Source organism: Seonamhaeicola algicola (assembly GCF_007997385.1).
In the GTDB taxonomy this organism is placed as follows: Bacteria; Bacteroidota; Bacteroidia; order Flavobacteriales; family Flavobacteriaceae; genus Seonamhaeicola; species Seonamhaeicola algicola.
The window spans coordinates 57,672-115,342 of the sequence record NZ_VOSC01000012.1 but is presented as its reverse complement, the minus strand read 5'-3'; the positions used below and the strand labels follow the sequence as shown (position 1 = coordinate 115,342).

Genomic DNA, 57,671 nt, shown 5'->3' with positions numbered 1-57,671 from the left:
TTTTGCCATTCACCTTGATGAACCATGTGGTTAAAATCTGGAATTAAATTTCCTAGCGGACAACCACTATGGCAAAACGGAATACCGCAGTCCATACAACGCGACCCTTGTTTTGTAATTTCTTCCTCAGATAACGGAACAGTAAATTCTTTGTAATGTTTTACACGCTCATCTACTGGCTTGTAAGCTTCGTCTTGTCTTTCAAATTCTTTAAATCCTGTTGCTTTTCCCATGACTATGCAATTGTTAATTCTTCAACCATTGGTTCTTCGTTAGCTATTCTTTCTAAAGCTACTTTATATTCTTTTGGCATTACTTTTACAAACTTAGCTAAGTAATCATTCCAGTTTGCTAAAATGTCTTTACCTTTATTACTGTTTGTGTATGCTACGTGGTTTGTAATAAGTTGTTTCAATTCTGCTTCATCAGCTTCAGTAATTGGATCAAAATCAATAGTTTCTTCATTACATAAACCATTTGTAAATTGATTGGCTTCATTTAAAACAAAAGCATAACCACCACTCATACCTGCGGCAAAGTTTCTACCTGTTTTGCCAAGTACTACTATTTTACCGCCTGTCATGTATTCACAACAGTGGTCTCCAACACCTTCAACAACTGCAGTTGCTCCAGAGTTACGTACAGCAAAACGCTCACCAGCAATACCGTTAATGTAGGCTTCACCTTGTACGGCGCCAAATAAACACACATTACCAACAATAATATTTTCTTCGGCAACAAAATTAGCTTTAGTTGGTTTTTTAACAATTAGTTTAGCACCCGATAAGCCTTTACCAAGGTAATCATTTGTGTTTCCTTCTAATTTAAATGTTAAACCATGCGCACCAAAAGCACCAAAACTTTGTCCTGCAGAACCGGTAAAGTTTATATTTAACGTGTCTTCAGGTAAGCCTAAATGGCCATAAATTTTAGAAATTTCGTTACTTACAATAGCACCAACAGTTCTGTTAATGTTGCTTATTTTGTATGATAAATTTGTTTTTTCTTTACGGTACAAAGCTCTGTGAGAATCTTTAAGAATAGTGAAATCTAAAACCTCGTTTAAATCATGGTCTTGTTTTTCGGTATTTCTAATTGTAAGATTGTTATACTCAGCAGGTCTGTGTAATATGCTAGATAAATCTAAGCCTTTAGCTTTATAGTGTTTTATTGCTTTGTTAGCGTTAATTTTTTGGGTTTGCCCAACCATTTCAGAAATTGTTCTGAACCCTAATTGTGCCATAATACCTCTTAATTCTTCAGCAACATAGTAGAAGAAATTAATAACGTGTTCTGGTGTGCCTTTAAAGTTTTTACGTAGTTCTTTGTCTTGTGTGGCAACACCTACCGGACATGTATTTAAATGACATTTACGCATCATAATACAACCTGAGGCAACTAAAGGAGCAGTTGCAAAACCAAACTCTTCAGCTCCTAATAATGCTGCAATGGCAACATCGCGTCCTGTTTTTAATTGGCCGTCACATTCAACAACAATTCTACTTCTTAAATTGTTTAGTACAAGTGTTTGTTGTGCTTCAGATAAACCAAGTTCCCAAGGTAAACCAGCGTGTTTTAATGATGTTAAAGGAGAGGCTCCTGTACCACCATCAAACCCTGAAATAAGTACAACATCGGCTTTGGCTTTTGCTACACCAGCAGCAATGGTACCAACACCAACTTCAGATACTAATTTAACGTTAATTCTAGCATCGCGATTAGCATTTTTAAGGTCGTAAATTAATTGCGCTAAATCTTCAATTGAATAAATATCGTGATGTGGCGGTGGTGAAATTAAACCAACAAATGGCGTAGAGTTTCTGGCATCAGCAATCCATGGTAAAACTTTTTCACCCGGAAGTTGCCCACCTTCACCAGGTTTAGCACCTTGTGCCATTTTAATTTGAATTTCTTGTGCGTTTGATAAGTAATGTGAAGTTACCCCAAAGCGCCCAGAAGCAACTTGCTTGATGGCAGAGTTACGGCTATCGCCGTTAACATCTTTTTGGAAACGACGTCTGTCTTCTCCTCCTTCACCAGAGTTTGATTTACCGCCAATACGGTTCATGGCAATGGCTAGGTTTTCATGAGCTTCTCTGGAAATAGACCCATAAGACATAGCGCCTGTTTTAAAACGCTTAACAATTTCTGTCCAAGGTTCTACTTCTTCAATAGGAATTGGGTCTAATTTATCAAACTCAAATAACCCGCGAATGGTCATTAACCTTTCGGCTTGTTCGTTGATGGTTTTTGAGTAAATATCATAACTTTTTTGATCACTTAACCTAACAGCTTGTTGTAGTTTGGCTACTGTTGTTGGGTTAAACATGTGGCGCTCGCCATTACGTCTCCAACGGTAATCGCCTCCAATATTTAAACCTAGGCGGTTTTTAATTTGTGTGTCTGGATAGGCGTATTTATAGCGTTCGCTAATTTCTTTTTCAATTTCATATAAGCCAATACCTTCAATTCTTGAGGCTGTATATGGGAAATATTTTTCAACAAATGCTGAGTTGAAACCAACAATTTCAAAAATTTGAGAACCTCTGTATGAGTGTAGTGTAGAGATTCCAATTTTATTCATAATTTTTAATAATCCTTTACCAATGGCTTTGTTAAAGTTTTCTACGGCTTCATCTTCATTATAGTCTGTAATAAAGCCTTCTTTTACCTGCATTCTAATAATTTCATTAACCATGTATGGGTTAATTGCAGATGCGCCATAGCCAAATAATGTGGCAAAGTGGTGTGGTTCACGAGGTTCAGCAGATTCGATTATGATGTCAAAATATGAACGCTTACGTAAACGGTTTAATTGGTGGTTTACATATGAACAGGCTAATAATGCAGGAATTGGTGCAAAATCTTTATTTACGCCTCTGTCTGATAGAATGATAATATTTGTTTTTCTATCAAGTGCTTTTTCAACTTGTTTTATAATATCTTCTAAAGCGTTTTCTAATCCGTTTAACCCTTGTTCTTTAGGGTAAAGTATGTGGATGGTTTCAGCTTTAAAGCTTTCAATGTCAATGGTTCTAATTTTTTCTAAATCGGCGTTAGAAATAACTGGATTTTGAATGCGTAATTTACGGCATTGTCTTTCGGTAATGCTAAATATATTACGGTCTTTACCAAGGTTTAAGCTAATATCAGTTACAATTTCTTCACGAATACCATCTAAAGGAGGGTTTGTTACTTGTGCAAATAATTGTTTAAAGTAGTTTGATATTAGTTGAGGTCTGTCTGATAACACAGCTAAAGGCGTGTCAATACCCATTGAGCCAAGAGCTTCTTTGCCTTTTTGTGCCATTGGTGTAATAACATCTTGTATGTCTTCAATGGTGTAGTTAAATAAGCGTTGGCGTGTTTTAGTGTCAATAGTTTCTATTGGGCAGGTTTCGTTAGTGTAAGGTACATCTCTTAAATGTAATCTTGTTTTGTCTAACCATTCTTTATAGGGTCTTTCAGAAACTATTTTGTCTTTTATTTCGTCGTCACCAATAATACGTCCTTCGTTCATATCAACTAAGAACATTTTACCTGGTTCTAGGCGTCCGTGTTTTTCAATATCTTCAGGTTCAATATCAACAACACCAACTTCTGAAGACATAATAAGTTTGCCACTTTTTGTAAGGGTGTAGCGTGATGGTCTTAAACCATTTCTATCTAAAAGCGCACCAATATAGTCACCATCAGTAAAAGGTATAGATGCAGGCCCATCCCAAGGTTCCATGATACAGCAATTGTATTCATAGAAAGCCTTTTTTTCTGGGCTCATGGTTTTGTGTTTTTCCCAAGCTTCAGGAATCATCATCATCATGATTTCTGGTAAAGAACGATCGGTGTGTGTTAAAAGTTCTACCACCATGTCCATTGATGCTGAATCTGATTTTCCTGGTAAAACAATTGGGAAAAGTTTATCTATTTGTGGGCCAAAAACATCACTTTTCATGATTTCTTCGCGCACGCGCATTCTACTTACGTTACCTCTTAGCGTGTTAATTTCACCATTTTGACACATAAAGCGGAATGGTTGTGCTAACTCCCAAGCAGGCATGGTGTTAGTAGAGAAACGTTGGTGTACCAGTGCTAATCTAGTAACAAGGTCTTTTTGTTGTAAATCTGTATAATAAGGCCCAATATCTTCAGGCATTATAATACCTTTATATATTAAGGTTGTTGTTGATAAACTTGGAATGTAAAAATAATCACTTTGTGAAATTTTAGATAACCTAATTTCATGCTCAGCTATTTTTCTGGCAGCGTATAATTTAGCTTTAAAAGTAGCCTCATTTATGGCGTCAGTTTTGCCAATAAAAATTTGTTCAATTTCTGGCTCAGATGCTTTAGCAATGGCTCCTAATTGCGATGAATCTACAGGTACAGTTCTCCATCCTAAAATAGAAAGCCCTTGTGCTTTTATTTCTCTTTCAAAAATGTTTTTACAAAATTGGTATTGGTTTTTAATTTTTGGTAAAAATACCATACCAACGGCATACTCTCTGGGCGCAGGTAAATCAAAATTACAAACGCGGTTAAAATAATCATGAGGGATATCAATTAATAAACCAGCACCATCACCTGTTTTTCCATCGGCACTAACACCACCACGGTGCTCTAGTTTTACTAAAATTTCTAAAGCATCATGAATGATTTGATTTGTTTTTTCTCCTTTAAGATTACAAATAAAGCCGGCACCACAGTTTTCGTGTTCAAATTCCGGCGAATACAATCCTTGTTTCCTAAGCATAATCAACTAATTATATTGGTTTAAAGCGTGACTAAGTAAGCTAAGATAGGCATACATTTTAAATATATAATAATGCTGAATTCATTATTTCGATTTTAATGGTGAAGTAGAGTTAAAAATAATTATATGTTAATATTACTCTTCTTTTTTAATAAATATTCAATTGCTAAAATTCAATGATAAATGCGGATATGTGAATTAATCATAACAAAAGTTGAAGTTATTGAAAATAACACAATTAAAACTTTGAAAATACTGACAATAATTCAATTTAATGAGTTGTTAAAAAATTAAAAAATTAAAAAATAAACATAATACCCCTAAAAAAATAGGGGTAAAATTAAAATATCATCAAAAGTTATTCATTTACCCCTATTTTTTATGGGGGTTAAAAGTTTTTAGTATAGTTTAGCCTCGTTCTTAAGGAAAATAACTAATAAAAATTAATCTTAAATGAAAACAATTATGAAAAAATTATTTACACTTTCATTCCTTTTTGTAGCAACTGTTTTATTTGCACAGGAAGAAGAGAAAAAATCACCTTTAACAATTTCAGGTAGTGTTGATGCTTATTACCAAACATTTTTAACTTCATCAGATACTGATAATAATGTTGATGGTTTTGGTTCTTCTTTTGCAAACCAAACGGGATTTGCTTTAGGTATGGCTAATATTATAGCTTCTTACGAAGGAGAAAAAACTGGAGCTGTTGCAGATTTAGCTTTTGGTACTAGAGGTTTGCAAGCAGTTGGAGGAGACTCAGATGTTTTTATAAATCAATTATATGCTTATTGGAATGTATCTGAAAGTACAACTTTAACTTTAGGTCGTTTTAATACTTATTTAGGATATGAAGTAATTTCACCTGTTGCAAACTTTAATTACAGTACATCTTATTTATTCTCTAACGGTCCGTTTTCACATGTGGGTTTAAAAGCAGATTTTGCTTTATCTGATGATTTTAGTTTAATGGTGGCGCTTATGAATGCTACAGATACCAATAATAATATGACTGGAGATTATGCTTTAGGGGCACAGTTAGGTTATGCAGGTCAATTTTTAAACTTCTATTATGATTCTGGTGTAGTTTTAGGTTTTGAAATAGACTATACTGGTGGGTTTGATTTATCAGATTCATTCTTCTTAGGTATCAATGCTGCTTACAATGATAACGACGGTTCTGGTTTCTACGGAGCTGCACTATATCCTCAAGTTGCAACTTCTGATAGCTTTTCAATTGGTTTAAGAGGTGAGTACTTTGGATTACACGGTGATGCTAACCCAGCAGAAGAAAGTGTATTTGCTGCAACTTTAACAGGTAGTTATACTGTTGACAACTTAATTATTAAGCCAGAAATTAGATTAGATTCTTGGTCTGACGCTATGCCATACGTTGATAGTGATGGCGCTGCAGCAGATAACTTAGCTGCATTTACTTTAGCCGCAATCTACTCTTTCTAATATATAAATACAGTTTAGGTGCTCTGTAGCAGAGCACCTAAACATTTCAAAAAAATAAATTACTAACCATAAAACAATTATTATGTCTTTATACAACATACCTCTTTTTTTTCAAGACACCGCCGCTATTGAAGGCGATATGGGAATGCTATGGATGCTTATATCTGGTATCTTAGTATTTTTAATGCAAGCAGGATTCACGTTAGTTGAATCTGGAATGACACGTTCTAAAAACGTGGTTAACATAGCCATGAAAAACGTACTAGATATAGCCGTAGGATCACTTGTTTACTGGGGTGTAGGTTACTCTTTAATGTATGGAGATACTAATGGTTGGATTGGTTGGAGTGGTTTTGCTTTTAACCAAGGGCCTGCAGATTTATTCTTTCAAACCGTATTTTGTGCTACTGCTGCTACTATTGTATCTGGTGCTATTGCTGGTAGAACAAAATATAACACGTATATCATTTTCTCTATTGTAATGACTGCTTTAATTTACCCAATAGCAGGTGGATGGCAATGGAATGGCGATGGTTGGTTAGCTCAAATGGGCTTTATTGACTTTGCTGGTTCTTCAATTGTACACGCTGTAGGTGGTTGGGCTGCATTAATTGGTGCTGCATTAGTTGGTCCAAGATTAGGAAAATATACCGAAGATGGAAAAGCTGTTGAAATTCCAGGTCATAACAAATTATTAGGTACTTTAGGTGTATTTATCCTATGGTTCGGATGGTTTGGTTTTAACGGCGGATCTCAATTAGCTTGGGGTGGTGATGATGCTGTTGGCGCTTCAATGGTAGTGTTAGTAACTAACTTAGCTGCCTCTGGTGGAGCTTTAGGTGCATTAATCATCTCTTGGTTAAAATACAAAAAACCAAACTTAGACATGACGCTAAACGGTGCCTTAGCTGGTTTAGTAAGTATTACTGCAGGATGTGGTAACATGGGCGAAGGTGGTGCAATAATAGCTGGTTTAATTGGTGGTATTATTGTGGTATTCTCAATGGAGTTTGTTGAGCAAAAATTAAAAATTGATGATGCAGTAGGTGCGTTTTCAGTACACGGTTTAGCCGGTGCATGGGGAACACTAGTAATTGGTTTATGGGGAATTGATGGCGATGCTGGTATTGGTTTATTCAATGGCGGTGGTTCAAGTCAGTTTGTAACACAATTAATAGGTACACTTGCTTATGCTGCTTGGGCAGTTGTAACATCATTTATTTTCTTCTTTGTGCTTAAGAAAACAATGGGACTTAGAGTTACTGAAAAAGAAGAAATTGAAGGTCTTGATTTATCAGAACACGGTGCATTAGCTTACCCTGGTAAAAGACAAAGAGAAATAGAAGACTAAGAGATTTCTAATAATATAAGCTTTTAAGCTTGATAAAATGGATGCCTGAGAATTTCCTTAAGGCATCCATTTTTGATGAAAAAAAATATTTCAATTTTCAATAAACGCAACCAATAACTTATATTGTACCAACTAACACGCAATTTGTTACTAATTAAACAAATTATTAAAATTAAATATTATGAAAAAAATTGAAGCAATCATTAGAAAATCCAAGTACAGTGCTGTAAAAGAAGCTTTGCATGATGTTGGAGTTAACTTTTTTTCTTACTGGGATGTAACCGGTTTAGGAAATGAAAAAGAAGGACACGTTTACCGCGGTGTGTCATACAGTACTAGTGATATTCAACGTAGATATTTATCTATAGTTGTAAATGATGATTTTGAAGAAATTACAATTAAAGCCATTTTAAATTCAGCTGCAACTGGTGAGGTTGGAGACGGAAAAATTTTCGTGTCTGACGTTACAGAATGTTACAGAATACGAACTGGCGAAAAAGGTGGAGACACATTAAAATAACAACAACTAAATTAAAAACTCTTAAAGAAAACGAATTATGGAAGGATTATTTACAGCAAATAACGTATGGATGATGATTTGTACGGCACTTGTGTTTTTTATGCACACAGGATTTGCTTTTTTAGAAATAGGACTTACAAGACAAAAAAATACTATCAACATTTTATTTAAAAATATTTTTATCATTACAGTTGGGCTGCTGCTATATTATATAGCAGGTTTTAACTTAATGTACCCTGGTTTTGCCGAAGGATCTGCTGGCTTTTTTGACTTTGGAGGCTTTGGTATTGGTGCGCCAGAAAACGGAATGACTCCTGAATATGCCGATGGTGGTTATACATGGTGGACAGACTTTTTATTTCAAGGTATGTTTGCAGCTACAGCGGCAACAATAGTGTCTGGTGCTGTTGCAGAGCGTATTAAAATTGGCCCATTCATGATGTTTACAGTTATATATGTTGGTTTAATTTATCCAATAGCTGGTTCATGGAAATGGGGTGGTGGTTTCTTAGATATGAGAGAAACACCTTTTTATGATTTTGCAGGTTCTACTTTAGTGCACTCTGTAGGTGGTTGGGCTGCTTTAGTAGCAGTTTGGTTACTTGGTGCTAGAATTGGTAAATTTGATAAACAAGGAAAACCACAAGCTATTCCTGGTCATAATATACCTTTAGCTACAGCTGGTGTATTAATACTATGGTTAGGTTGGTTTGGTTTTAACGGTGGTTCTGTATTATCTGCAGATCCTGAGTTAACATCATTAACATTAGTAACTACATGTTTAGCTGCGGCTGCAGGTGGTGTAGTGTCTGCTTTTGTATCATTCTTACGTTATAAAAACTTAGATTTAACTATGTTTTTAAATGGTATTTTAGGTGGTTTAGTTGGTATTACTGCAGGAGCAGATCAAATGACACCTGAAGATGCTATAATTATAGGTGCTGTTGCTGGTGCTTTAATTGTATTTGCCGTTAGTTTTGTAGATAGAATTAAATTAGATGACCCTGTTGGTGCTATTGCTGTGCATTTAGTGTGTGGTATTTGGGGTACTTTAGCGGTTGGTTTATTTGGTGCGTTAGCAGGAGTAGATCAGTTTATTAGTCAATTAGTTGGTGTGTTGTCATACGCAGCTATTTGTATACCATCTGCATTCTTAATTTTCTTTATCATGAAGAAAACAGTTGGTATTAGAGTTTCTGAAAAAGAAGAGCTTGAAGGATTAGATGCTCATGAGCATGGTATGGATGCTTATGCCGATTTCAGAATGAATGAACATTAATAAAATTTAGATTATTATATAGTTAGTAAAAAGAGGCTTCTTATTTTTGTATTTTTAAGAGCCTCTTTTTTTATTTAAGGTATTAATACTTTTAAATTAACCCTAACTTAGAGGTATTTTAAACCCCAAGTGCAAGCTTGGGGTTTTTTCTTTTGTGGTTTTACTATTTTAAATTGTAACCTAACTATATGTTTTATTGTTAAAATGAAAGTGTTTTTATGTTATATGGTATATTTTAACTTTTTATATGTAAAAAACATTATAAAAAACAATGAATATGTGTTTTTTTATTATAAATTGTAACCGGTTTAAAGTTGTTATAACTTTTAGTTTTTTCCTTAATTTAGAACATAAAAAAGCCTTCAAGAAATTGAAGGCTTTTTGTTTATTTTAAAAGTAAGCTTTAATTAAGCTGAGTTTCTACTAGCATTTATATTTCCAAATAGAGAGCGTGTAACAATTTTTTCAAAAATTAACTTCTCTGGGTTATCAGCTGGTACACCTGCCTTTTCTAAATCTTGTACTTTTTTAAGTGCATACTGTTGTATGGTTAAAAGTGGTAAAACAATAGATTCTCTAACTTCAATAGATGCCTTTCCTGATGGCTCATTCTCCATAAGTTCACTGTAGCCTGTAAGCTTTAATAACAGCCTTTTAGTAATTTGATATTCTTCAAAAATGATATTCCAAAAAGCACCAAACTCTTCGTCTTTAGCCATGTACTTGGTTAAATCAAAGAACGATTTGGTTAAAGACATCATACTGTTTTCTAAAAGTGTTTTAAAGAATTTAGAGTTGTTGTAAAGGTTAACAACTTTATCCCATTCACCTTTATCTTCATATGCTTTAAGGGCAGTTCCTACGCCGTAAAAACCTGGTACATTTTGTTTTAGTTGACTCCAAGAACCAACAAAAGGTATGGCTCTAAGGTCTGAGAATACTAATTTATCAGATGTACCACGTTTTGATGGTCTACTACCAATATTAGTTTTAGCATAGTACTTTAATGTACTCATGCGCTCTAAATATGGTATAAACATTGGGTGGCTTTTAAAATCTTTATATGTTTGATAGCTGGTTTCAGCTAAATCTGTCATTACAGCTCTATCTTCATCAGATAAACGATTCTTTTCACCATCAATTCTATTTTTAATACCAGAACTTATTAATTGTTCTAAGTTGTATTGTGATGAGTCATTTGTACCAAAGTTTGAGCTTACTGTTTGCCCTTGAATGGTAATTTGTACTTCTTTGTCTTCAATTGTAGGCCCTAATGATGAGTAGAAATTGTGTGTTTTTCCGCCGCCACGTGCTGGTGGTCCGCCACGTCCGTCAAAGAATATAACTGTAATATCATATTTTCTAGACATTTCAGTAAGTGATTCTTTGGCTTTGTAAATACCCCAGTTTGCCATAAGGTAACCACCATCTTTTGTTCCGTCAGAGAAACCTAACATAATGTGTTGTTTGTTGCCTCTGGCTTTTAAATGTGCTCTGTATTCTGGGTTTTTATATAGTTGCTCCATAACACTAGGCGCATTTTCTAAATCTGGAATAGTTTCAAACAATGGTGCTACATCAACAGTTAAATCGTTTTTAAAAGATACCATTCTTAACATTGCAAAAAGTTGCATTACGTTAAGTGCTGTTTGGTTGTTACTAATAATGTAACGGTTGGCTCCACGTTCGCCGTTTGCTTTTTGAATATCTTTAATTATGGCAATGGTTTTAAGTGTGTTTCTAACCATTTCATCTTCAAAAGCATCTAAATCACCAATATCATCGGTAGCTTTTGATAGAATTTCTATTTGCTCAGCTTCTGATAAATCGTGATAATTTTCTGGGAATGATGAAGTGCCTGTTGCAATTAAGCTATCAATAACTGTAGTGAATACGCTGTGGTGTATTCTACTGTCTTGTCTAATATCTAATGATGCAAACCTGTAGCCAAATAAATGCACACGGTTTATTAAGTTGTTTATTTCAGTAACGTATAATGATTGGTGTTCTTTAACTATTACATCTCTAATGCTTAAAAGTTCTGCTCTAAGCTCTTTAGCGCTAATGGCTTTTTTAGATTTCAAGTTAATGCTATAATCATACATTATGGTTTCTAAACGTATAATTCTACTTTCTACACCTCTAAATGTTAGCTTTTTGCGTAAATCTCTTAAATCTTGATAGTATTTTTTAAGAATTGCTTTTTTAAGTTTTTTAGCAACTTTAAGCGTTGTTTCTGGTTTTACAAAGGGGTTTCCATCACGGTCGCCACCTGGCCAAAAACCAATATTTATAATGTCGTTATGTTTTTTACCATCATCATAAATATTAGATTGTATGTAGTTATAAATATCGCCAAATGTTTTGTAAAAAACGTTTTCTAAGTACCAAATTAAGCTTTTAGCTTCTTGGTAAGGTGTTGGTTTTTTGTGTTTAAAAAAAGGCGTTTTACCTAACTGCCCAAATAGGTTGTTAATTTCAGTTAAGTCGTTGTTTTTAATTGCCGCAGTTAGGTTTGTAATAATACCTAAAACTGAGCCCGGATAAAACTGTGTAGGGTGTGCTGTTAGCACTATACGTACTTTAAACTCTTCAAGAAATTCTTTAAGTTCTTCAAGTTTGCCTTCAGATCTGGCGTTGCCTTTAAGGTTTCGTAATGTACCAACACCATCCATATTATTTACAATAGGAAATGCAGCATCTTCAATGGCATCAAACAATACTACTTGTCTTTCAATGTACTGAATAAAACGAAACAGTAAGTTTATTTGGCTTTCCTCAGTGCGTCTTGCTTGGTATTTTTTAAAGAATGTTTCAACAATAGTTGTTGGGTCATCACCTTTAGCAAAACCTTTTTCGCAAGTTTCATGAAAAAGAGGAAGTAATACGCCTGTTTTTGTAACAGAATCAAAAGGTAAAGTCATAAATATACTGTTGTATATTTGGTATTTAGACAATACGTTTTGGTTAAATCGCTTTAATTTTGGTTCAATAGACATTCTTTAGTTTTATGAATAATTAATAATTATTTGTTAGTAAAAATACTAAAGGATTATGAAAGCCCCTTAACACACAGTAAGTTTTATTAATAATTGGTCATAATGTTAAAGTAATTATCAATAATTAAAGAAACGCTTTATATCTTTTTACTTTTTGTAAGCAATTTTGGTGGCTATAATTTGTTGTGTGCGTTATTACGCATGATAAATATCATATTATGTAGTAATTACTGCATATATCTTCGTTTTTTTTCAGTGTAAATAATATAAAAAATCATTCAAATTATAGTTATGAGCCATTCTCATTCATTTCATATACCAGTTATGGGTATTGCATTTACTATTGATACACCTTTAAAAGTTGCCCATTTTGGTATAGACTCTGTTGTTTCTTTAGTAGATGATATTTTATTAGAAAAATTAAGAAAAATGTATTGCGAAAAATTTGAATTGCAATACAATGAAATAACTAATAAAGTGAAAGATTTTAGAGCAAAACGTATTACATCATACTTAAATTTAATGAACCATTTGGTTGATGAAAAATATAGTGCTTTAAAAAATGTTTCTTTAGATAAAATTGAAGATATTAAAACCCACTTAAGCATGCTGCCAAGTGGCGTAGTTTTAAAACAAGAGTTTACCAAATTACTTAAAAATGGCATTGATGTTTCTGAAGTAAAAAATTGGTTAGCAACACATTTAAAAAAAGGCCGTATTGATGTTAATATAATGACAAAGGTTGATAAAGAAAACACGTTTAACAACCAAAAGTTACCCGTAGAATATAATGATGCACATGCGGCTTTAAGGGGGTTTGCTAATAGCAAACTAGAAGCGGCGGTTGTGTTATCAGCAGGTTTGAATCCTAGGCTTTATGCTTACATGGCGCAATTTGACGATTTTTTCCCTAATGAAAATGGCCTAATAAAAAAGAAAATTATTTTAAAAGTAAGTGATTATAGATCGGCTTTGGTGCAAGGGAAATTTTTAGCAAAAAAAGGCTTATGGGTGTCAGAATACAGAGTTGAGTCTGGTTTAAACTGTGGTGGTCATGCTTTTGCAACTGACGGATATTTACTTGGGCCCGTTTTACACGAGTTTAAAGAAAAACGAGGTGAATTAATAAATACCATTACAGATGTGTTAAACAACGCTTTAAAAGCTGCTGGTAAGGTAGTGCCAAAAGCTCAATTGAAAATAGCAATTTCTGCGCAAGGTGGTGTTGGCACGCATAAAGAACATGCATTTTTAATTGATGAATATAAACTAGATTCCGTTGGCTGGGGAAGCCCTTTTTTATTAGTGTCAGAAGCCACCACTGTTGATAATAATACGCTTAAAAAACTAGTTAAGGCTAATGAAAACGATTTGTATTTAAGTGATATTTCACCACTTGGTGTGCCGTTTAATAATTTAAAAAATAATACAAAAGATGCTGAGAAAAACAATTTAATTTTTAAAGGAAGACCAGGTAGTTGTTGCCCAAAAAAGTTTGTAGCACTTAACAAAGAGTTTGGTGAAAAGGGTATTTGTACGGCATCAAGAGAATATCAGTATTTAAAACTTAAGGCGCTTGATGCCAAAAATTTATCTGCTGATGCCTATGAGAAAGCATTCAATAGTATAACTCAAAAATCATGTACTTGTGTGGGTTTAGGCACATCGGCATTGTTGGTTCATAATTTAAGCACAAAAGTTGAAGGCGAAGGTGTATCAGTTTGTCCGGGCCCCAATATGGCATATTATTCAAAAGTAATGAGTTTAAAAAACATCACAGATCATATTTACGGCAGAGATAATATGGTAACAACTACAAAGAGGCCTAATATATTTATTAAAGAGCTTAATATTTATGTAGATTTTATATTGAAAAAGTTAGATGAAGTAAAAAGTAATATGACTAAAAAAGAGGCTAATTACATATTAACATTCACTAATAATTTAAACAATGGTATAACTTACTATAAAAGCTTATTTAATAGCGCAAAAAACGTGTTTGATGATGTTAAAAAACAAGCTTTAAGTGAGCTTGATATAAACGAACGTTTAATAAAGCAGTTGCAACATAAAATTAAGCAATAAATACCATTTTGTAAATAATATAAGTATTTGTTTAACAAATGCTTAAATATTTAAGTAAAAAGCCACATGTATTTTATTGATTGTTATTTTTTAGCCAAAACGTAATTCAATAAAAATTATAATTAAGATATTTGTAGTTTAGTTTCAAAGTTAACGTTTAAAAACGCTAGTTTTAACAATACTTATTTATTTGAAAAATGGATTTTGTAAAAGAGATAAACCAGTTAAGGAAAGAAAAGAATGCTGTTATTTTAGCACATTATTACCAAGAAGGTGCTATACAAGATATTGCAGATTATGTGGGTGATAGTTTAGGTTTATCACAACAAGCAGCGCAAACTGATGCCGATATTATTGTGTTTGCAGGTGTGCATTTTATGGCCGAAACTGCAAAAATTATAAACCCAACAAAAAAAGTGGTGCTGCCAGATTTAAATGCCGGATGTTCTTTGGCAGATTCTTGCCCGCCAGAGTCATTTAAAGCGTTTAAAGAAAAGCATCCAGACCACATTGTAATAACATATATTAACTGCTCTGCAGAAATAAAAGCATTAAGTGATATTGTTTGTACATCATCAAATGCACTTAAAATAGTAAACTCTGTACCTAAAGACACACCTATAATTTTTGCACCCGATAAAAATTTAGGTCGTTACATTATGAAAGAAACAGGTAGAGATATGTTACTTTGGGATGGTAGCTGTGTGGTACACGAAGCCTTTTCAATGGATAAGTTAATTGAATTGCATAAAAAACACCCAGATTATAAAATTATAGCTCACCCAGAATCTGAAGAGCATATTCTAAATACGGCTACCTACATTGGTTCTACATCGGGTATGATTAATTACGTAAAAGCAAACCAAAACGATAAATTTATTGTAGCTACTGAAGCTGGTATTTTACATAAAATGCAGTTAGAAATGCCAAATACAGAGTTAATACCTGCTCCAGCGGTTGAAGATAATACGTGTGCGTGTAGTGAATGCCATTTCATGAAAATGAATACCATGGAAAAACTCTACAATTGTTTATTACACGAAACACCAGCTATTGAAGTGCCAGAACCATTAAGGTCTCGTGCATTACTACCTATTGAGCGCATGTTAGAACTTTCAAAATAAATTATGCTAGAAACTCATTATTTAGTTATTGGTTCAGGCATTGCGGGTTTAACATTTTCAGTTAAAATTGCCGAAACATTTCCTGATAGAAATGTTGTTATAATAACTAAAGATAGCGAAGACGAATCGAACACAAAATACGCCCAAGGTGGTATGGCTGTGGTGCTTAATAAAGAAGAAGATTCGTTTAAAAAACATATTGAAGATACTCTTATTGCTGGCGATGGTTTGTGCAAACAAGAGGTAGTAAAATTGGTTGTTAAAGAAGGACCGAAAAGACTAAAAGAACTAATTGAATGGGGTGCTAATTTTGATGATGATGGTTCTGGAAATTTAGATTTAGGTAAAGAGGGTGGCCACTCTGAATATAGAATTGTACACCATAAAGATTTAACCGGTGCCGAAATTGAACGTACGCTTATAAAACGTGTGCACCAATTACCAAATATTACGTTATTGCCGCATCATTTTGCTTTAGATTTGGTTACAAATCATCATGTAAAAGCAGAAAACACTAATGAGTTAACTTGTTACGGAGCCTACGTTTTTAATCAAAAAACAGGCGAAATTTTTACCATAAAAGCCAATGCAACTTTGTTAGCCTCAGGCGGTATAGGTTGTGTTTATGGGCACACTACAAATCCAGTTATTGCTACTGGCGATGGTATTGCTATGGCTTATAGGGCCAAGGCTCGTATTAAAGATATGGAGTTTGTTCAGTTTCATCCAACAGCATTATATCAAGAAAAGGGCGAATCGGCATTTTTAATTTCTGAAGCTGTTAGAGGCTTTGGTGCGTATTTACGTAATGGAAAAGGGTATCGTTTTATGCCAGACTATGATGAACGTGCAGAATTGGCTTCGCGTGATATTGTATCGCAAAGTATTGATGCCGAATTAAAAAAATCAGGCGACAACCATGTGTATTTAGATTGTACGCATTTAGATGTTGAGGGTTTTAAAAAACACTTTCCAACTATATACAATAAATGTTTATCGCTTCATATTAATATTGAAAAAGACTGGATTCCGGTTGTGCCTGCATCGCACTATTTATGTGGCGGTATAAAAGTTAATAAAAAAGGAAAAACAACTATAAATAATTTATTTGCCTGCGGCGAATGTTCTAGAACAGGCTTGCACGGAGCCAATAGGTTAGCATCAAATTCTTTATTAGAGGCTTTGGTGTATGCGCATAATATATACAAACATCACACAAAAAAAGCATATCCAACGCATCAAATAAAAATTCCTGCATGGAATGATGAAGGCACGGTTATACCCGAAGAACATGTTTTAATTAAGCATAACTTAAAAAGTTTGCAAGCTTTAATGCGCAATTATGTTGGTATAGTTAGAAGCAATAAGCGTTTAAAACGTGCTATTAAACATTTAGATGTAATTTACAATGAAGTTGAAGATTTGTATAGAGAGTCTAAAATTACACCTTCACTTTGTGAGTTAAGAAACATGGTTAATGTGGCGCACCTTATTATAACACAATCTTTAGAACGTAAAGAAAACAAGGGTGGCTATTTTAATAAAGACAACGTTAAAAAATAAGTTTTTTAAGCAATTTTTAAATCGGGGTCATTGTTATCTGTTTCAGAGTTGATGTGTTTATGCTGGTTTATTTTTTCTAATAATAATGCTTTATTTACGGGTTTTGTTAGGTAATCATTCATGCCTAAATTTAAAACTTTTGTTTTGGTTTCTTGCATAGCATCGGCAGTAACAGCTATTATTGGTATGTTATTTTTAATACCGTTTACACCGTTTCTTATAATTTCTGTGGCCTCGTAGCCATCCATAATAGGCATTTGTAAGTCCATTAAAACAAGGTCGTAAACATTTTGTTTAAGTGCATCTAAAGCTTCTTGCCCATTGTTAACAATAGCAAAGGATGTGTTAGGAAAACCGTTTAAAATTTTACGCATAACCATTTGGTTCATTTTATTGTCTTCAACTACTAAAATATGAACAGGGTTGTTTTCACTTACATTGTTAGCTGTAGGAGTTTCTATTTGATGAAAACTTTTTAAGTTTAAATCTATAAAAACGGAGGTGCCTTTGTTAGGTATACTATCAATTTTTAGAGATCCTTCAAAAAGCTCAATAATATGTTTTGCTATAGTTAAGCCTAAGCCAATACCGCCAAAAGCTCTTTTATGATTAAGTTTCATTTGATTAAAACTATCAAAAACACGGTCTTTTTCGCTGGGGTCTATGCCTATTCCTGTATCGGTTATTTGAAAAGAAAAACGGCACATATCGTTAGGTTGTTTTAGGCATTTTACTTTAAAATAAATAGCACCTTTATTAGTGAATTTAACAGCATTACTAAGCACGTTATTAATTATTTGAATAAACCTATCAGCATCAGCATAAACGCTTGATGGTATTTCAGAATCCATTTCAAACGTATAGTTTAACCCTTTTTTTATGGCTTCTGTTTTCCAGTTATTACTTATTTGGTTGAGTTTAATTGTAGGATTAAAACTTGCTGAATTTAATTGTAGTTTATTGGTTTCAATTTTTTCAAAATCAATAATATCATTCACATTGCTAAGTAAACTAAGTGATGCATTTTTAATAATTTCAAAGGGTTTGCGGTTGTTGTTATCTTGTTGGGTTTCTAATTCACTTTCAGCAATGCCCATAATGGCGTTAATTGGTGTGCGTAATTCATGACTCATATTAGACATGAAATAGGTTTTTAGCTGGCTGATTTCTTCAGATTTTTTTAAGGCCTCTTCTTGCGATTTTTCTTTTTCTAACCTTAGTTTTTTTATAAGATTTGTCATTGACAACGATAAGAATATAACCTCAAAACCAGAGCCAAATTTTGCACTGTTAAGTGTTATAAAATTATTTGGTAACAAACTTAAATTGTTCATTACAAAACCTAGTAAACCAATAACTAAAAATAAAATACCAATAGAAAAGAATGCATCTATTTTAATGCGTTTAAATTGCATGGTAATTATAGTTGCAAGAATAAGTAACAAACTAATTAGACCATTTATATTACTTAAAGGATAGGCAATTTTAAGCGTTTCAGCGTTTATAAATAGCATTAAAAATGAAAAGGCAATAATGCCATAAATAATATTAAAAGCTTTTTTAAACGCTTTTAATTTTGTGTTTACATTTAAAAAATGTTCACAATATTTAAGCAAAAATAAATTTGATGATAATGCTGTAATTAAAACGGTACGGTTGTTTATATAGCCACCGTTTATTAGTATGTATTCATGTATAAAACCATCTAAAGCAGCTTGCATTAAACCAATAGAAAACACATAAATGCCGTAGTATAAAAACGATTTTTCTTTTAAACTTGTGTAAAAAAACAAGTAAATAATGCCCGCTAAAAAAAGTACGCCATAAAAAAGACCAAAAAATAGTTGTTGTTTGTAATTAGCTAACAAAAACTCTGTTTCAGAATATAGGTTTAATGGCAAGTTTATTGTTTCTCCGTCGCTTTTTAAATGTATGTATATGTTTTGAATTTTATTTGGGGGCAATATTAGTTTAAAAACTGTAGCATGATGCTTAACATGTTTTTGTGAAAAAGGTACATTATCTCCGTTTTTAAATAATTCAATGTTATTTTCATTTATTTTATAAAGATTAACAACATCGGTTATTGGTCTTGCGGTTTCTAAATAAAATGTTTTAGGCTGGTTTTTATTGTTTTTTAATTTAAAGTTTACCCAATAATTATCACTTGTAAAACCAACACTATGGTTGGCAGATTCTAGTTGTTTATACTGTAATGTGTTGTTGTTTAAAATAGCTTTAATATTATAGTTGGTTTTTCCAACGTTAACATATTTAGCATATTCAAAAAGGTTATTGTTATCAGATTCTTGAACGTTGAAAATGTTTTTTTGGGCAAATACGTTAAAGCTAATTAAGCATATAAGCAGCGTGAGAGTACGTTTCATATTTTAGGGCTATCAAATACCAAACATACTTAAGCACGTGAATAATAACTATATTATTATGTTAAAATTAGCTTTTTATAGATTTTTTATGCGTTTCATCGGTTTTTTTGAACAAAAAAGCCACTATTATAAAATAGTGGCCTATTGTGGTGAGCAAAAAAAGGTTATTTACTAAGCATTAATAATTCATTGCAAAGTATTTCGGTTATATAGCGTTTTTCGCCATTTTTAGTTTCGTAAGTTCTGTTGGTAAGTTTACCTTCAACGGCTATTTCTTTTCCTTTAGTAATGTAGTTTTCAACAACACTAACTAAACCGCCTTTAACTATAATGTTGTGCCAATGTGCGCGCTCTACTTTGTTGCCGTTTTTATCTTTGTAACTATCATCAGTAGCAAGGGTAAATTTTGCCATTTTGTTACCGTCATTAAAGTTAATAATTTCTGGGTCTTGCCCTAATCTACCAATCAACTGTACTTTGTTTCTAAGTGCGTTCATAAATGTTATTTTTAATGTTAAACAGTTAATACTATCGAGTTCTAATGTTTCGACACTGCAAATATCAATTACCAATCAAAAGTTATTCGGTATTTACTTATTTAAAATCGTTTGTAAACGTTTGTAGTCGTTTACAAACGATTATTTTTTTATTTCTTATATTTACAACTTAATAGCAACCTCTCTCAAAAACAACCATATGTTAAACGTAAAAAAAGAAGCGTGGAAAACACTTAAACGCCCAATTTGGAAAGAAAACGAAGTATACCAAGTATCAAACTTTGGTAGAGTTATTAGGTTTAAAATGAAAGCTAAAGGTGAGTTTTTTAAGTTTTCAAAAGTAGCTAATGGCTATGAGGCTTTTACGGCCATTAAAAAAGATAAAAAGAATGATTTGCAATATGTACACCGTGTTGTTGCCGAACTTTTTATTGATAACCCAGAAAACAAGCCCTTTGTAATTCATAAAGATTATGATAAAACCAATAACCACCAAGATAATTTGGCTTGGGTAACACGTAGTGAATTGGTTAAGCACAATTTAAAAAACCCCAATGTAATTGCTTCAAAAGAAAAAAAGAAAAACAACCCGCCTTATTCAAAACTTTCAGAAGGCAAAGTAAAAATGATTAAACGTAAAATTTTTGATCCGAATAGAAAAACAAGGTTACGATTAATTGCAAAACAATTTGGTATTTCTGAAATGCAATTGCACCGAATTAAAACAGGAGAAAATTGGGGGCATGTAACCGATTTTTAACAAAAAATAAATATAATACATTAAACTATTTTCTTTACTTTGAAAGTAATTTAGACAATAATTTATACGAAATAGATTAAATTTAAAATGTAAATTTTAAAACAAAAAACCACTAAACACCCTATGAAAACACTAAAATTTAGTAACAACCACAAAATGCCTGCCTTTGGATTAGGAACTTGGAAATCTGCCGAAGGCGAAGTTTACAACGCCGTAAAAACAGCTATTAAAAATGGTTATAGGCACATAGATTGTGCCGCTGCTTATGGTAATGAAGCTGAAGTTGGTAAAGCACTAAAAGAAGTTATAAATGAGGGTGTTGTTACTAGAGAAGAACTTTGGATAACATCAAAACTTTGGAGCAATATGCATGCAAAAAGTGATGTTATTGAAGCTATTAATAAAACACTAACCGATTTACAATTAGATTATTTAGATTTATACCTAATACACTGGCCTATTGCACAAAAAAAAGAGGTGCCTTTTGTTAGTAAAGTAGAAGATTTTATTCCGTTAAAAGAACTACCTAATGAACTTACTTGGGAAGGCATGGAAGAAGCCGTTGCAAAGGGTTTAACTAAGCATATTGGTGTTTCAAACTTTGGTCCTAAAGCTTTAAAGCAGTTAATGGCCAGTGCTAACATTAAACCCGCAATGAACCAAATTGAATGCCACCCTTATTTTCAGCAAAATGATATGTTGGCCTTTTGTAAAAGCCATGGCATTCATGTTACAGCCTATGCGCCATTAGGTTCTGGCGATAGAGCAGCTAAATTTAAAGCTGAAGATGAACCAGTTCTTTTAAAAGATCCTGTAATTTTAAATATAGCCAAGGCTAAAAACGCATCAGCAGGACAAATACTTATAAGTTGGGCATTGCACAGAGGTACTTCTGTAATACCAAAATCTGTAAATCCTAAGCGCATAGTAGAAAATTTTGAAGCACAAGCTGTAGAATTATCACAAACCGACATGGATGAAATTGCTGCTTTAGATAAAAACTATAGATTTTTAACCGGTGAACATTGGGTGTACGAAGGAAGCTCATATACCCTAGAAAGCATTTGGGCCTAATACCATAGCAAAAAATGGTTTAAATTACTATGTTATGGACAGACAATGCTTAGAGTGTGGCAGTAAAATTGTTGGCAGAATTGATAAAAAATTTTGTAGTGATGGTTGCCGTAATGCCTACAATAACAAAATAAATAAAGACAATAAAAACCTTATACGCAATACCAACAATAGGCTTAGAAAAAACTATAGAGTTTTAGAAATGTTAAATCCTAACGGAAAAACTAAAGTATCAAGATCTAAGCTTATTGAAAATGGTTTCGACTTTAATTTTTTTACCAGCATTTACACAACAAAAGCCGGAACCGTTTACTATTTTGTGTACAATCAAGGATATTTACCTATTGATGGTGATTATTATGCCCTTGTTACCAGAGAAAAATAAAATGTAACATACCGTAATAAATGTACACTAATAAAACAACGCTATAAGTTTAATTATGCAACTATTTATACCTGTTTTATTCATTACTGTTTTTGTAATAATAATAATAATTTTGTTTTTTTATTACAGTAAAAAAAATGTGCTTTTACGGCATTTAGCTAAATTTCAGTTTAAAAGTATAGCTCAGTTTAAAACCAATATGCCTATAAAAATAATGGGCAAAGTACTGCAAAGCCATGAGCCTTTTGTTATGCCTTTTAGTAAACGAAAATGTGTTGCTTTTGAATTTAAAATTGAACAAAAAATTAGCACAGGAAAGCATTCAAAATGGAAAACACTTGTTAAAAAACAAGATATACAAGATTTTTTTATTGAAGAACGAGGCGAAGTTGTAATGGTAAAACCCACAAGCCAACCTAAAAATTACATGAGTTATTTAGTGAAAGATAAACGCGTGTCCTCAGGTTTTTTTAAAGAACCAACACCAGAGTTTAAAAAACTTTTGTCAGATTTTGATGTAGATAGTCAGAACTTTTTTGGTTTAAATAAAACACTACGTTATTCTGAAAGAATTTTAGAAGTTGGCGAAACTATTGTGGTAGCTGGTATTGCAAAATGGAAAACACTACAACAACCCATTGAAGGTTACGGCTACTCAAAAATTGCAGCTTTAGAAAGTACTGATACGCAAAAATTATTAATTACAGATTTACCCGAAGCCTTTAAAAAAAGGCATACATAAAAAGCTATTTCCACCAGTTTTGGCCTTTAAGTTCCATAGCAGCTTTTAACACATCTTTTTGGCTAATTTGCCCCACTAATTTACCATTTTCAACAATAGGGAAACGCCTGCGTTTAGCATTTAAAAACTTATTAGCAGCATCAAAAATATTCATGTTACCATCAATAGTTTCAATATTTTTGGCCATGTGTTTTTCAATAGTTTTATCTTGCATTGGTAAGTTGTAATAGCGGCTTTCGCTAATTTGTTTAATACAATCACCTTCAGAAATAACACCAATTAATTCATTGTTTTCATTAACAACGGGTCCGCCAGAAATACGGTTTTTAATAAGTGCTTCCATAACACTTTCAATAGTTTGGTCTGGAGTAAAGGTTATCAAATTGCGTGTCATGTAATCACTTACCTTTAAAGGTGTGCTTTCAGCCGAATTACCCTGTTGCCTTCTGGCCCCTTGAAAACTTTTTATACCCATAATATTTAAATTTAGTCTTACTAAATGTAGAAATTATTTTTTAGTTTTCCTAATACATATAACTTATAAAACGCTTTGTATTAATGTTTTTGCCTAGGTTTTGTAAAATAAACAGCATACTTGTAAGTAGTTAAATATTTATTTTTTTAGCTTTAGGCCTTAAAAATTTAAAAAGATGAAGCAAGTATTAGTATTGGTTTTAACAATAAGTGGTTTTGTTATGCAAGCACAAAATAACGCAACGTTATTAGCGCATTATGAAGCGTATTACAAGGAAATGAAAAAACAGGGCGATATACAAGGTGTAATTAACGCCATGACACATTTAAATGTATTAGCACCATCGCAGGCTAGAAAAGATACCTTGGCTTACATTTATATGGATCAAGGTATGAATACACAAGCATTAAATACTATTGGTTTTGAAAAAAATGCTAACGATTCTGATATAGCCATTCAGGTTAAGGCTTTAGCTCTAAAAGAACTTAAACAGCCTAAATTAGCATTAACCTTTTTTGAAGAGATGTTTAATAGAGATCAAAACCCTGTAATTGCTTATGAATTAGCAGAGTTAAACATTCAAATTAGAAATAATGCTGAAGCTGAAAAGCATATTATTTATGGTTTAGCAAATTCAAAAGATTTAAAAAAAGCGTTTTTTGAAAGCCAAACACCTTATGAAGTACCTTTAAAAACGGCGTTTAAATATTTAAATGCTATAAATATTTTCTCAAAAGACCCAAAAAGTAATATTGATGCAGCTGTTGATGTTTTAGATGAAGCTTTAAAAGAAGCGCCAAACTTCAATATGATTAATATTACTAAAAATGAATTGCTAAGGCAAAAGCAAGTGTTAAATAGCCAAACGCAAACACCTGAAAGTAAAAACTAAAAAAAAATCGGCATTTTTAATGCCGATTTTTTTTGATGTATAAGTAATGGGTTATTACCAAATTTTAACGCGGTTTTCTGGTTTTATGTATAATTTGTCGCCTTCTTTAATATCAAAAGCATCATAAAATGCATCAACGTTTAAAAGTGGCTGAACCGCTCTTGTCATGCCTGGTGAATGCGGATCGGTTTTAATTTGATTTTTAAGCGCATCATCTCTCATTTTAGTTCTCCAAATAGTTCCCCAAGACATAAAGAAACGTTGTTCAGGTGTAAAACCATCTATGTTTTCTGGTCTTCCGTTTTCTTCAAAGCTTAATTGTAAAGCATCATAAGCAGCAACAACACCACCTAAATCACCAATGTTTTCACCTAAAGTAAAAGGCCCATTTATATTAGTTTCAGGTAAAACTTCAATAGCACTATATTGGTCTGCAAGGTTTTTACCTAAGGTTTCAAATTGTTTTAAATCTTCGTCTGTCCACCAGTTGTTTAAGTTACCATCTTTGTCATAGCGTGCTCCAGAATCATCAAAACAATGTGAAATTTCATGACCAATAACAGCGCCAATACCACCGTAATTTACAGCATCATCAGCTTGATAGTTATAAAAAGGAGGTTGTAAAATAGCAGCAGGAAAAACAATTTCATTAAACGGCGGATTAAAATAAGCGTTTACCACTTGTGGCGCCATAAACCAACGGCTTTTATCAACAGGTTTCCCTAAATCTTTTAAGTTTGTGTTGTGCGACCACTTGCTTGCATTAAGCATATTTTGAAAGAATGATCCGCCTTCTTCAACGCCACTAATTTCTAATTCAGAGTAGTCTCTCCACGTATCGGGATAAGCAATTTTCACTTTTAAAGCTAATAGTTTTTCAACGGCTTTTTCTTTAGTTTCAGGGCTCATCCAGTTTAAGTTATTAATTCTGTTTTCAAAAGCTTTAATAACGTTAGCAATCATTTTTTCGGCCTTTACTTTGGCTTCTGGCGGAAATTTTTCATCAACATAAAGTTTTCCTAATGCTTCGCCAATAGTACCGTTAAGAGTTTGCAGAGCATTTTCATCACGTGGTTGTTGTTTTTTTGCTCCTCTTAAAGTTTTGCTGTAAAATTCCCATGAGGCTGTTTCTAAATCTGTACTTAAAGCACCGGCAGCGTCGTTAAATAAATTCCAGCGTAGGTAAGATTTCCAATCATCTACATTATTTTCATTGAAAATTGTTTGTAGTGCATCCATGTATTTTACTTCAGTAACAATAACGGTATCAATTTGGGTAACGCCAATACCTGTAAAGTAGTCTTTCCAGTTAATGGCAGGTACCATTTTTTGTAAATCGTTTATAGATCTTGGGTTGTAGCGTTTGCGGGCATCTCTTCGATCTACTTTATCCATTCTTGGTTCTGCTAAACGTGTTTCAAAAGCAAGAATTTTTTTAGCTTCGGCGTTTGCAGTAGCTTCATCATCACCTAAAAATTGAAGCATTTTTGTAATATAAGCTACATATTGCGTTCTTTTTTCTTTTGAATCTTCATCATCTTTAACATAGTAATCTCTATCTGGTAAGCCCAAGCCGCCAGTGCCAAGATAACCAGCGTTAATGTCACTATTTTTAGTATGTGGTGCCACGCCAAAGCCAAAAAAACCGCCGCCGCCGTTAGGCTCCATTTCAATTAAATAATTTTGTAGGTCTTGTATGTTTTTAATGGCATCAACTTTTGCTAAGTAAGGTTTTATAGGCTCTAAACCTTGTTTGTTTCTGTTAATAGTATCCATGATAGTTTGAAAAAGCATAACGGCTTTTTCTTGATCGGAACCAGGAACAACATTTATTTTGTTGAGGTCTTTATCATCAGCCATGGCTGCTCTTAAAATTGAAAGCGCATCATCATTGGTGTTTTTTCTTAATTCATCAAAGCTTCCCCAACGGGTACGATCATCAGGAATTTCATTGTTATCAAGCCATTTTCCATTTACGTATCTAAAAAAATCGTCACTTGGCTTTACAGATGTATCCATGAATTCAACGTTAATTCCTGGTGTGGTTTCTGCTTGAGCAGTTTCTTTTTTGGCATCATTTTTACAAGATGCAACACCCAACATTATGGCTAAACCATAAATGGGTATGAGTTTTGAGTTAGTTTTCATTTTAAAGAACTATGTTTTAAAGTTTGTTATGAGACGCACTTTTAACAAGATTGTTTCATATTTTTTATTAAAAAAGTTTTAAGATTACAATTTAATATTAATACTTGTTTAGTTAACTAAATTGATAAATATATTAACATTTTTTTAATAAAAATGAGAGCAAAAAAATAGGCGTACTACACGTACGCCTGTTTTTTTACTTAAACAGATTTAAGGTTTTATAATGTCTTGATTATCAAACTCTATTTTTTTGTTTATTTGAAGATTTAAGTTTGAAAAGGCAATGAAAACGTCTTTTATAACTGCTAAGAGTTCTGCCTTAGAGGTAGATTGTAAATTGTATAGACTTTCTAGTTTTAAAAATTTTGTTTCAAAAGCATTAATTCTGGCTGTTATTGAAGCAGCATTTAAGGGTTCGGGTATGTTTTTCTTAAAATCGGTTAATGTGTTGTTTACAACTTCTTTGTTTTCTAAAAAAAACGATAAATCGGCCTTTTTTAAATTAGCAATAACCTCTTTTATTTGAATGTATTCTGCCCATTCTGCCGCATAAATTTGTGCTTTTTCATCAAGTAAATAATCAGCGTATTTAATTTTAGTAATATCTTTTTCTGTTACTTTATGGTTTTGGTCTTTAGTATTTTCGGTGGTGTTTTCAGGGGTGTTTTTGCATGAAAACATTATAAAAAAAACGCATAAAGCGCTAAGCACTAATTTGTTCATAAAGCTTGTTTTATTAGTATAACGCAAATATATACTAATAGTTTATTTTTTAATTTAATTAATAAAAATTATAAGTTAATTGTATCTTTGGGCGTTACCCTAAAAGCTTAATTATTATGATGGAAAATTTTTGGTTTAATGTTGAATACGGTATAAATCATGTGTTAGATATTAATGCTTATGATCATGTTTTGTTTTTAATAGCATTAACTGTTCCGTATCTTTTTAAAAACTGGAAACGAGTGTTGCTTTTAGTATCTACATTTACTTTAGGGCACACATTATCATTAGTTTTGGCATCATATGGTGTGGTTAGAATTAACGCTCAAATAGTTGAGTTTTTAATACCCGTAACCATTTTTATAGTAGCTTTATTTAATGTGTTTACCGCTGGAAAAAATGCCCAAAAAGAAAAAATAGGTGTTTTATTCATATCTACGTTATTTTTTGGTTTAGTTCATGGTTTAGGCTTTGCTAGAGAGTTTCAAATTTTATTAGGCGATTCTGATAATAAATTAATAATGTTATTAGAATTTGCTTTAGGTATTGAAATAGCACAGTTAATTATAGTTTTTGTGGTGCTATTTTTGGGTTATATTGGGCAAACAATCTTTCGTTTTTCAAAAAGAGATTGGGTTATGGTAGTTTCGGCTATTGTTGTTGGGTTGGTTATTCCAATGATTTTAGAAAGCGACTTTTTAGCATCATAACACAACCTTTTCAAGCATTTTTTACGTAAATACCACAAAATCTGTAAGGTTTTATAAAACTTTAACTAACAAGCATTGTATTTAAAATACATAGCAATTATATTCGTTATACATTTTGTGTTTGTATATGTTTTAAATTAAAGGCTAAACAAACACATGCTTTAATACATACATTTAATGCCAGAACAAAAACAATTAAAGTACGATAAGGCATATTTAAGAATTGCTAAAGAGTGGGGGAAGTTATCATATTGCAAACGTAAACAAGTAGGCGCTGTAATTGTAAAAGATAGAATGATAATTTCAGATGGGTATAACGGCACGCCATCTGGTTTTGAAAACTGCTGTGAAGATGAAGAAAACTATACAAAATGGTACGTTTTACATGCCGAGGCTAACGCTATTTTAAAAGTAGCAGCATCAACACAATCTTGCAAAGGCGCTACATTGTACATAACATTATCACCTTGTAAAGAGTGCAGTAAACTTATACACCAAGCAGGAATTATTAGGGTTGTTTATCATACAAAATATAAAGATGATTCTGGTTTAAAGTTTTTAAAAAAAGCAGGTATTGAATTAAAATTAATTGAAGATTTAACAGCCTAATGTTTTACAAAAAAAAATATTTGCCCCTTTTTTTAGGAGTAGCAACAGCTGCAGGCATTTTTATTGGTGGAAAACTAAATTTTAGTGATTCTCCAGATAAGTTATTTTCAACTAACAGTAAAAAAGAAAAGCTAAACCGGTTAATAGATTATATAGAATACGATTATGTAGATGATATTAATACTGATAGTATTGTTGATGTTACAGTAAACGGTATTTTAAATAATCTAGATCCGCACTCCGTTTACATTCCAAAAGAAGATTTAGAGCGTGTTACCGAAAACATGAAAGGCGATTTTGTAGGCATTGGTGTTAGTTTTTATACTTACCGAGATACTATTACAGTTATTAGGGCTATTGAAGGTGGCCCAAGTGAAAAAGCAGGCATTAAAGGTGGTGATAGAATTTTGATGGCTAATGGCGATTCGCTTTTTGGAAATAATATAATTGATGGTGATATTGTAAAAAGACTTAAAGGGCCAATAAATTCTAAAGTAGATTTAACAGTTTATAGAAAAGGAGCGCCCAAGCTTTTAAATTTTACCGTAAAACGTGGTGTAATACCCATAAAAAGTGTTGATGCATCATACATGCTTACCAACAAATTAGGCTACATAAAAGTTAATAGGTTTGCAGAGTCAACTTACAAAGAATTTAAAAAAGGCCTTGACAAACTAATTGATAGTGGCGCCACTGAAATAGCTTTAGATTTACGTGGAAATCCTGGTGGTTTTTTATCCATTGCAGAGCAAATGGTTGATGAGTTTTTAGGTAAAAACAAGCTCATTTTATTCACCAAAGATAAACGTGGCCACATAGAAGAAAGTTACGCTACAAAACGCGGTAGTTTTGAAAACGGAAACGTATATGTACTTATAGATGAAAACTCAGCATCGGCCAGCGAAATTGTTGCAGGAGCCTTACAAGATAACGATAAAGGTGTTATTGTAGGAAGGCGGAGTTATGGTAAAGGATTAGTACAACGCGAAATGGATTTAGGTGATGGTAGCGCAGTACGTTTAACCGTTTCACGTTATTATACACCAACAGGCAGATCTATTCAAAGGCCTTATAAAACCATAGGGCACAAAGATTATTATGATGAATATTCTGAAAGATTAGATAGTGGCGAACTCTTAGACCCTACTAAAATTGAAGTAGCCGATTCTTTAAAGTTTAAAACCCCAAAAGGTAAAATAGTATATGGCGGTGGCGGTATAATTCCTGATGTTTTTGTACCAATAGATAATACGCTACATAATGAAACATTGCAGTATATAGAACAATATCAGTTTTTTGATAACTTTATTTTTAGGCAGTTAGATTTAGATCGTCATGCATACGACGGTATCTCAAGAAAAGATTTTATTGATAGTTTTGAAGTAGATGATGACATGGTTGTTAAATTTCAAGACTATGTTAATACCCAAACACGGTCAAAAATAACCTTTGTGGCTTATCATGATGAGGTAAAACAATATTTAAAAGCATCATTAGCCGAACAATTATATGGTAATGGCGCTTTTGAAGAGGTTATTAATAAAACAGATATAATGATTGAAGAGGTAATTAAGTTAAGCGAAACGGCTCACTAATTATCCATCAACTTTATCATGTACTTTGGTGTGTTTACCGTCATTCCAAAGTGTTAAAATATCAGTAGCCACATGTGCACCACTACCAGTGGCAATAGCAAATTGGCTACGCCATCCGGCAAGTGATCCAGCAACGTATAAATTTTTTTCAATTAAATGATCGTTGTTTTTTAACCAAATACGTTCTTTTTCAATTGGCGAGCGCGGGTGTGGTTCAATATAATCTTCTAAACCTTTAATGCGCATTAAGTTAGTGTATCCAACCGCTACTACTACAATTTTAGTTTTATAGCTGTTTTTGTTAGTTATAACTTCAAACCCTTCTTCAAATTTTGTGATTTCTAAAACTTTTTCTTTATCAATTTGCTCAACATGTGGGTAAAGCTCAGTTAATTGTTGTTTACCTTTTTCTAATATAGAAGCACCAGTAGTTCCAGGAGCCAGCCCCAAAACATTATTAAATAAAGCTGTTTGTAAATGCGATGTTTTTTGGTGTACAAAAATACCAACGCGCTTATTTTGTGCAAAAGATTTGTTTTTTGCAGAGCCTAAAACCAATGCACAAGATAAACCTGCGGCTCCGCCTCCTATAATTAGTGTGTTAAACATAACAAGTTTTTATATTGTAAAGTTAGTTTTATTATTAATAAATGAAAACTAAAAAGCATAATGGTATTTACATAAGCTATATAAAAAAGTAGTATATTCGATTTGTAAGTTTTTTCTATTAAAAACTCAATTAACTAATTATAGTTTTTATGAAACGCATATTTCTATTTCATGTTATTTTGTTTGCAAGTCAATTTATAGTTTCTCAAAATAATTGGCAATATTATACAAGAATTGCAGATTCTTTACAACAACAAAATGACTATAATGCGGCTTTAAAATTAAGGCTACAGGCCGTTGAAATTGCGCAGCGTACAGAACAAGATACATTGCCTTTTTTAAAGTTATTAAGTGCTCTTGAAAAAAGTGAGGTTGAATTAGTAGCTAAACAATCTGATAGTGTGTTTGAAGTATTAAAAAATCAAACAGAATCTTTAAAAGAATTCAACCCAACTCCTGAGCGCATATATAGAATTTATAATAAACTATATGAATATTCAAATAGTAAAAAAAATATTACCGATAGTGATTATTTCATAACCCAATCATTAAAATATCAGTATAAAAGAAATGCTATTGATTCTTTATTATTGTTAGAAACACTTCAAAAATCAGGGGTTACATACAAACAAATAGGTAAATTAAATGAGGCCGTAAATGCTTATTTAAAGGCTATTAAGCTTTGTGAAGATTTAAAAATAAAAAAGCCAAGTGTTTTGGGGTTAAACTACATGAGCCTTTCAGAACTTTATAGGTATAGGTTTTTAGACAACCCCAAATTATTTTTAAAATACCTAAAAAAAGCACAAACAGTTTATGAAAATGCCAATGCAGTAAATGATTTAATTAGAGTTTATCTTGGTTTGTCAGATTTTATGAGTAGTACTGGTAAATTTCAACAGTCTATTAACTATTTAAAAAAAGCATTTAAAGTTTATAAAAATGATGTAGAGGCCAATAAAAAAATAGGCTTAGATAAAAGAGATGTTGAAAAAGAGATGAAACTTCACAACTACTTCATTGAAAAATATAGAATTGTAGGTAATGAACAACAAATGTTATTTCATCTCAACGAAATGCTAAAGGAAGCAAAACCTCAAAAATTACTTAATGATAATATAAAGGATTTAATATGTTTAAGTCATTTGTATTTAGTAGAATATTATGAAGCTGATTATAAGGAAAAAGCACTTTTTTATTTAAATCAAGGAAAAAAATATTTCCCAAGCAAAGATCTGTATTTTATAAGAGAAGAGTATGACTTGCATTTTGCTAATGTTTTTATGGCAAATAATGAGTTAACCAAGGCAAAAGCTATTATTAAAGATTTAAATTTAAAAAAAGAATTGCCTTTGTTTATAGCAAAATCTGCATTAGAAAAACGTATAATTTTAAATGTAAAATCTGAAAAATACGAAGATGCTTATACTGATATTAACTATTTAATAAGACAATATTACAGAGGTAATAATGATATTGACATAAGAACGGTATCTTATAAAAATTTTGTTCCTGGTACCGTTTTAAGTGATACACAACGCTTTTTAAATTTAGCACAAGCTTTTGAAACTACAGCCAAAACAGTAATTACAGAAAAATTATATTGGCTTGCGCTAAAACAGTTTCAGGCTAATTTAAATGAAGAAATTTTAAATGAAAGGGTTAATGCTTTATATTCTGATATTTGTTACTATTTTTTTTCTAAAGCATCACAAGGATTATTGGCTGAATCAAAATTAAATAAATTCTTAATATTCACGGAATCTATTGAGTCTAAACATTTATTAAATACATTTATTAATAACAGGAAAACCTCTAAAACCACAGCTTTAGATAGTTTAATAAAGAAAGAACAGCGTTTAAGAACTAATATTACACATTTAAAAAAACAATATTTAGAAAATAAGTCTGATAGTATTAATCAGCTCATTTTTGAATATAATATTAAACTTGAAAAAATAAATAATCAATTAGCCCAAAATACCAATAAAATAGCAGGTTTAGTAAACACTAATGCTGTATTGGAAAATATTAAGCAACATTACGTTATTAAGTTTAAACAAGTTCGTGGAGCCCTTTTTAGGTTAGAAGTAAATAAAGAAAAAGGAATAAAGGTTGCTAAAATTAAAAATTACAAAAACTTAAAAGATAGAGTAGTTGAAATGGTAACATTATTAAAAAACCCAAGCTCTAAAACAAACTCAATAGTAAACTATTCTAATAAGTTGTTTGATGAACTTTTTACCAATACAAATATTTTAAAAACAAATGGAGAGGTTTATATAATACCCGATGATATTTTGTATTATTTACCTTTTGAATTATTGGCTTATAATGGTAATTATTTATTAAACAACCTAAATATAAGTTATGCATCAGCTTTTAGTTTTATAAATTCAACCAATGTATATATTGAAGCAAACCAAGTTAAAGATATTGCGTTGTTTGCACCATCTTATTCATCATTTAAACCGTCAAATTTACAATTAGCAGTTAGAGGTGAACCTTATTATTTAGAAGGAGCTATAAATGAGGTAAAGTCTATATCAAAGTTATTTAACAGTAGTGATATATATATTAATGAAAAAGCTACAAAAACCTCTTTTACTAATTTACCTAATAAATATTCAATTTTACACTTGTCAATGCATTCTTTTATCAATGATCAAGATGCAGAATTAAGTAGTTTGGTTTTTAATGACGGAAATGAAGATTATGAACTTTACATCTCAGAACTTTATGGTTTAAACCTCAATGCTAATATGGCTGTTTTAAGTGCTTGTAATACGGGTGTTGGTAAGCTAAAAACAGGCCAAGGTATTGTGTCTATGAATACTGCTTTTACCGCTGCAGGTGTTCCGGCTGTTTTGTCTAGTTTATGGAGTGCGCCAGACATGGCTACACAACAAATAATGACTGCTTTTTATAGACACTTAAAAAATGGTGAAACCAAAAGTATAGCCTTAAAAAATGCTAAATTAGATTACTTAAATAGTACTGACGACCCTAATTTAAAACACCCGTATTATTGGGCTGGTTTTATATTAACAGGTGATACCTCTGCAATTATATTAAACAGTACAGATAATTGGTGGCTGTACGGCGTTTTATTTTTTGTTGTTATTACTATTTTATTTTTAATAATAAAAAAACGCCCTAAAATAAGTTAAGGCGTTTAAAAATGTTTGGGGTTGCTTAATTTACCAATTAGCTACATCTTTTTTCCAAAATAAACCTTTAATGGTTTGTCCGTTTCTTGTAATTTCAAAAGAGCCAACCATATCTATTACACTGTTTTGGTAGTTAACATGTCGTTTAATTTCTAGCGTGCCAAAAAATTGTTGTCTTTCTTGGTTTTTAGTACTGTACATTTCAACAATAACACTACTTAAGTCTTGTGTGTTTTGCAATAGCACTGTTGAGCCGTGTAAACCGTGTGTATTAACAGCAGCTTCAACAAAATCTAAATTACTAGGTACAGACATTCTAATTTCTATGGTTTCAAAACCATTGTGTAATAAACGCAGGCTTTTAGCGTAATTTAGGTTTAATAGGGCGCTAGTATCCCAGCCTAATACATTTTTACCCGAGTAAACTAGGTCTTCGTTATTTTGTGTTAGTACAATTCTGCTACCTTCATCGCCAGAAACAAATGATAAATCTGCAAAATCGTTGTTGTTTGAACCGTTGTCGTCATCTTTACTACAACTAAATATTGTAAGTATTGTAAAGCATAAAATGATTAAGGGTGTTTTTAAAAAGAGTTTCATAATAGATTGATTTTTCTATTAATGGTGCTTTTTAAAAAAGGTAAACTTATTTTAATCTAATTTTTTTAAAATGGTTTCAGCAGCCTTGTATTTGTAGTTCTTTTTACTGATAATTTGTTTAAGAATTTCTTGGCTTTTCTTTAAGTTGTTAGCTTTTAAATAGGCCAAAGCTAAATACCAGTTGCGGTGTTGAGAAACCTTATCTTGGTATTGCTTGTGTGCTTCTAACAAGCTAATGGCTTTATTGGTATTGTTTAGTTGTAGTTGGCATATAGCTTGATAGAAAAGGTAATATGACGTTTGTGTAGTGCTGTACAAAACCTCAAACTCTGTTAAAGCCAAGTTGTAGTTGTGGGTGTCATAATACCTAAAAGCTTCTGTTTTTAAATCTTCAGTGTCGTTACCGCGAGCACTAGGTGCAATTACATTAGCGTAGGGCTCAAAATAAGTAGCAAACAGTTTTTCATTATTTATAGGTTCATTTTTTTTCCATAAGCCAAAAAAACCTAGCGCAATAATTAAAGACGCTGCAATTGCTATTTTGTAGTATTTAGATGTGTTTTTCTTTGTTTTTCTTTGTTCAAGCTCTTTAAAACGAGCTTTTAATGCATCTTTTTTTGTTGAAATAATAGCCTTTTTTACTTGTTTTTCAAATTCAAACTGGGCTCTAAACTGCGCGTCTGTATTTAAAAGGTTCTGAAAAACAGACGTTTGCTCAGCGCTGAGTTTGTTTTCAAAATAAAGTGCTATTAATTCTTTATTATTCATTTTGTTTTTTTACTAGCTGTTTTAATTTTCTTAAGCATCTTGATTTTTGACTTTTTACAACATCGGTGTTGTCGTAATTTTCAATAATTTGTATGTTTTTTAAGGTTTTTCCTTTTAGATAAAATAACTCTAAAATAAGTTGGCATTGTTTGCCAAGTTTTTTAAAATTTACTTTTACTAATTGCTCTTGTTCAGATAAAACATCGGCATCTAAGTTTAAATTATCTAATGTAATTTCAGAATTTACAGGTTCGTCAACAATTTTAAGTTTAGCGTTTTTTCTTAAATATTCATAAATTTTAAACTTACCAATACTAAAAATATAGGTTTTTATAGAGCTGGTAAATTGCGTTATTTTGCCGTTTAGCAAGTTTTCATAAAAGCTCAAAAAAGTATCTTGGTATATGTCAATAAGGTCTTCTTCTTTTATAGAAAACGTTTTTCCAAATGCCATAAAATCACTTTTATAACTAACATACAGCTTTTCAAATGCTTTGTCGCTGTTTTGTAATAGTGTTTTTAATGATGGCTCTTTAGTCATTAATGTAAATAGGGCAAATAAGTAAACTCAAATTTAGTAAAAACATTTAGTATGGTAATTTTTTTCTAATTGAATGTTAACCTTTTTTAAAAAGCATCATTAATAAGAAAAATATTTATTAATAACCTAAACACAAACAAATGAAAATGTTTAAAGTAATTTTAATTTTATCATGTTTTATGATTATACCTTCTTGTAGTGGGGATGACTCTAACAAACCAAGTAGCAATGATACCTTTTTTGCAAAAATTAACGGTGAAGAGTTTAATGCAGAATTTGCTACTGGTTTTGTAACAACTTTTAACACCACGCTTACAATATCTGGAAGTGATGGTAAAGGAAAAGAAGTTACCTTAAATTTTCCGCTAACAGCTACAGCTGGTAGCACTTACACGGTAGAAAATCTTGAGTTTATTGCTGGTTATGATGCTAGTGAAAATGATGTAAGTATGGCAAAATCTGGAGGTTTAGTAACAATAACATCGCACGATGCTGATGCTAAAAGGGTTAGCGGAATATTTAGTTTTACAACAGAGCCAGTAGCGCAAGGTTCAGGCAACAGCTATGTGTTTACTGAGGGCGCATTTAACGTTTCTTATACAGAACTTTAGTGTTAAAAATATAACGTAAAACCCAAATGCTATTGTAAAATTAATTTAGTGTTTGGGTTTTATTTCTTTTTGCTTAATTTTTCTATTTTTTTTGAAATTCTTAATATAAGCATTAATGCTATAGCGCATAAACCAGCAACTATAGTAATTATAGCCACCATACTATCTCCAGTAAAAGGCGCATTAAAATTTATTTTTGTGAAGTTAAAAATAGTCATAGCACTAGCTAAAACTATAATTATTAAGGTTGCTATTTTCATTTATATATTAAATAGAATTTTAATGTTTACTGCAAAAAGTTTCACAGCAATAGCAAGTAAAACTACACCAAAAACTTTTCTAATAATATTAATACCGTTTTGCCCTAAAAAGCGTTCAATTTTTTTTGAGGTTTTTAAAACTACAAAAATAACAATAACGTTAAGTATAATGGCAATTATAATGTTTTCAACTCTAAATTCTGCTCGTAATGATAGTAAGGTAGTTAAGCTACCAGGGCCAGCAATTAAAGGGAATGCTAACGGAAAAATTGAAGCAGTCATTACATTATTGTCTTCTTCTTTGTAAAGTGTTATGCCTAAAATCATTTCTAAGGCAATAAAAAATAAAATAAAAGCACCAGCAATGGCAAAAGAGTTAACATCAATACCAATGAGGTTTAAAATACTTTTACCCAAAAACAAAAAAACAATCATAATAGCCCCTGCAATAATTGACGCTTTTTCACTTTGAATATGCCCCACTTTTTTGCGTAAATCTATTATAATAGGTATGTTGCCTACAATATCAATTACTGCAAATAAAACCATAAATGCAGTAATAATTTCTTTAAATATTAATTGCATGCTGTATTTATTAAATTTTTTGCAAATGTCGGTATTTAATACAACATTTAGGTGTTAAATTAAATTTAAAGTTTTCTATTTTTGCAGGCATGTTTCAATTAGGAAAAACAATAGTATCAGAAGACGTGTTAAAAAAAGAATTTGTATGTAATTTAAGTGCATGCAAAGGCGCATGTTGTATTGATGGTGATGCAGGTGCACCGCTTGATGAGGCCGAAACCAAAATACTTGAGGATATTTACCCAAAAGTAAAGCCCTTTCTACGTAAAGAAGGTATTGAGGCTATTGAGCGCCAAGGTACTTTTATAACTACTGAAGATGGTGAGTTGGAAACACCATTAATTGATAATGCAGACTGTGCTTACGTGATTTTTGATGAAAATAACACGGCACTTTGTGCTATTGAAGAAGCTTATAACCAAGGTGAAGTTAGCTGGAAAAAACCTGTATCTTGTCATTTATACCCTATTAGGGTTACAGATTACACCGAGTTTTCTGCGGTTAATTACCATAAGTGGCAAATATGTGATGATGCTTGTGAATTGGGTGAAGAATTAGGGGTGCCAGTTTATAAATTTGTTAAAGAAGCGCTCATTAGAAAGTTTGGTGAAGATTGGTATATGGAGTTAGAGAAGATAGCTAAAGAAGGATCTTAATTTTAAAAAACCTCTGAAAATTGACTGCCAATAAACTCTTATTTATTTTTTTAGGTTTATGTAATTTAATTGGCGGTCAGTCTGAAATTTCAAATCTAAAATTAAAAATTGAAGATTTTTACATTGAAAAACAATATGACTCTGTTGTTAATATATCTAAGAATTATAGTTGGAAAAGCTTAAAGTTTATCAATGAAAATGATAGCTTAGTAGCGTCAGAAGTATTTCACAACATAGCAAATAGTTATTACGAAAAAGCAAACTACACCACTGCTATTGCTTTTTATAATAAGTCAATAATCTTTTCACCAAAAAACCCTGAGGGTCTTAACCAAAAAGGAAGAGCGCTTTATGATAGAGCTTTTGCTGAATACGAAATACAAAATTACACACAATCATATAAAACGGTAAAGCAAGCCGAGGTAGTTTTAAGTGCATTATCAAACCCTGATTATGATTATTTATTGTCAGTATATGCAGATTTAGCTGGTGAAGCTACCACACTAGGATTTTATGATGAGGCAGAATTTTATTTAGATAAAGGATTTAATTTATATCAAAATAACAAAGGTAATTTTAAAACAAACGTAGCTAATGCTTCAAAACTTGTATTGTTCCATCATAAATACATTAGGTTATTTGCTTACAGTGGCAACCAAGTAAAATTACTAAAACATATAAACAAACTTCAAACACTTAAAAACAAGCGGGTATTTAATGCCACTGAAAACTTAATGTTAGCAGTTGCGTATAATTATGTAGGCGATTTTTATTTAGAAAAAAAAGAGCCAAATACTACAGTTTATAATGCTTATTTAAACCAAGGAATTGCATACTTAAATAAAGGTTTACTGTATTTAGATAAAAAAGCTTACTCAGGTAATTATACTCAAATTTTATTTAACAAAGCAAAGTATTATATGTATAGTAAAGCATATAAAAAAGCGCTTCTTGTTAATAATGAAATTCAGCAAATAGTAAGTGAAAATGATGCTAGAATGCCTTTTTTTAAAGCTCAAGAAGCCTTTATTTATTTAAGGGCCAAAAACAAAGCAAAGGCAATAAATGCTTATAAAAATGTTGTAAATTTTATTCATGCTTCAAAAACAAAATTACGTGCAGATTATTCAAATTTTAAACCTAGTACAGTTGTTAGTCATTCTGATTTATTAGCAGAATTGGCCGATACTTTTGTGAAAGCTTACCCAAATGATCATAGGGTTTTAAATGAAATGGCATATTGCTATCATTTAAGTTTAAAACAATTAATTGCTAGTTATGAAGGTGAATGGTTTAGTAAATCTTTAAAAGAATATTACGACAAAGCCATAGCTGGTGTTTTAAAATTAAAAAGTCAAGGCTATGGTAATATTAGTAATGCAGAGCTTTTACAAATTATAGAAACTACTGAAAACAGACTTGTTTGGAAGCGTTACATTCAAAACCAAGCATTTACTAAATACGGTTTAGAGCAGCATGTTTTTAATGAAGATATACATTTGAGAAAACAATTAGTAGGAGCAATTAAAAATAACGACTCTTTAAATGTTGCTGAATTAAAATTTAAAATTGAAAAGCACAACACGCAGCTTAAAAATAAATATCCAAACATATATAAATATGCTTATGATGCATTTGATATAAATAATTTTAAAAATGAAATACCAGATAAAACACTTGTTTTAAAGTACAAAATAGTAGATACCACTTTGTGCGCCTTTGAAATCACAAAGCAATCTGTTAAAGTAACATATAAAGTGTTTGATAGTGTAGCTAATAAAAAAGTAGTATCTTATTTAAAAACCCTAAAAAATAGGGGTGAAAATAAGCCTTTGGCAGAAAATTTATGGCAACTATTAAAACCTACTAATAGCAATGCTTATACAAGTTTAATTGTGTTGCCTGATGGGGTTTTAAATAATTTCCCGTTTGAAACTTTGGTTGATGAAGGTGAATATTTGGTTAATAATAAGGTTGTTAGTTACGCATCGCACCTAGTGTTTTTAGAGCAGGCATCAAAAAGTACAACGTTAAAAAAAGTAGTTGTTTGTGCGCCTAATTATTCAAAAGGGAACACATTAAATGGTGCGAAATATGAAAAAGAAATGCTTTCTAATATGTTTCCAAATGCGTTTATTGATATCAAAAAATTAACAAAAAACGAATTGTTTGATAAAGCTAAACAAGCTAGTATTTTGCATCTTGCAATGCATGTGAAAATTAATGAGGTAAATTCTGAGCTTAGCTATTTTATGTTTGATGAAGCTAATACAGTAAATAATTTACATTTAGAAGAGTTGTATGCGTATAAACTACAAGCAAATTTAGCTTTTTTGGGTGCGTGCAACACAGGGGTTAGTTTAAACAATGGTGTAAATGGTGCTGCATCTATTCAGCGTGCTTTTTTTATGGCTGGTGTACCGTCAGTTATATCAAGTTTTTGGAACGTGCCAGATGACGCAACAAAAAAAATAGTTTCAAATTTTTATTCTAATTTAAAAAAAGGACAAACAAAAGCAGAAGCGCTACAAAAAGCTAAAATATCTTATTTGAAAGGTGTTGAGGATGCTGATTTATCAAAACCATATTATTGGGCTGGTTTTGTATTGTCAGGTAGTACAAATGCTATGTTGGTTGAAGATAAACAAAACTATTGTATGGTTGCCTTGGTTTTGTTGGGTTTTGTATTTATTATAGGTTTACTTAAGCGTTTTAAGTAGTTTTAATCGTTGTTTCTTTTTAAAATTTGTGTTTACCTTTTCAAGTGTTTTTATTGCCAAATCTTTGTTATTGTTTTTTAGATACGCTAGCGCTAAAAACCATAGGTTTTTGTCTTTCCAGTAATTACTACTCTCGCTATTATGTTTTAAAATTTTAATAGCCTTTTCAGTATTAGTATTTTGTTGTAGGAAAATATTTGCTTTGTAAAAATTGTAAATAGTTTTGTTATTTGGGTTTGTGGTAATTAACGAATCAAAAGTTACTAAAGCATTATTATATTGTTTGGTTTCATAATAGTAAAAAGCGCGCTCTTGGGTATTTTGTGTGTTTTTATTTCGTGAAATAGGTGCTATAACATTTTCATAAGGTTTAAAGTGTTTAGCAAAAAGTGTTTGTGTGGTATCTTGTTTATAAAAAAAAGAGGTAATACCAAATGTTAAGCTAATTAGCACAGCCAAACAAGCTGCCCATAACAGGTATGTTTTATTTTTCTGGTTGCGTTGTTCTAAATTTTGTAAAAAAGTTTTGCCTTTTTTGTATTCAGATTTAGCGATTACTTTTTGTAATAATCTATCGTTCATTTTCAAAAATTTCTTTTAAGTGTTTTAAACATCTATATTTTTGCGATTTTACAACGTCTTTAGATTTGTACTCTAACAATTCAACAATTTCTTCAGCATTGTAATTCTGGTAATAAAATAATTTTAGAATAGTCTTGCATTTAATGCCTAACTTATTAAAGGCTAATTCAAGTTTTTTTTCAGTTTGGTTACTTTCTTTTTTAAATAAAACGTCAAAATCAAAATCTATTTTTAACGCCAGTGAATTAAAATGGTTGTCATCAATATGTCTTAATTTGTTTTTGGCTCTTAAATAATCAAAAACCATATATTTTCCAATGCTAAAAAGGTATGTTTTTAATGAGCTGTTTAAGCTTGTTAGTTTGCCTGTAGCAATGTTTTCACTAAGCGCTAAAATAGCGTCTTGATAGATATCTAAAGCATTGTTTTTAGCTATTCCATAGTTTTTAGTAAAGTTTAAAAAGGCGGCTTTGTGTTCTAAATACAAGTGTTTTAAATAAGCATTATCGCCTGTTTTTAAGCCTTCTAAAATAGCGTTGTCTGTCATGTTAATGTAATTCCACTTTAATGGTAAACATAAAAAAATAAAAAATTAATGTTTACTTTTTAAAAACTTGTACATAAAGGGCGTGTAACCAAAAATTAAAATTATGAAATCATTGCTCGTTTACACTGCTTTTTGTCTTTTTTTATTAGTTAAAAATGCAGATTTCTACAAATTGTCTTTCAATTCGATTAGTATTGAAAATGATTTTTTTTCACAATCTAAAAATGTATATGTTGAAATTACATTTAATAAAGGTAGCTTTATGGGTACGCACCTTTTTAAGCCTGAAAAAGGAAATTATTTAAGTCAAATTAATGTTGAATTTTTTGATGGCTATAGTAATATTAATGCCTCAAAATTAGTGACCGAAAACGGTTTACAAATACATCACTTTAACAGAACGCTTTTAGGGAATACAGATAAAGGTAGCCATGATGCTAAAATGTTTACAAAAGGCTGTGGGCATCTTAATTTTATTGATGTTAAAAACAATATGCCTTACAAAAGGGTTGATAGTGATTTTGTTGGGTGTAATAAAACCTTGATTAAAGAAACAACTCCTTGGAAAGACGGTGTGGTAAAAAAAAGACGACTTGTTTCAGGCAGTTTTCAAGATACAGTACAATTTGAGTTTACCATGGATGATGGCTCAAAAAAGCAAGAAACTGTAGATGTTGTCATTAAATTCAAAGCAAACCAATCAATAAGAAAATAAAAAACTTAAATAAACAACACATGAAAATAAAAGTACTTTTTCTAGTAATAATATTAGGTAATTTAGGCTATGCACAGTATGATTTTGAGCAGATAGATGTTTGGTCAGGCAGTAATGGGGGTTCAGCAAAATATTTAACGCAATACAATGGAGCTATGTATTTTCAAGCTGCTGAAATTACCCCATCGTTTAAAAAACTGTATAAAACAGACGGAACGCTTTCAGGTACAGTGCAGGTTGCTACAAATTTAAATGCAGGTGCTGGTTATTCACCTGAATCCTTTACTGTTTTTAACGGTCAATTATTTTTTACGGCACAGGTTTCTGGTTTAGGTATTGAACTTTATAAAACAGACGGTACCGAGGCAGGAACATTGTTAGTAAAAGATATTAGAGCAGGAAGCTCTAATGGTTTAGACCAAAACACTAATAATGATAAGCAATTATTTGTTGAATTTAATGGCGAACTTTATTTTAGAGGAAGCACAAACTCGTCAATAGAACTTTGGAAAACTGATGGGACAGAAACAGGTACAGTTTCGGTAAAGAATTTTGAAGCAACTCAAACTGGGGCTCCTGTATATGTAACTAATAATGAACGCGAATATCTAGGGGTGGTTTTTAATAATGAATTATATTTTGTAGTGAATAGATCTGGAGACTACGAACTTTGGAAAACCGATGGATCTACAACAGGAACAGTTATTGTTAGAAATGGTTTTAGTAACATATCTAATTTAATAGTTTTTAATAATCAGTTGTTTTTTTCTGCAACTGATGTTGGTTCAGGTAATGAAATTTGGGTATCAGATGGTACTTCAATTGGTACACAATTAAAACATGATATTTTTCCAAATAATCTTAATCCTTCATTAGGTTTAGGAAGTTCGCCTGATGACTTTATAATTTTTAATAATGAAATGTTCTTTACGGCTCGTGGTTATGATGATCTAAATAATAATGTTATAGGCAGAGAGCTTTATAAAACCGATGGAGCATTATCAAGCTTAGTAAAAAACATTAATACTACAATTTCTGGTAGTAATGTTGAGCGTAGTGGTTTAAGTATGCCAAAATTTAAAATATTTAATAATCAATTGTATTTCATAGCTAATAATGATGTTAATGGTACATATGGTTTATGGGTAACAAATGGTACTGAGTCAGGTACTGTTGAAGTAGTTTCGCCTAATGATACAGGTGTTTCATTTCAGTTTTTAAATGCAACAGAATATAATAATGCATTGTTTTATTTTAATAATCAGCAGCTTTGGGTAACCAATGGTACATTGTCTGGCACCAAAATTTTAACTGATATTAATGGTGTTAATAGTGATATTTTACAGGCACAATTAGGGACTCTTATAAATTTTAGTAATAAACTTTGGTTTGAAGGTTTAAGTAATAGTAACGGAAGTGAATTAACAAGTTTGGTTGATAATACGCTTTCAAATGTTAAAGTTGAAGGTTTTTTAGAGGTTAAGCTTTATCCCAATCCATCAAAAAGCATCATAAATATTAGTGGTAATTCTGAAATTTACAACATAAAAGTATTCAATTGTTTAGGGCAAAAGGTTGGTGAAACTTCAGGTAGAACAATAGATGTTTCAAGTTTGCCAATTGGTCAATATGTTGTAAAGTTTCAAACTAACGGAGGTGCTTTAACAAAAAAAATAATTAAAATATAGTATTAAAAAAAGCGGCTTTTTTGAAGCCGCTTTTTTGTTTTCTAATGTGTTGTAAACTTTTTTGTGTTAAAAATTTACAATGTATAGTGTGTTACCGTCAATGTTTTCACTGGTTTCGGTTTTTGAAATGTATTTTTGGTTGGTGGCACTATTGTCGCCCGTCCAAACTGCAAAGTCATCATCATTAATAACGCCAATTGTTGTTGGGTTTATTAACCAAATGCCTTCTAATTTATCGTGTGGGTAATCGCCTAATTCAGCAATTAAATCTACGGCCAATGTTTTAGTGGCAGGTACAATACCTGCATTGGCTAGCTCTGTCCAAGTACATTGTTCAATAGTTTTTCCGTTTACTAGTTTTCCGTTTAAGGTATCATCTGCGTCTGATACATCGGTAGCGTTTGAAATATCTATTTTATAAATATGTTTTTGTACTAAATTTTTATCGGTGTCTTTGGTAAAGGCGCCATCTCTTTCAACAATTAAAAACTCAGTATTGCTTAAAGCAACAATTTCAGAATTTGAGTTTTTAGCCTTTTCTTGTTTGTGTAAATATTGTTTTGTTGTGCCAGTTTCAATATCAAAAGTTACAATTCTAGTAATGGTAAAATCGGCTACTTCAGCTTTACTTGGGTTGTATAGTGTAGATTGCATAATGCCTACCAATGTTTTTTCATCAGGTGTAATGGCTAAGCCTTCCATACCTCTGTTTGCCCAACGTGTTTTAAAAACAGCGGGTAATTTTCTATCTCCAGTTTCACCTGCAATTCCTTTAGGGCTTAGTCTTTCTATTTGTTTTCCGTTAGCATCAAAATGAACAATGTGAGGTCCATATTCATCCGATACCCAAAAACTACCGTCTTTCATGGCAACTAAGCCTTCGCTATCTAAGCCATATTTATCATCATCAAGTGTGGTTGTTTGGTCTTCTGCGTAAGCAGTTTCGCCTGTAGCACCATAGCCTTCCGGATTTGGTCTTCCGCTTATGTTGTTTCCGGCAGGATTTTTAAATAAAATTTCTCTAACCATTTCAATACTACCATCAGTATTTAGTTTAAAGTGGCCTATGCGCGGTGTGTAATTTGGTGTAGGGAAAATTTTATCGCTACCAAATTTAATATTGGCGCCTCTATCAGTTAGGGCATAAAATTCACCTTGATTTGTTGGGTGTGCTGTAGCTGCAGAACCAAAGCCGCCATTTCTAACTTCAACATTATTATTGGTTGTTTTTAAAACCGAATAGGGTAATTTAATGCCTTTGTTTGAAATTTCTGGAAGTTGGTACGGGCTTGGTGTGTCATCATCATTACAAGCTATTAAAGTTGTTGCTAATGTAATTGTAAAAACAATTTTTAAAACGCGTGTTTTCATGTTGCTGGTTTGTAGTTTTTAAAGCTTGTAAGGTAATTTTACAGCATTAATGTTTTGTGCTGTTTTTTTTAATTTGAGGTTAAATTTTACGTATAATTTTATGTTTTAAATTAATGTTTAGGTAATATAATGTTTAGTGCGTATTATTAGTTTTAAAGTTACTTTTAACAAGTAATAAACAACCTTTAAAATTTCTTATAAAACCCTTTGTTTTTAAGGCTTTTAGTGTTTAAAAACTATTTTTTCTTGTAAACTTTTTTAATTTCAAAAAAAGTTAAAATATTGAAAAACAGATATGTAGCTATTTTTTCTTGTAAACTTCTCAGTATTAGCACTTTTTTTATTTGTTAAAAACTTGTTGAAAAGGTTTCTAAAAAAATGTTAAAACATATTGATGATTTTACCATCTTTGTTACACTCTAAATCTGAGTAAAAAAGCAATTAAAATTAATATATAATCCATTTAAAGTTATGTCCCAGGCAGTAGAACCTATTCTTCAAGAAAATAAAGATCGTTTTGTAATTTTTCCTATTCAACACCATGATATTTGGGAATGGTATAAAAAATCGGAAGCTAGTTTCTGGACAGCAGAAGAAATAGATTTACACCAAGATTTAACTGATTGGGCTACAAAATTAACTGATGATGAGCGTTATTTTATTAAGCATATTTTAGCGTTTTTTGCTGCTAGTGATGGTATTGTTAATGAAAATTTAGCTGAAAACTTTGTGAATGAAGTACAATATAGTGAAGCTAAATTTTTCTACGGATTCCAAATTATGATGGAAAACATTCACAGTGAAACCTACTCATTGTTAATTGATACTTACGTAAAAGACGAAAAAGAAAAAGATATATTATTTAAAGCTATTGAAAACTTTCCTGCAATTAAAAAGAAAGCAGATTGGGCTTTAAAATGGATAGAATCTCCAAGCTTTGCAGAACGATTAATTGCCTTTGCAGCCGTTGAAGGTATTTTCTTTTCAGGCGCATTTTGTTCTATCTTCTGGTTAAAAAAACGTGGTTTAATGCCAGGTTTAACCTTTTCAAACGAATTAATTTCAAGAGATGAAGGTGTGCATTGTGATTTTGCTGTGCACCTACACCAACACCACTTAGTTAATAAAGTGCCTAAATCTAGAATTAAAGAAATTTTAGTTGACGCTTTAGATATTGAGCGCGAGTTTATCACTGAATCTTTACCAGTGAGTTTAATTGGAATGAACGCCAATTTAATGACCCAATATTTAGAGTTTGTAACAGACAGACTTTTAAACGAATTAGGTTGTGAAAAAGTATATAACACGTCTAACCCATTTGATTTTATGGACATGATTTCTTTACAAGGAAAAACTAATTTCTTTGAAAAACGTGTGTCTGAATATCAAAAAGCAGGTGTTTTAAATAAAGAAGAAGAAAAAGACAAATTTAGCTTTGATGCCGATTTTTAATCAGTAAAAGCTAATTCTAAGTTTTCTTAAGAACCCTATTATTTTCCAACATAGGAAAATAAGCCTATTATTTATTTTTTATCCAACTAAACTACTCTAATTAACCACTAGAGGCATTTTTAGAATAACTAACTAATCCATATTCTGAAGCAATTCAGAGTGAAAAAACTTAAAAGTAAACAACAGTATGTATGTAATTAAAAGAGACGGCAGAAAAGAACAGGTCATGTTCGACAAGATCACCGCAAGGGTGAGAAAATTATGTTATGGTTTAAACGAGTTGGTAGATCCGTTAAAGGTTACCATGCGTGTTATTGAAGGGTTATATGACGGTGTAACTACCAGTGAGCTTGATAATTTAGCTGCTGAAATAGCTGCAACAATGACAACTGCTCACCCAGATTATGCTCGTTTAGCAGCAAGAATTTCAGTGTCAAACTTGCACAAAAACACTAAAAAAACATTTAGTGAAGTAATGCAAGATTTATATGCATACGTAAACCCAAGAACAGGTAAAGAAGCCCCCTTGTTATCTGATGAGGTGTATAACGTAATAATGGAAAATAAAGAGCGTTTAGATTCTACCATAATTTACAACAGAGATTTTGGTTATGATTACTTTGGGTTTAAAACATTAGAGCGTTCATACCTTTTAAAATTAAATGGTAAAATTGCTGAACGCCCACAGCATATGTTAATGCGTGTATCGGTAGGTATTCATTTAAATGATATTGAATCGGCTATTGAAACTTACGAGTTAATGTCAAAAAAATACTTTACCCACGCAACACCAACATTATTTAACTCTGGTACGCCAAAACCACAAATGTCTTCTTGCTTCTTGTTAACAATGAAAGAAGATAGTATTGATGGAATATATGACACCCTAAAACAAACAGCTAAAATATCGCAATCTGCCGGTGGTATTGGTTTAGCTATGCATAACATACGTGCAACAGGAAGTTATATTGCCGGTACAAATGGTACAAGTAACGGTATAGTACCAATGTTACGTGTGTTTAATGATACAGCACGTTATGTAGACCAAGGTGGCGGTAAACGTAAAGGAAGCTTTGCAGTGTATTTAGAGCCCTGGCATGCTGATATTTTTGACTTTCTAGATTTGAAAAAAAATCATGGTAAAGAAGAAATGCGTGCACGCGATTTGTTCTACGCTATGTGGATACCAGATTTATTCATGAAACGTGTTGAGCAAGATGCTGAATGGACGCTTATGTGCCCAAATGAATGCCCAGGACTACCTGATACCCATAGTGAAGAATTTGAAGCTTTATACGCAAAATATGAAGCTGAAGGAAAAGGAAGAAAAAAAATTAAAGCACGTGAGCTTTGGGAAAAAATATTAGAATCTCAAATTGAAACAGGTACACCGTACATGCTTTATAAAGATTCTGCTAACCGAAAATCAAATCAGCAAAATTTAGGTACAATTCGTTCATCAAACCTATGTACAGAAATTTTAGAATACACATCGCCAGATGAGGTTGCTGTATGTAATTTAGCATCTATTGCATTACCAATGTTTATTAAAAACGGTGAGTTTGATCATAAAGAACTATACCGTATAACAAAACGCGTAACTAAAAACCTAAACAAGGTAATTGATAGAAATTACTACCCTGTAAAAGAAGCTGAAAACTCTAACATGCGCCACCGTCCAATTGGTTTAGGTGTACAAGGTTTGGCCGATACGTTTATAAAATTGCGTATGCCTTTTACTAGTGATGAAGCTAAGAAATTAAACCAAGAAATTTTTGAAACGCTTTATTTTGCTGCCGTTACAGCCAGTATGGAAGAAGCAAAGGCAGATGGTGCTTACCAAACCTATGAAGGATCTCCAATTAGTAAAGGCGAATTTCAGCATAACCTTTGGGGCTTAAAAGATGAAGATTTAAGCGGCCGTTGGGATTGGGCTAAACTACGTAAAGATGTTGTTAAAAACGGCGTGCGTAACTCATTATTAGTAGCGCCAATGCCAACAGCATCAACATCGCAAATTTTAGGAAATAATGAGTGTTTTGAGCCTTACACATCAAACATATACACGCGTAGAGTACTATCGGGTGAGTTTATTGTAGTTAACAAGCACTTATTAGAAGATTTAGTTGAGTTGGGCCTTTGGAACGAAGCACTTAAGCAAGACATCATGAGAGCTAACGGTTCAATTCAAGGTATTGATATTATACCGCAAGATATAAAAGACCTTTATAAAACAGTTTGGGAATTAAGTATGAAAGATATTATTGATATGTCTCGCCAACGCGGATATTTCATTGATCAATCACAATCTTTAAACCTATTTATGGAAGGAGCTACTATGGCAAAACTTACATCAATGCATTTTTACGCATGGAAAAGCGGCTTAAAAACAGGTATGTACTATTTACGTACTAAAAGTGCTGTTGATGCTATTAAGTTTACATTGCAAACAACTAAAAAAGAACAGCCAAAAGCTGAAGCTGTTGAAGTTGATAACGTAGCGGTAGAACAACACAAGGCAAAAAAAGAAAAATTAGCAGCACAAAATGCAGCTAAGTTTGCTAAACAAAATACTACAGAAGTTGATGTTGAACCAATGACTGCCGAAGAAATGAAAGCGCTTATTGCACAGGCAAAAGAAGCCGAAGGCGATGATTGCTTAATGTGCGGTTCTTAAGAACTGGGTTGTTCCCTCGAAAGGGGGAACCCCAAATTTAAAAAGAGCATCTCAAATGAGATGCTCTTTTTGATTTTAGAAAATAATGGATTAATTAATCTTCTATATTGTTGTTTGCAACAGTTGTATTGCTTTCACTCATTAACGCAAAAAACTTATCAATATTGGGTAAAATAATAATTTTTGTACGTCTGTTTTTTGCTCTGTTGTCTTTAGTGTCGTTATCAGCAATAGGCTGGTAGCTGCTTCTACCTGCAGCAATAAGTTTTTCTGGTGCTACGTTATATTTTTCTTGAAGTTTTCTAACAACTGAAGTAGCTCTCATAACACTTAAATCCCAGTTATCAGCTAAAAATTCTGTGCTAATAGTTCTAGCATCTGTATGCCCTTCAACCATAACATCTAAACTAGGTTCAGAGTTTATAACATCGGCTAATTTTTTAAGTACGTTATCAGCCTTGGTGCTTAATCTGTAACTTCCGGTGTTAAATAACATGTTATCAGCAATAGAAATCATAACAACAGTTTCATTGATGTTTACAGCAAAATCTTCGTCATCATTCATGTTGCTTTCACTTATAGTTTTTTCTAAATTATAAGCAACCGCTAAATTCATAGAATCTTTAAGTGTTTTTGCTTTAGCAAGTTTTGCGGCGTCAACATTTTTTAAAGTTTCGCGCATTTTTTCTTTTGTACTATTAGAAATAACAGCAACATTGCCAACAGCATCTAGTTTAGTATCGTTTTCTTGTTTTAAAGATGAAATTTTAGTGTTGTATTCATCAACACGTGCTTGAATTTTACTAAACTTAGCCTCTAAATCTTCTTTTGCAACTCTTGTTTTTAGTAATTCACTTTTTATTTCTCCGTTTTCTTGCTGTAAAGCAACATATTTTTTCTTTGATACACATGAAAATGTGAATGTTGCTGTAAGTAGCAACGCAAAAATTTTATTCATAATAATAAATTTAGGTTTACTACTATGTACGAAGCTAAGCTTTATATAGATGTTTAATTTTTAAAAGAAGGTTTTAAAGCAGTTATAAAAATTTACGTAAATGCGCATTTTATACTTGTTTAACAATGGTTTAGTATAAAATATCTGTGCCTAAAAGTTTATTGTTTTTATTGTAATACCAAGCTCTATTTTTGGGCATTTTTACACCGTTTATTGTTTTTAGGTCTGTTAGTAGTATGTATTCTCCAGAGTCTTTTTTTACAGTGCCATCATTATTGGTTTTATAAAATTGATAAGCTTCCATGGCGTAGGTTTTAGGGTTAAAATAAAAGTGCCAAACGTCTGTACCAACTGTTTTGTCATAATTAGCTTTAAGTACTAAATAGGTTTTGCCTTTAAATTGTTTTTTTTCTACTGTTGGATTAATGTTGGTACCAGGGTCTTTAAGTTTCATGGGTAACCCGTACAAGTATGTGTAATAGTTTTTATAAAGTGTAGCACGCTCACAATTTAAGTTGTGCTTTTTCATGTTTTCTTCTGAAATGTTTTCAGAATTATTTAAAGCAAAAGAGCAGTTGTTTTTATCAATGGTAAAGCGTGTTGTAATGGTATCTTTGGTAGCGGTAACTTGAAAATATTCTTTTTCTAAATCTATTAAAACAGCGCTAACTCTTGGAGATTTATTGGGTGTTTCCATAGTAATTACAAAGTTTCCTTTAAATGTAGGCCACTTGTTTTGTGGATCATGAAAGGCTATGCTTTTTTCGAGTAATTCAGTGGCTGTTATTTGTTGTGAAATAGCGTTGTTTAAAGCACATAAACAACTGAAAAGTAAGAGATAAAATTTCATGGTGTAATTATTAATATAACATAGTTAAATGTACAAAAAACAAAAGCACCTTATTAGGTGCTTTTAAAAAATATATTAAAAAAAATGGTTTATTCTTCCTCGTCTTTTTTAGTAATTTTAGCTGGTGCTACAGAGTCATCATGTGCATTGTAATATTCTTCAAGTAAACTCATTGTAGCGGTTAATAAATCTTTAGTTTCTAGTAAAATACCAAAATATAATGTGGTGTTTTTTGGGCTAGATTCTTCAGTTCTGGTTCGTTCAACTTGTTTTTGAATTTTATCTGTTAACAAATTAAACATTTTATCTTTTTTAGCTAACACAGCACCTATTTTGTTAAATGAACCCGAACTAAAGGCTTCTTTTGTGTTTGCAAATAGTTTTTCAAACACTTCATCAATTTCTTTAAGTTCTTTAATTTGGCTAAATTTTAGCTTTTTATGGTTGTTATTAACGTGTTTGTAACTGGCGTTTGATATGTATGTTAATGATTGTGCCATGTCTTGTAAGTGCCTTAAAACATTTAAGTAAAAGTTACTAGCGCTAACACTTGGTTCATCTAAATTTTTAATAAAATAGAAAATATGATCTTTAAGCTCATCAATTTCGTTAGTTAAATTTTCAACCTGACTTTTATTCTTTTTTAAAGATTTTAAATTGTGTGTTGCAAGCCCATTTACAGCATTGGTATAAATTCTATTACCACGTTTTATAACAGTGGCAATGTTGCTTGCGCTTTCAACAATAACGCCTTGTATTGAGCTGCTTTCAGCTTTTTGAAGACTATCTTCAGCTTTTTGTATTTTAGATTGTTTCCTGTGGCTTAAATAGTTTCTTATTAATACAAAAACAGCAAATGCAATTAAAGCTACTAAAGCATAACCTCTTCCATAGTATAAAATTACAGCCATAATAGCTGCTGCTACAAACGCACTTAATGCGGTTAAAAACCAACCACCAATAACGTTAAGTACACCTGCAACCCTGTACACAGCACTTTCACTACCCCAAGCTCTATCTGCTAATGATGTACCCATTGCTACCATAAAGGTAACGTATGTTGTAGATAATGGTAATTTTAATGAGGTTGCCATTGATATAAGTACACTTGCTACCATTAGGTTAACGGCAGCTCTAACCATATCAAAAGCTGGTAAATCTTCTTTTTTTATTGCTGCAGATAATGCAGGTTTTTTAAATTGTTTTTCTATTTTGTTTTTAGCCGATTCTGGAAGTAAACTATTTACACTTTCTGAAGCAGCAATGGTCATTCTAACTATATTTCTAGACAAGAAGTTAGGTTCAAAACGTTCTTTAACGTTATCTTGACGAGATAAATCAACCGATGTTTTTACAACCGCTTTGGCTTTGCTTGAAAACCATAATGTTAAAACCATTACTAATCCTGCTATTAATAAAATATATGTTGGTGTAAATATTTTTTTGCCAAGGCTTTCCATGGTAAATTCTGTGGCAGATAAGCCAAGTGTGTTTATTTCTGGGTTTCCAAAGTCTAAATAGGCTTGGTATGCACCAGTAGTAGGGCCAATAAAGTTTACCAAATCATTACCAGCAAAGGCAACAGCTAAAGCAAACGTGCCTATTACAATAATAATTTTATATATGTTAACTTTAAAAAACTGTATTAAGAGTAATGAGATTAATGTAAACAGAACAAAACCTATAAATAAAACAGCACCAGTATTGTTGTTTATTAAGCTAACAATAGTATCATTCATAAACGAGGCATTCTTAATACCTTTTATAAGAATAAAATACATTATAGAAGTAACAGCAAATCCGCTAAAAATAGCACCATAGTATTTAGGTTTTTTCGCAAAATTGAATGATAACAAAATACGAGCCACATATTGTATAACAGCACCAACGGAAAAAGCAACTACCACCGAGAGCAAAATGCCCAGTATAATTTCAATAGCTTTTTCATTATTTATAAAGTTACCCAAATCTAAAAGCGTAAGACTTTTATCGGCAGTAATTTTAATAATAGCTACACAAACTGAGGCACCTAACAATTCAAAAACAATAGAAACTGTTGTTGATGTTGGTAAACCTAATGTGTTAAAAAAGTCAAGTAACAATATGTCGGTTATCATAACCGCCATAAAAATGATCATTATTTCATCAAACACAAATTGCCCAGGAACAAATATACCTTTACGTGCAATTTCCATCATGCCGCTAGATGAAAGCGCGCCAAAAGCAACACCTATACTAGCAACTATCATTAATGTTTTAAAAGAAACGGCTTTTGAGCCAATGGCTGAGTTTAAGAAGTTTACGGCATCATTACTTACACCCACAACCAAATCTGCAATTGCTAAAACAGCAAGCGCAATTATCATAAAAGTATACAAACTATCCATTAAAAAGAAGTAAAATATTGTGAGCAAATGTCAATATTTTAATTAAACCTAATGTTACGTTAATGTTATGTTCTTTCTATATGTATCTTATTAATTTATAGTTTAGCTAGTTGTTTTACCTTCTATAGTTGTGTTAATTGGTTTTTTAAAATTCAACTAATTGAAAATCAAATCATTACATGTTTAATGTTATCTTAATGTTAATTAATTGTTGTTTGAGTGTAAATTATTATATATATTTGTAATGTAATAATTAATTAAAACCCCACATATTATGAAAAAATACATTTTAATATTAGCCGTTTTGTTCATGGGAGTTTCAGTATATGCTCAAGATAAAAACATTACAGTAAAACATGAACAAAAAAATGATTTAGTTGAATCAACCTACTTTTATGCTGATGGAACTGTACAGCAAAAAGGCACATTTAATAAAGAAGGAAAATTACACGGAACTTGGACTAGCTTTGATGCCAATGGAAATAAAATTGCTGTTGGAAATTATGAGAACGGAAAAAAAGTTGGTAAATGGACGTTTTGGGCAAATGGTGTAGCTAAAGAAGTAAACTACGTGAACTCTAAAATAGCTAAAATTACTGAAGTAAGCAGTAATAACAGCTTATAATTTAGATAATTTTTATTCAAAAAAAAAGCTCCCAATTTGGGAGCTTTTTTATATCTAAAATTTAAGGCTATTAAAATTTTAATGTGTAACCTAGAGAAAATTCAGTTCCGGGTTGTCTTAAAGAAAATATTTTGTCTTCTGCATTATAAGCATCAAAAACACTTTCTTTTTCAGCACCTAAAATATTAGTTACCTTAAGATCTATTGAAGAGTTTTTCTTTTCTCCAAAAGATTTGTTTAATGTAAAGTTTAAGCTTTCAAAAGGCTTTGTGTACACATCTGGCACACCACCTAAACCAACAACTTCTAGTGTTTCACCTTGCATATTAAAGAATAAACCAGATTGTAAACCTAAATCGTCATTTGTATAGTTTAAGCTTGTATTAATTAAAAAAGGTGCTTGACCTTGCATGTCTCTTTCTCTATCAATAGTTTGCCCTGTTCTTGCATTTGCAACTCTAGATTCAAACTCTCCATCAGACATTGTTAATTCAGATTTTGTGTATGAAGCATTTAAACTAAACTTTAAGTTTGATAAACCTTCAGTAATGAAACCTAAGTTTTGTCTGAATTCTAATTCTGCACCATAAACGTTGGCATCACCTAAGTTGGCAACTGTTAACTGTGTTGCAGCACTAGCAAAGAATGATTTTTCAATAGGATCTTTAAACTTTTTGAAAAAACCACTAACAGCAAACATTTGTCCTGCTTCACCAAAACGTTCAAATCTTAAATCGAAGTTGTTAACGTATGTTGGTACAACATTTATGTTACCAATAAATAATCTATCGGTAATTGGGTCGTAAATTTGAGAATAAGATGATTCTTTAAAAGAAGGACGTGCCGTGGTTCTGTAATAAGAACCTCTAATATTAGCCTGTTCTGTAACAGCATAAATTACGTTAGCAGAAGGGAATAGGTCATGCTCGTCAATAATTTTAGTACGTAAAAAATCTTCACCAGAACTATTGTTTCTACCAGTGTAGTATGACGTGAAAACTTCAGCTCTTAAACCTAATATAGTTTTTAATTTTTCAGAAATATTAAATTCATTAGAGATATAAGTAGCCGCAATGTTTTGTTCACCTTCATAAGCATCACCAGCGTTAAAAATATCTGTTGAAATTAAAGCTGTACCATTTTCGTTATCACGATTCCATAAGTTTTCTGGTGCTAAGAAATTGTTAGGATTACCATCAGCAATTGGTTCATTGTTTTGGAATGTCCAATCATCAATACTAAAATCTCTAAACTTGTAAGTGTAGCCACCACCAAATTTAAGTTTAGCAGGTCTTCCGCCTAATTCATATTTTTTATTGAAATCAAATTTTGATGCCCAGTTTTCTTCTTGTAAGAAACGCCAAATACGAATTGGGAACGTAGCAAATGATGGTGTTATTTGATATCTTCCGTCATCAAATAACTGCAAAGGTGTAATTTTGTGGTCTTTATCATGTACTTTAGAAAACGTAGGTGATAATTTCCACTCAAAATTCCAATCGTTGGTAGCACCAAATGTGTGGTCTCCGTTAAGTAATAAATTAGTTACAGAACGCTCTGTATACGTAATAGCATCTTTGGTAATTGGCTCAAAACCAGAACCAGCAACAGCACCTGCAATAGATTGGTTATAAAAACCACCTGTAGACTCGCCATTTTGAATGTGTAGTACGTTTACTTTGTATTTTGAACGTTGTGTTTTAAACGTTAAGCCAACTAAACCATTAACAAGTATGTTGTTAATACCTTCTCTACCATTTGATAATCTAGATGCTTGTAATTCGTTGTTTGATTTGTCTAAGAAATCAAAAGCATAAGCACCATCAACTCTGTTTTCATAAAATGTAGTGTTGTTTTTGTATGAAAATAAAGCCATGTAACCAAGTTTATTGTCTCCAACAGTAAATTGGTCACCTATGGTAAAACCAAAATCAAAGTTAGGTTTACTTGTTTCTTCTTGAGCTCTTAACTCACTATCAAAACGGCTTGTTAAAGAGTTAAGTAAAAGTTTATTATCAAATGTACCAGGTATGTTTTGGTATCTATGAATTGGTACAGCTCTTGTACCATCATCATAACCCCAAAAATCGGTGTCGCTACCAGAACCAATTAAGAAATTATCTTTACCATGCATGTCTGGGTTAAAACCAGCGCCAACAGATATTGATGCTTCAAACTTAGTTGGGAAATCTTTGGTAATAATATCTACAACACCACCAGTAAAGTCTGCCGGATATTCGGCTGCTGCAGATTTAACAACAACAATATTGTCTAGAATATTAGTTGGAAATATATCCATTTGAATGGTGTTTCTGTCTGGATCTAAACCAGGAATATCAACACCATTTAAAGTAGATTTAGTATAGCGGTCTCCAAGACCTCTAACATACACGTATTTTCCGCCTTCTACAGATACACCAGGTACACTTTTTACAGCACTTGCTAAGTTACCTGCACCACTAGCTTTAATGGTTTGTGCAGACATAGCATCTAGAAGTGTGGCTGATTTTTTTTGAAGTGCTAAAGCAGCACTTTCAGTGTTTCTTTTAACACTTGTAGTAATTACAATTTCATCTAAAGCGTTTGATGCCAAGGTTACATCTAAATCTGTTACTTGCCCAGATTTAATAACCACACCACTAATTTCTTTAGTTTCGTAACCCACAAAAGAGAAAAGAATTGTATAAGTACCAGCTTCAAGATCTAATTGATATTTACCGTCAAAATCTGAAGTAGTACCTGTAGTAGTTCCTTTAACAAGTATGTTAGCAAATGCAAGAGGCTCATTGTTATAATCGCCATCAATTACATTACCGGCTAAAATACCAGATTGTGCGTTGGCAACGTTAAATGATCCTATTACAAATACAATAAGAACTATTAGAATATTTTTCATAAATGTGATTTATATACTACTGCCCACAAACAGTGAGCAGTAGTAATTTTCTATTTAATAATGATTATGATTATAATGCTACACCGCCAGTAGAAATAGCGTAAGTCCAGCTTAAAACAGCTGTGTTAGCACCAACAGTTTGAGCACCGTCAGTAACTTGTGTAGTCCAATCTGCAGCTCTATCAGTAAAAACAGGGCTTTCGATAATAGTGTCTTCAAACTCATCATTATCTTTGTTATCATCATCACAGTTAGCTATACAACCACCTTTTTC

46 protein-coding genes (2 of these 46 cut by a window edge) are annotated in these 57,671 nt (G+C 31.8%); 24 read left to right on the top strand and 22 right to left on the bottom strand.

Annotated features, from left to right (window positions below; genetic code table 11):
• Both FUA26_RS03005 and gltB read right to left on the bottom strand, forming a co-directional pair.
• Nucleotides 1-233 carry the 5' portion of a glutamate synthase subunit beta gene (locus FUA26_RS03005; RefSeq protein WP_147131390.1) on the bottom strand. The gene continues 1,231 nt to the left of window position 1, outside the view, so the window shows 233 of its 1,464 coding nt (coding positions 1-233); it begins with the start codon at nucleotides 231-233; its stop codon lies off the left edge, out of view.
• A 2-nt stretch (nucleotides 234-235) separates the two neighbouring features.
• Nucleotides 236-4,750: a glutamate synthase large subunit gene (gene gltB, locus FUA26_RS03000; RefSeq protein WP_147131388.1), complete on the bottom strand. Its 4,515-nt coding sequence runs from the start codon at nucleotides 4,748-4,750 to the stop codon at nucleotides 236-238.
• 465 nt (nucleotides 4,751-5,215) lie between these two features.
• Here gltB and FUA26_RS02995 point away from each other — a divergent pair, with 465 nt between their 5' ends.
• From FUA26_RS02995 to FUA26_RS02980, 4 genes are all read left to right on the top strand, one after another.
• Nucleotides 5,216-6,211 carry an outer membrane beta-barrel protein gene (locus FUA26_RS02995; RefSeq protein WP_147131385.1) on the top strand — a complete coding sequence of 332 codons (996 nt, stop codon included), beginning with the start codon at nucleotides 5,216-5,218 and terminating at the stop codon, nucleotides 6,209-6,211.
• A gap of 82 nt (nucleotides 6,212-6,293) precedes the next feature.
• Nucleotides 6,294-7,562 (top strand): ammonium transporter, encoded by a 1,269-nt coding sequence (locus tag FUA26_RS02990; protein ID WP_147131383.1) that lies wholly within the window; start codon nucleotides 6,294-6,296, stop codon nucleotides 7,560-7,562.
• A gap of 181 nt (nucleotides 7,563-7,743) precedes the next feature.
• Nucleotides 7,744-8,082 (top strand): P-II family nitrogen regulator, encoded by a 339-nt coding sequence (locus FUA26_RS02985; protein WP_147131381.1) that lies wholly within the window; start codon nucleotides 7,744-7,746, stop codon nucleotides 8,080-8,082.
• 37 nt (nucleotides 8,083-8,119) lie between these two features.
• On the top strand, nucleotides 8,120-9,361 hold the full coding sequence (locus FUA26_RS02980) for an ammonium transporter (RefSeq protein WP_147131379.1): 1,242 nt from the start codon (nucleotides 8,120-8,122) through the stop codon (nucleotides 9,359-9,361).
• Nucleotides 9,362-9,768: 407 nt separating this feature from the next.
• On the opposite strand, the gene FUA26_RS02975 is transcribed toward FUA26_RS02980, so the two are convergent.
• Nucleotides 9,769-12,360 (bottom strand): phosphoenolpyruvate carboxylase, encoded by a 2,592-nt coding sequence (locus FUA26_RS02975; RefSeq protein ID WP_147131376.1) that lies wholly within the window; start codon nucleotides 12,358-12,360, stop codon nucleotides 9,769-9,771.
• A 291-nt stretch (nucleotides 12,361-12,651) separates the two neighbouring features.
• On the opposite strand from FUA26_RS02975, the gene FUA26_RS02970 reads away from it, so the two are divergent.
• The 3 genes from FUA26_RS02970 (at nucleotide 12,652) to nadB (ending at nucleotide 17,132) form a co-directional block, all read left to right on the top strand.
• Entirely contained in the window at nucleotides 12,652-14,445 is a 1,794-nt protein-coding gene (locus FUA26_RS02970; protein WP_147131373.1) for a hypothetical protein, read from the top strand.
• A 197-nt stretch (nucleotides 14,446-14,642) separates the two neighbouring features.
• Complete coding sequence (gene nadA / locus FUA26_RS02965; RefSeq protein ID WP_147131370.1) at nucleotides 14,643-15,569, top strand: quinolinate synthase NadA; 927 nt, start codon at nucleotides 14,643-14,645, stop codon at nucleotides 15,567-15,569.
• Between the two features lie 3 nt (nucleotides 15,570-15,572).
• Nucleotides 15,573-17,132 carry an L-aspartate oxidase gene (nadB, locus tag FUA26_RS02960; RefSeq protein ID WP_147131367.1) on the top strand — a complete coding sequence of 520 codons (1,560 nt, stop codon included), beginning with the start codon at nucleotides 15,573-15,575 and terminating at the stop codon, nucleotides 17,130-17,132.
• Nucleotides 17,133-17,137: 5 nt separating this feature from the next.
• Here the strand turns inward: nadB and FUA26_RS02955 are convergent, their stop codons facing one another.
• Nucleotides 17,138-19,519, bottom strand: coding sequence for a hybrid sensor histidine kinase/response regulator (locus FUA26_RS02955; RefSeq protein WP_147131364.1), 2,382 nt, complete (start codon nucleotides 19,517-19,519; stop codon nucleotides 17,138-17,140).
• Between the two features lie 164 nt (nucleotides 19,520-19,683).
• Nucleotides 19,684-20,016: a single-stranded DNA-binding protein gene (locus FUA26_RS02950; RefSeq protein ID WP_147131361.1), complete on the bottom strand. Its 333-nt coding sequence runs from the start codon at nucleotides 20,014-20,016 to the stop codon at nucleotides 19,684-19,686.
• A gap of 199 nt (nucleotides 20,017-20,215) precedes the next feature.
• Here FUA26_RS02950 and FUA26_RS02945 point away from each other — a divergent pair, with 199 nt between their 5' ends.
• The 4 genes from FUA26_RS02945 to FUA26_RS02930 all read left to right on the top strand — a co-directional run bounded on the left by FUA26_RS02945 (nucleotide 20,216) and on the right by FUA26_RS02930 (nucleotide 22,977).
• Nucleotides 20,216-20,776 (top strand): HNH endonuclease, encoded by a 561-nt coding sequence (locus tag FUA26_RS02945; RefSeq protein WP_147131358.1) that lies wholly within the window; start codon nucleotides 20,216-20,218, stop codon nucleotides 20,774-20,776.
• 123 nt (nucleotides 20,777-20,899) lie between these two features.
• On the top strand, nucleotides 20,900-21,850 hold the full coding sequence (locus FUA26_RS02940) for an aldo/keto reductase (protein ID WP_147131355.1): 951 nt from the start codon (nucleotides 20,900-20,902) through the stop codon (nucleotides 21,848-21,850).
• Nucleotides 21,851-21,884: 34 nt separating this feature from the next.
• Nucleotides 21,885-22,235, top strand: a complete 351-nt coding sequence (locus FUA26_RS02935) for a hypothetical protein (RefSeq protein WP_147131352.1) — start codon at nucleotides 21,885-21,887, stop codon at nucleotides 22,233-22,235.
• Nucleotides 22,236-22,449: 214 nt separating this feature from the next.
• Nucleotides 22,450-22,977 carry a GIDE domain-containing protein gene (locus FUA26_RS02930; RefSeq protein WP_186826842.1) on the top strand — a complete coding sequence of 176 codons (528 nt, stop codon included), beginning with the start codon at nucleotides 22,450-22,452 and terminating at the stop codon, nucleotides 22,975-22,977.
• 4 nt (nucleotides 22,978-22,981) lie between these two features.
• Here the strand turns inward: FUA26_RS02930 and FUA26_RS02925 are convergent, their stop codons facing one another.
• Entirely contained in the window at nucleotides 22,982-23,452 is a 471-nt protein-coding gene (locus tag FUA26_RS02925; protein ID WP_147131347.1) for a CBS domain-containing protein, read from the bottom strand.
• Between the two features lie 175 nt (nucleotides 23,453-23,627).
• On the opposite strand from FUA26_RS02925, the gene FUA26_RS02920 reads away from it, so the two are divergent.
• The gene (locus tag FUA26_RS02920) at nucleotides 23,628-24,344 is read left to right on the top strand and encodes a tetratricopeptide repeat protein (protein WP_147131344.1); all 717 of its coding nucleotides are present in this window, start codon (nucleotides 23,628-23,630) and stop codon (nucleotides 24,342-24,344) included.
• 54 nt (nucleotides 24,345-24,398) lie between these two features.
• On the opposite strand, the gene FUA26_RS02915 is transcribed toward FUA26_RS02920, so the two are convergent.
• Nucleotides 24,399-26,492, bottom strand: a complete 2,094-nt coding sequence (locus tag FUA26_RS02915) for a M13 family metallopeptidase (RefSeq protein ID WP_147131341.1) — start codon at nucleotides 26,490-26,492, stop codon at nucleotides 24,399-24,401.
• A 210-nt stretch (nucleotides 26,493-26,702) separates the two neighbouring features.
• Nucleotides 26,703-27,215 carry a hypothetical protein gene (locus FUA26_RS02910; RefSeq protein WP_147131339.1) on the bottom strand — a complete coding sequence of 171 codons (513 nt, stop codon included), beginning with the start codon at nucleotides 27,213-27,215 and terminating at the stop codon, nucleotides 26,703-26,705.
• A gap of 116 nt (nucleotides 27,216-27,331) precedes the next feature.
• On the opposite strand from FUA26_RS02910, the gene FUA26_RS02905 reads away from it, so the two are divergent.
• The 3 genes from FUA26_RS02905 to FUA26_RS02895 all read left to right on the top strand — a co-directional run bounded on the left by FUA26_RS02905 (nucleotide 27,332) and on the right by FUA26_RS02895 (nucleotide 30,129).
• The gene (locus FUA26_RS02905) at nucleotides 27,332-27,925 is read left to right on the top strand and encodes a HupE/UreJ family protein (RefSeq protein WP_147131336.1); all 594 of its coding nucleotides are present in this window, start codon (nucleotides 27,332-27,334) and stop codon (nucleotides 27,923-27,925) included.
• Between the two features lie 177 nt (nucleotides 27,926-28,102).
• Nucleotides 28,103-28,534, top strand: coding sequence for a deoxycytidylate deaminase (locus FUA26_RS02900; RefSeq protein ID WP_147131334.1), 432 nt, complete (start codon nucleotides 28,103-28,105; stop codon nucleotides 28,532-28,534).
• Complete coding sequence (locus FUA26_RS02895; protein ID WP_147131331.1) at nucleotides 28,534-30,129, top strand: S41 family peptidase; 1,596 nt, start codon at nucleotides 28,534-28,536, stop codon at nucleotides 30,127-30,129. The genes FUA26_RS02900 and FUA26_RS02895 overlap by 1 nt, the downstream gene beginning before the upstream one ends.
• On the opposite strand, the gene FUA26_RS02890 is transcribed toward FUA26_RS02895, so the two are convergent.
• Nucleotides 30,130-30,738, bottom strand: a complete 609-nt coding sequence (locus FUA26_RS02890) for an FAD-dependent oxidoreductase (protein ID WP_147131328.1) — start codon at nucleotides 30,736-30,738, stop codon at nucleotides 30,130-30,132.
• Between the two features lie 149 nt (nucleotides 30,739-30,887).
• On the opposite strand from FUA26_RS02890, the gene FUA26_RS02885 reads away from it, so the two are divergent.
• Nucleotides 30,888-33,908: a CHAT domain-containing protein gene (locus FUA26_RS02885; protein WP_147131326.1), complete on the top strand. Its 3,021-nt coding sequence runs from the start codon at nucleotides 30,888-30,890 to the stop codon at nucleotides 33,906-33,908.
• Between the two features lie 30 nt (nucleotides 33,909-33,938).
• Here FUA26_RS02885 and FUA26_RS02880 read toward each other — a convergent pair whose 3' ends face one another.
• Genes FUA26_RS02880 through FUA26_RS02870 form a run of 3 tightly spaced genes read right to left on the bottom strand, consistent with a single transcriptional unit; the run spans nucleotide 33,939 to nucleotide 35,817 of the window.
• On the bottom strand, nucleotides 33,939-34,508 hold the full coding sequence (locus FUA26_RS02880) for a hypothetical protein (protein ID WP_147131323.1): 570 nt from the start codon (nucleotides 34,506-34,508) through the stop codon (nucleotides 33,939-33,941).
• 51 nt (nucleotides 34,509-34,559) lie between these two features.
• Nucleotides 34,560-35,276: a hypothetical protein gene (locus FUA26_RS02875; RefSeq protein WP_147131321.1), complete on the bottom strand. Its 717-nt coding sequence runs from the start codon at nucleotides 35,274-35,276 to the stop codon at nucleotides 34,560-34,562.
• Nucleotides 35,269-35,817 (bottom strand): sigma-70 family RNA polymerase sigma factor, encoded by a 549-nt coding sequence (locus FUA26_RS02870; RefSeq protein WP_147131318.1) that lies wholly within the window; start codon nucleotides 35,815-35,817, stop codon nucleotides 35,269-35,271. The genes FUA26_RS02875 and FUA26_RS02870 overlap by 8 nt, the downstream gene beginning before the upstream one ends.
• 146 nt (nucleotides 35,818-35,963) lie before the next feature.
• Here FUA26_RS02870 and FUA26_RS02865 point away from each other — a divergent pair, with 146 nt between their 5' ends.
• Nucleotides 35,964-36,428: a hypothetical protein gene (locus FUA26_RS02865; protein ID WP_186826841.1), complete on the top strand. Its 465-nt coding sequence runs from the start codon at nucleotides 35,964-35,966 to the stop codon at nucleotides 36,426-36,428.
• A 59-nt stretch (nucleotides 36,429-36,487) separates the two neighbouring features.
• Here the strand turns inward: FUA26_RS02865 and FUA26_RS02860 are convergent, their stop codons facing one another.
• Together FUA26_RS02860 and FUA26_RS02855 are read right to left on the bottom strand one after the other, a co-directional pair.
• Nucleotides 36,488-36,688: a hypothetical protein gene (locus FUA26_RS02860; RefSeq protein ID WP_147131313.1), complete on the bottom strand. Its 201-nt coding sequence runs from the start codon at nucleotides 36,686-36,688 to the stop codon at nucleotides 36,488-36,490.
• Nucleotides 36,689-37,273 (bottom strand): MarC family protein, encoded by a 585-nt coding sequence (locus FUA26_RS02855; RefSeq protein ID WP_147131310.1) that lies wholly within the window; start codon nucleotides 37,271-37,273, stop codon nucleotides 36,689-36,691.
• A gap of 89 nt (nucleotides 37,274-37,362) precedes the next feature.
• On the opposite strand from FUA26_RS02855, the gene FUA26_RS02850 reads away from it, so the two are divergent.
• Together FUA26_RS02850 and FUA26_RS02845 are read left to right on the top strand one after the other, a co-directional pair.
• Nucleotides 37,363-37,929, top strand: a complete 567-nt coding sequence (locus tag FUA26_RS02850) for a DUF3109 family protein (RefSeq protein WP_147131307.1) — start codon at nucleotides 37,363-37,365, stop codon at nucleotides 37,927-37,929.
• A 20-nt stretch (nucleotides 37,930-37,949) separates the two neighbouring features.
• Nucleotides 37,950-40,649 carry a CHAT domain-containing protein gene (locus FUA26_RS02845; protein WP_147131305.1) on the top strand — a complete coding sequence of 900 codons (2,700 nt, stop codon included), beginning with the start codon at nucleotides 37,950-37,952 and terminating at the stop codon, nucleotides 40,647-40,649.
• On the opposite strand, the gene FUA26_RS02840 is transcribed toward FUA26_RS02845, so the two are convergent.
• Nucleotides 40,629-41,231 carry a tetratricopeptide repeat protein gene (locus FUA26_RS02840; RefSeq protein WP_147131302.1) on the bottom strand — a complete coding sequence of 201 codons (603 nt, stop codon included), beginning with the start codon at nucleotides 41,229-41,231 and terminating at the stop codon, nucleotides 40,629-40,631. The two genes, FUA26_RS02845 and FUA26_RS02840, sit on opposite strands and share 21 nt — an antisense overlap.
• Entirely contained in the window at nucleotides 41,221-41,778 is a 558-nt protein-coding gene (locus FUA26_RS02835) for an RNA polymerase sigma factor (RefSeq protein ID WP_147131300.1), read from the bottom strand. Before FUA26_RS02835 ends, FUA26_RS02840 begins: the two co-directional genes overlap by 11 nt.
• 103 nt (nucleotides 41,779-41,881) lie before the next feature.
• Here FUA26_RS02835 and FUA26_RS02830 point away from each other — a divergent pair, with 103 nt between their 5' ends.
• Nucleotides 41,882-42,493, top strand: a complete 612-nt coding sequence (locus FUA26_RS02830; protein ID WP_147131297.1) for a hypothetical protein — start codon at nucleotides 41,882-41,884, stop codon at nucleotides 42,491-42,493.
• A 20-nt stretch (nucleotides 42,494-42,513) separates the two neighbouring features.
• On the top strand, nucleotides 42,514-44,181 hold the full coding sequence (locus FUA26_RS02825; protein WP_147131294.1) for a T9SS type A sorting domain-containing protein: 1,668 nt from the start codon (nucleotides 42,514-42,516) through the stop codon (nucleotides 44,179-44,181).
• Nucleotides 44,182-44,247: 66 nt separating this feature from the next.
• Here the strand turns inward: FUA26_RS02825 and FUA26_RS02820 are convergent, their stop codons facing one another.
• Nucleotides 44,248-45,552, bottom strand: a complete 1,305-nt coding sequence (locus FUA26_RS02820) for an esterase-like activity of phytase family protein (RefSeq protein WP_147131291.1) — start codon at nucleotides 45,550-45,552, stop codon at nucleotides 44,248-44,250.
• 471 nt (nucleotides 45,553-46,023) lie between these two features.
• Between FUA26_RS02820 and FUA26_RS02815 the strand changes: the two genes are divergently transcribed.
• The gene (locus tag FUA26_RS02815) at nucleotides 46,024-47,004 is read left to right on the top strand and encodes a ribonucleotide-diphosphate reductase subunit beta (protein WP_147131288.1); all 981 of its coding nucleotides are present in this window, start codon (nucleotides 46,024-46,026) and stop codon (nucleotides 47,002-47,004) included.
• Nucleotides 47,005-47,191: 187 nt separating this feature from the next.
• On the top strand, nucleotides 47,192-49,681 hold the full coding sequence (locus FUA26_RS02810; protein WP_147131285.1) for a ribonucleoside-diphosphate reductase subunit alpha: 2,490 nt from the start codon (nucleotides 47,192-47,194) through the stop codon (nucleotides 49,679-49,681).
• 94 nt (nucleotides 49,682-49,775) lie between these two features.
• On the opposite strand, the gene FUA26_RS02805 is transcribed toward FUA26_RS02810, so the two are convergent.
• From FUA26_RS02805 to FUA26_RS02795, 3 genes are all read right to left on the bottom strand, one after another.
• Nucleotides 49,776-50,639: an OmpA/MotB family protein gene (locus FUA26_RS02805; protein ID WP_147131282.1), complete on the bottom strand. Its 864-nt coding sequence runs from the start codon at nucleotides 50,637-50,639 to the stop codon at nucleotides 49,776-49,778.
• A gap of 130 nt (nucleotides 50,640-50,769) precedes the next feature.
• The gene (locus FUA26_RS02800; protein WP_147131279.1) at nucleotides 50,770-51,489 is read right to left on the bottom strand and encodes a DUF6503 family protein; all 720 of its coding nucleotides are present in this window, start codon (nucleotides 51,487-51,489) and stop codon (nucleotides 50,770-50,772) included.
• An 89-nt stretch (nucleotides 51,490-51,578) separates the two neighbouring features.
• Nucleotides 51,579-53,876 carry an inorganic phosphate transporter gene (locus FUA26_RS02795; RefSeq protein ID WP_147132603.1) on the bottom strand — a complete coding sequence of 766 codons (2,298 nt, stop codon included), beginning with the start codon at nucleotides 53,874-53,876 and terminating at the stop codon, nucleotides 51,579-51,581.
• A 274-nt stretch (nucleotides 53,877-54,150) separates the two neighbouring features.
• Between FUA26_RS02795 and FUA26_RS02790 the strand changes: the two genes are divergently transcribed.
• Nucleotides 54,151-54,501 (top strand): toxin-antitoxin system YwqK family antitoxin, encoded by a 351-nt coding sequence (locus tag FUA26_RS02790; protein ID WP_147131277.1) that lies wholly within the window; start codon nucleotides 54,151-54,153, stop codon nucleotides 54,499-54,501.
• A 70-nt stretch (nucleotides 54,502-54,571) separates the two neighbouring features.
• Here the strand turns inward: FUA26_RS02790 and FUA26_RS02785 are convergent, their stop codons facing one another.
• Together FUA26_RS02785 and FUA26_RS02780 are read right to left on the bottom strand one after the other, a co-directional pair.
• The gene (locus tag FUA26_RS02785) at nucleotides 54,572-57,397 is read right to left on the bottom strand and encodes a TonB-dependent receptor (RefSeq protein ID WP_147131274.1); all 2,826 of its coding nucleotides are present in this window, start codon (nucleotides 57,395-57,397) and stop codon (nucleotides 54,572-54,574) included.
• Nucleotides 57,398-57,467: 70 nt separating this feature from the next.
• Nucleotides 57,468-57,671 carry the final stretch of a hypothetical protein gene (locus FUA26_RS02780; RefSeq protein WP_147131271.1) on the bottom strand. Its footprint extends 1,137 nt past the window's final position, so only the last 204 of its 1,341 coding nucleotides appear in the window; its start codon lies beyond the right edge, outside the window; it ends in the stop codon at nucleotides 57,468-57,470.

Excerpts from the sequence above, each read along its gene's own strand:
- gltB (WP_147131388.1), bottom strand. The coding sequence starts at position 4,750 with ATGCTTAGGAAACAAGGATTGTATTCGCCGGAATTTGAACACGAAAAC.
- FUA26_RS02995 (WP_147131385.1), top strand. The coding sequence starts at position 5,216 with ATGAAAAAATTATTTACACTTTCATTCCTTTTTGTAGCAACTGTTTTA.
- FUA26_RS02990 (WP_147131383.1), top strand. The coding sequence starts at position 6,294 with ATGTCTTTATACAACATACCTCTTTTTTTTCAAGACACCGCCGCTATT.
- FUA26_RS02985 (WP_147131381.1), top strand. The coding sequence starts at position 7,744 with ATGAAAAAAATTGAAGCAATCATTAGAAAATCCAAGTACAGTGCTGTA.
- FUA26_RS02980 (WP_147131379.1), top strand. The coding sequence starts at position 8,120 with ATGGAAGGATTATTTACAGCAAATAACGTATGGATGATGATTTGTACG.
- FUA26_RS02975 (WP_147131376.1), bottom strand. The coding sequence starts at position 12,360 with ATGTCTATTGAACCAAAATTAAAGCGATTTAACCAAAACGTATTGTCT.
- FUA26_RS02970 (WP_147131373.1), top strand. The coding sequence starts at position 12,652 with ATGAGCCATTCTCATTCATTTCATATACCAGTTATGGGTATTGCATTT.
- nadA (WP_147131370.1), top strand. The coding sequence starts at position 14,643 with ATGGATTTTGTAAAAGAGATAAACCAGTTAAGGAAAGAAAAGAATGCT.
- nadB (WP_147131367.1), top strand. The coding sequence starts at position 15,573 with ATGCTAGAAACTCATTATTTAGTTATTGGTTCAGGCATTGCGGGTTTA.
- FUA26_RS02955 (WP_147131364.1), bottom strand. The coding sequence starts at position 19,519 with ATGAAACGTACTCTCACGCTGCTTATATGCTTAATTAGCTTTAACGTA.
- FUA26_RS02950 (WP_147131361.1), bottom strand. The coding sequence starts at position 20,016 with ATGAACGCACTTAGAAACAAAGTACAGTTGATTGGTAGATTAGGGCAA.
- FUA26_RS02945 (WP_147131358.1), top strand. The coding sequence starts at position 20,216 with ATGTTAAACGTAAAAAAAGAAGCGTGGAAAACACTTAAACGCCCAATT.
- FUA26_RS02940 (WP_147131355.1), top strand. The coding sequence starts at position 20,900 with ATGAAAACACTAAAATTTAGTAACAACCACAAAATGCCTGCCTTTGGA.
- FUA26_RS02935 (WP_147131352.1), top strand. The coding sequence starts at position 21,885 with ATGGACAGACAATGCTTAGAGTGTGGCAGTAAAATTGTTGGCAGAATT.
- FUA26_RS02930 (WP_186826842.1), top strand. The coding sequence starts at position 22,450 with ATGGGCAAAGTACTGCAAAGCCATGAGCCTTTTGTTATGCCTTTTAGT.
- FUA26_RS02925 (WP_147131347.1), bottom strand. The coding sequence starts at position 23,452 with ATGGGTATAAAAAGTTTTCAAGGGGCCAGAAGGCAACAGGGTAATTCG.
- FUA26_RS02920 (WP_147131344.1), top strand. The coding sequence starts at position 23,628 with ATGAAGCAAGTATTAGTATTGGTTTTAACAATAAGTGGTTTTGTTATG.
- FUA26_RS02915 (WP_147131341.1), bottom strand. The coding sequence starts at position 26,492 with ATGAAAACTAACTCAAAACTCATACCCATTTATGGTTTAGCCATAATG.
- FUA26_RS02910 (WP_147131339.1), bottom strand. The coding sequence starts at position 27,215 with ATGAACAAATTAGTGCTTAGCGCTTTATGCGTTTTTTTTATAATGTTT.
- FUA26_RS02905 (WP_147131336.1), top strand. The coding sequence starts at position 27,332 with ATGATGGAAAATTTTTGGTTTAATGTTGAATACGGTATAAATCATGTG.
- FUA26_RS02900 (WP_147131334.1), top strand. The coding sequence starts at position 28,103 with ATGCCAGAACAAAAACAATTAAAGTACGATAAGGCATATTTAAGAATT.
- FUA26_RS02895 (WP_147131331.1), top strand. The coding sequence starts at position 28,534 with ATGTTTTACAAAAAAAAATATTTGCCCCTTTTTTTAGGAGTAGCAACA.
- FUA26_RS02890 (WP_147131328.1), bottom strand. The coding sequence starts at position 30,738 with ATGTTTAACACACTAATTATAGGAGGCGGAGCCGCAGGTTTATCTTGT.
- FUA26_RS02885 (WP_147131326.1), top strand. The coding sequence starts at position 30,888 with ATGAAACGCATATTTCTATTTCATGTTATTTTGTTTGCAAGTCAATTT.
- FUA26_RS02880 (WP_147131323.1), bottom strand. The coding sequence starts at position 34,508 with ATGAAACTCTTTTTAAAAACACCCTTAATCATTTTATGCTTTACAATA.
- FUA26_RS02875 (WP_147131321.1), bottom strand. The coding sequence starts at position 35,276 with ATGAATAATAAAGAATTAATAGCACTTTATTTTGAAAACAAACTCAGC.
- FUA26_RS02870 (WP_147131318.1), bottom strand. The coding sequence starts at position 35,817 with ATGACTAAAGAGCCATCATTAAAAACACTATTACAAAACAGCGACAAA.
- FUA26_RS02865 (WP_186826841.1), top strand. The coding sequence starts at position 35,964 with ATGTTTAAAGTAATTTTAATTTTATCATGTTTTATGATTATACCTTCT.
- FUA26_RS02860 (WP_147131313.1), bottom strand. The coding sequence starts at position 36,688 with ATGAAAATAGCAACCTTAATAATTATAGTTTTAGCTAGTGCTATGACT.
- FUA26_RS02855 (WP_147131310.1), bottom strand. The coding sequence starts at position 37,273 with ATGCAATTAATATTTAAAGAAATTATTACTGCATTTATGGTTTTATTT.
- FUA26_RS02850 (WP_147131307.1), top strand. The coding sequence starts at position 37,363 with ATGTTTCAATTAGGAAAAACAATAGTATCAGAAGACGTGTTAAAAAAA.
- FUA26_RS02840 (WP_147131302.1), bottom strand. The coding sequence starts at position 41,231 with ATGAACGATAGATTATTACAAAAAGTAATCGCTAAATCTGAATACAAA.
- FUA26_RS02835 (WP_147131300.1), bottom strand. The coding sequence starts at position 41,778 with ATGACAGACAACGCTATTTTAGAAGGCTTAAAAACAGGCGATAATGCT.
- FUA26_RS02830 (WP_147131297.1), top strand. The coding sequence starts at position 41,882 with ATGAAATCATTGCTCGTTTACACTGCTTTTTGTCTTTTTTTATTAGTT.
- FUA26_RS02825 (WP_147131294.1), top strand. The coding sequence starts at position 42,514 with ATGAAAATAAAAGTACTTTTTCTAGTAATAATATTAGGTAATTTAGGC.
- FUA26_RS02820 (WP_147131291.1), bottom strand. The coding sequence starts at position 45,552 with ATGAAAACACGCGTTTTAAAAATTGTTTTTACAATTACATTAGCAACA.
- FUA26_RS02815 (WP_147131288.1), top strand. The coding sequence starts at position 46,024 with ATGTCCCAGGCAGTAGAACCTATTCTTCAAGAAAATAAAGATCGTTTT.
- FUA26_RS02810 (WP_147131285.1), top strand. The coding sequence starts at position 47,192 with ATGTATGTAATTAAAAGAGACGGCAGAAAAGAACAGGTCATGTTCGAC.
- FUA26_RS02805 (WP_147131282.1), bottom strand. The coding sequence starts at position 50,639 with ATGAATAAAATTTTTGCGTTGCTACTTACAGCAACATTCACATTTTCA.
- FUA26_RS02800 (WP_147131279.1), bottom strand. The coding sequence starts at position 51,489 with ATGAAATTTTATCTCTTACTTTTCAGTTGTTTATGTGCTTTAAACAAC.
- FUA26_RS02795 (WP_147132603.1), bottom strand. The coding sequence starts at position 53,876 with ATGGATAGTTTGTATACTTTTATGATAATTGCGCTTGCTGTTTTAGCA.
- FUA26_RS02790 (WP_147131277.1), top strand. The coding sequence starts at position 54,151 with ATGAAAAAATACATTTTAATATTAGCCGTTTTGTTCATGGGAGTTTCA.
- FUA26_RS02785 (WP_147131274.1), bottom strand. The coding sequence starts at position 57,397 with ATGAAAAATATTCTAATAGTTCTTATTGTATTTGTAATAGGATCATTT.